At 69.5% G+C, this 54,466-nt stretch carries 54 protein-coding genes (1 of these 54 cut by a window edge); 24 read left to right on the top strand and 30 right to left on the bottom strand.

What is annotated here, in order from left to right; genetic code table 11:
* The 3 genes in view from ACXRVZ_RS15210 to ACXRVZ_RS15200 are tightly spaced (each overlapping or abutting the next) and all read left to right on the top strand, a layout consistent with a single transcriptional unit that may run on beyond the window.
* Positions 1-314: the 3' portion of a DoxX family protein gene (locus ACXRVZ_RS15210; RefSeq protein WP_457417971.1), read on the top strand. It extends 97 nt beyond the left edge of the window; only the last 314 of its 411 coding nucleotides appear in the window; its start codon lies beyond the left edge, outside the window; it ends in the stop codon at positions 312-314.
* Positions 311-985 (top strand): glutathione S-transferase family protein, encoded by a 675-nt coding sequence (locus tag ACXRVZ_RS15205; protein ID WP_457417973.1) that lies wholly within the window; start codon positions 311-313, stop codon positions 983-985. The genes ACXRVZ_RS15210 and ACXRVZ_RS15205 overlap by 4 nt, the downstream gene beginning before the upstream one ends.
* On the top strand, positions 982-2,145 hold the full coding sequence (locus ACXRVZ_RS15200) for a serine hydrolase domain-containing protein (RefSeq protein ID WP_457417975.1): 1,164 nt from the start codon (positions 982-984) through the stop codon (positions 2,143-2,145). The genes ACXRVZ_RS15205 and ACXRVZ_RS15200 overlap by 4 nt, the downstream gene beginning before the upstream one ends.
* 19 nt (positions 2,146-2,164) lie before the next feature.
* Here the strand turns inward: ACXRVZ_RS15200 and ACXRVZ_RS15195 are convergent, their stop codons facing one another.
* From ACXRVZ_RS15195 to ACXRVZ_RS15165, 7 genes are all read right to left on the bottom strand, one after another.
* On the bottom strand, positions 2,165-2,569 hold the full coding sequence (locus tag ACXRVZ_RS15195; RefSeq protein WP_457417977.1) for a hypothetical protein: 405 nt from the start codon (positions 2,567-2,569) through the stop codon (positions 2,165-2,167).
* Positions 2,570-2,648: 79 nt separating this feature from the next.
* Positions 2,649-3,035: a GFA family protein gene (locus tag ACXRVZ_RS15190; RefSeq protein WP_457417979.1), complete on the bottom strand. Its 387-nt coding sequence runs from the start codon at positions 3,033-3,035 to the stop codon at positions 2,649-2,651.
* A 5-nt stretch (positions 3,036-3,040) separates the two neighbouring features.
* On the bottom strand, positions 3,041-3,592 hold the full coding sequence (locus ACXRVZ_RS15185) for a hypothetical protein (protein WP_457417981.1): 552 nt from the start codon (positions 3,590-3,592) through the stop codon (positions 3,041-3,043).
* 30 nt (positions 3,593-3,622) lie between these two features.
* Positions 3,623-4,867 (bottom strand): response regulator, encoded by a 1,245-nt coding sequence (locus ACXRVZ_RS15180; RefSeq protein ID WP_457417983.1) that lies wholly within the window; start codon positions 4,865-4,867, stop codon positions 3,623-3,625.
* 86 nt (positions 4,868-4,953) lie between these two features.
* Positions 4,954-5,529: a hypothetical protein gene (locus tag ACXRVZ_RS15175; RefSeq protein WP_457417985.1), complete on the bottom strand. Its 576-nt coding sequence runs from the start codon at positions 5,527-5,529 to the stop codon at positions 4,954-4,956.
* Between the two features lie 55 nt (positions 5,530-5,584).
* Entirely contained in the window at positions 5,585-7,942 is a 2,358-nt protein-coding gene (pbpC, locus tag ACXRVZ_RS15170; protein ID WP_457417987.1) for a penicillin-binding protein 1C, read from the bottom strand.
* Between the two features lie 17 nt (positions 7,943-7,959).
* The gene (locus ACXRVZ_RS15165) at positions 7,960-8,916 is read right to left on the bottom strand and encodes a hypothetical protein (protein ID WP_457417989.1); all 957 of its coding nucleotides are present in this window, start codon (positions 8,914-8,916) and stop codon (positions 7,960-7,962) included.
* Between the two features lie 206 nt (positions 8,917-9,122).
* Between ACXRVZ_RS15165 and ACXRVZ_RS15160 the strand changes: the two genes are divergently transcribed.
* Positions 9,123-10,679, top strand: coding sequence for a DUF4331 domain-containing protein (locus ACXRVZ_RS15160; RefSeq protein ID WP_457417991.1), 1,557 nt, complete (start codon positions 9,123-9,125; stop codon positions 10,677-10,679).
* Positions 10,680-10,699: 20 nt separating this feature from the next.
* Complete coding sequence (locus ACXRVZ_RS15155) at positions 10,700-11,236, top strand: PEP-CTERM sorting domain-containing protein (RefSeq protein WP_457417993.1); 537 nt, start codon at positions 10,700-10,702, stop codon at positions 11,234-11,236.
* A 48-nt stretch (positions 11,237-11,284) separates the two neighbouring features.
* Here ACXRVZ_RS15155 and ACXRVZ_RS15150 read toward each other — a convergent pair whose 3' ends face one another.
* Entirely contained in the window at positions 11,285-11,665 is a 381-nt protein-coding gene (locus ACXRVZ_RS15150) for a DUF5329 domain-containing protein (protein WP_457417995.1), read from the bottom strand.
* Positions 11,666-11,670: 5 nt separating this feature from the next.
* A complete protein-coding gene (locus tag ACXRVZ_RS15145; RefSeq protein ID WP_457417997.1) occupies positions 11,671-12,084 on the bottom strand; it encodes a DUF4259 domain-containing protein in 414 nt (137 codons plus the stop codon).
* A gap of 271 nt (positions 12,085-12,355) precedes the next feature.
* On the opposite strand from ACXRVZ_RS15145, the gene ACXRVZ_RS15140 reads away from it, so the two are divergent.
* The gene (locus tag ACXRVZ_RS15140) at positions 12,356-13,336 is read left to right on the top strand and encodes a hypothetical protein (protein WP_457417999.1); all 981 of its coding nucleotides are present in this window, start codon (positions 12,356-12,358) and stop codon (positions 13,334-13,336) included.
* A 15-nt stretch (positions 13,337-13,351) separates the two neighbouring features.
* On the opposite strand, the gene ACXRVZ_RS15135 is transcribed toward ACXRVZ_RS15140, so the two are convergent.
* Together ACXRVZ_RS15135 and ACXRVZ_RS15130 are read right to left on the bottom strand one after the other, a co-directional pair.
* On the bottom strand, positions 13,352-15,076 hold the full coding sequence (locus ACXRVZ_RS15135; protein ID WP_457418001.1) for a methyl-accepting chemotaxis protein: 1,725 nt from the start codon (positions 15,074-15,076) through the stop codon (positions 13,352-13,354).
* Between the two features lie 34 nt (positions 15,077-15,110).
* The gene (locus tag ACXRVZ_RS15130; protein WP_457418003.1) at positions 15,111-15,602 is read right to left on the bottom strand and encodes a chemotaxis protein CheW; all 492 of its coding nucleotides are present in this window, start codon (positions 15,600-15,602) and stop codon (positions 15,111-15,113) included.
* Positions 15,603-15,832: 230 nt separating this feature from the next.
* Between ACXRVZ_RS15130 and ACXRVZ_RS15125 the strand changes: the two genes are divergently transcribed.
* The 3 genes from ACXRVZ_RS15125 to ACXRVZ_RS15115 are packed head-to-tail and all read left to right on the top strand — an operon-like array spanning position 15,833 to position 19,219.
* Complete coding sequence (locus ACXRVZ_RS15125; RefSeq protein ID WP_457418005.1) at positions 15,833-16,213, top strand: Hpt domain-containing protein; 381 nt, start codon at positions 15,833-15,835, stop codon at positions 16,211-16,213.
* 1 nt (position 16,214) lies between these two features.
* Positions 16,215-16,820, top strand: a complete 606-nt coding sequence (locus ACXRVZ_RS15120; protein WP_457418007.1) for a response regulator — start codon at positions 16,215-16,217, stop codon at positions 16,818-16,820.
* A 20-nt stretch (positions 16,821-16,840) separates the two neighbouring features.
* A complete protein-coding gene (locus ACXRVZ_RS15115) occupies positions 16,841-19,219 on the top strand; it encodes a response regulator (protein ID WP_457418009.1) in 2,379 nt (792 codons plus the stop codon).
* Positions 19,220-19,231: 12 nt separating this feature from the next.
* Here the strand turns inward: ACXRVZ_RS15115 and ACXRVZ_RS15110 are convergent, their stop codons facing one another.
* Positions 19,232-20,143 carry a LysR family transcriptional regulator gene (locus tag ACXRVZ_RS15110; protein ID WP_457418011.1) on the bottom strand — a complete coding sequence of 304 codons (912 nt, stop codon included), beginning with the start codon at positions 20,141-20,143 and terminating at the stop codon, positions 19,232-19,234.
* Positions 20,144-20,257: 114 nt separating this feature from the next.
* Here ACXRVZ_RS15110 and ACXRVZ_RS15105 point away from each other — a divergent pair, with 114 nt between their 5' ends.
* Genes ACXRVZ_RS15105 through ACXRVZ_RS15095 form a run of 3 tightly spaced genes read left to right on the top strand, consistent with a single transcriptional unit; the run spans position 20,258 to position 23,352 of the window.
* Positions 20,258-21,163: a sterol desaturase family protein gene (locus ACXRVZ_RS15105; RefSeq protein ID WP_457418013.1), complete on the top strand. Its 906-nt coding sequence runs from the start codon at positions 20,258-20,260 to the stop codon at positions 21,161-21,163.
* A 4-nt stretch (positions 21,164-21,167) separates the two neighbouring features.
* Complete coding sequence (locus tag ACXRVZ_RS15100; RefSeq protein ID WP_457418015.1) at positions 21,168-21,863, top strand: SDR family NAD(P)-dependent oxidoreductase; 696 nt, start codon at positions 21,168-21,170, stop codon at positions 21,861-21,863.
* A gap of 34 nt (positions 21,864-21,897) precedes the next feature.
* Positions 21,898-23,352 carry a coniferyl aldehyde dehydrogenase gene (locus ACXRVZ_RS15095; protein ID WP_457418017.1) on the top strand — a complete coding sequence of 485 codons (1,455 nt, stop codon included), beginning with the start codon at positions 21,898-21,900 and terminating at the stop codon, positions 23,350-23,352.
* A 14-nt stretch (positions 23,353-23,366) separates the two neighbouring features.
* Here the strand turns inward: ACXRVZ_RS15095 and queA are convergent, their stop codons facing one another.
* Complete coding sequence (gene queA / locus ACXRVZ_RS15090) at positions 23,367-24,401, bottom strand: tRNA preQ1(34) S-adenosylmethionine ribosyltransferase-isomerase QueA (protein ID WP_457418019.1); 1,035 nt, start codon at positions 24,399-24,401, stop codon at positions 23,367-23,369.
* A 34-nt stretch (positions 24,402-24,435) separates the two neighbouring features.
* On the bottom strand, positions 24,436-24,795 hold the full coding sequence (locus ACXRVZ_RS15085; RefSeq protein WP_457418021.1) for a COG4315 family predicted lipoprotein: 360 nt from the start codon (positions 24,793-24,795) through the stop codon (positions 24,436-24,438).
* Between the two features lie 112 nt (positions 24,796-24,907).
* Here ACXRVZ_RS15085 and recG point away from each other — a divergent pair, with 112 nt between their 5' ends.
* Complete coding sequence (recG, locus tag ACXRVZ_RS15080; protein ID WP_457418023.1) at positions 24,908-26,965, top strand: ATP-dependent DNA helicase RecG; 2,058 nt, start codon at positions 24,908-24,910, stop codon at positions 26,963-26,965.
* 19 nt (positions 26,966-26,984) lie between these two features.
* On the opposite strand, the gene ACXRVZ_RS15075 is transcribed toward recG, so the two are convergent.
* The 8 genes from ACXRVZ_RS15075 to panB all read right to left on the bottom strand — a co-directional run bounded on the left by ACXRVZ_RS15075 (position 26,985) and on the right by panB (position 33,264).
* Positions 26,985-27,179 (bottom strand): hypothetical protein, encoded by a 195-nt coding sequence (locus tag ACXRVZ_RS15075; RefSeq protein ID WP_457418025.1) that lies wholly within the window; start codon positions 27,177-27,179, stop codon positions 26,985-26,987.
* A 110-nt stretch (positions 27,180-27,289) separates the two neighbouring features.
* Positions 27,290-28,015, bottom strand: a complete 726-nt coding sequence (locus ACXRVZ_RS15070; protein ID WP_457418027.1) for a LytR/AlgR family response regulator transcription factor — start codon at positions 28,013-28,015, stop codon at positions 27,290-27,292.
* Positions 28,016-28,088: 73 nt separating this feature from the next.
* Positions 28,089-29,138, bottom strand: a complete 1,050-nt coding sequence (locus ACXRVZ_RS15065) for a sensor histidine kinase (protein WP_457418029.1) — start codon at positions 29,136-29,138, stop codon at positions 28,089-28,091.
* A gap of 19 nt (positions 29,139-29,157) precedes the next feature.
* The gene (locus tag ACXRVZ_RS15060; protein WP_457418031.1) at positions 29,158-30,054 is read right to left on the bottom strand and encodes an alpha/beta fold hydrolase; all 897 of its coding nucleotides are present in this window, start codon (positions 30,052-30,054) and stop codon (positions 29,158-29,160) included.
* 131 nt (positions 30,055-30,185) lie between these two features.
* On the bottom strand, positions 30,186-30,878 hold the full coding sequence (locus ACXRVZ_RS15055; RefSeq protein ID WP_457418033.1) for a peptidylprolyl isomerase: 693 nt from the start codon (positions 30,876-30,878) through the stop codon (positions 30,186-30,188).
* Between the two features lie 95 nt (positions 30,879-30,973).
* Positions 30,974-31,615 (bottom strand): peptidylprolyl isomerase, encoded by a 642-nt coding sequence (locus tag ACXRVZ_RS15050; RefSeq protein WP_457418035.1) that lies wholly within the window; start codon positions 31,613-31,615, stop codon positions 30,974-30,976.
* A gap of 1 nt (position 31,616) precedes the next feature.
* Entirely contained in the window at positions 31,617-32,456 is an 840-nt protein-coding gene (gene panC / locus ACXRVZ_RS15045) for a pantoate--beta-alanine ligase (protein ID WP_457418037.1), read from the bottom strand.
* A 1-nt stretch (position 32,457) separates the two neighbouring features.
* Positions 32,458-33,264 carry a 3-methyl-2-oxobutanoate hydroxymethyltransferase gene (panB, locus tag ACXRVZ_RS15040; RefSeq protein ID WP_458232543.1) on the bottom strand — a complete coding sequence of 269 codons (807 nt, stop codon included), beginning with the start codon at positions 33,262-33,264 and terminating at the stop codon, positions 32,458-32,460.
* A 63-nt stretch (positions 33,265-33,327) separates the two neighbouring features.
* Between panB and ACXRVZ_RS15035 the strand changes: the two genes are divergently transcribed.
* The 6 genes from ACXRVZ_RS15035 (at position 33,328) to ACXRVZ_RS15010 (ending at position 39,607) form a co-directional block, all read left to right on the top strand.
* On the top strand, positions 33,328-34,251 hold the full coding sequence (locus tag ACXRVZ_RS15035; protein ID WP_457418041.1) for a hydrogen peroxide-inducible genes activator: 924 nt from the start codon (positions 33,328-33,330) through the stop codon (positions 34,249-34,251).
* Positions 34,252-34,323: 72 nt separating this feature from the next.
* A complete protein-coding gene (locus ACXRVZ_RS15030; protein ID WP_457418043.1) occupies positions 34,324-35,046 on the top strand; it encodes a mobilization protein in 723 nt (240 codons plus the stop codon).
* A gap of 36 nt (positions 35,047-35,082) precedes the next feature.
* Complete coding sequence (locus tag ACXRVZ_RS15025) at positions 35,083-35,580, top strand: Dps family protein (RefSeq protein ID WP_457418045.1); 498 nt, start codon at positions 35,083-35,085, stop codon at positions 35,578-35,580.
* Positions 35,577-36,917, top strand: a complete 1,341-nt coding sequence (locus tag ACXRVZ_RS15020; RefSeq protein WP_457418047.1) for a hypothetical protein — start codon at positions 35,577-35,579, stop codon at positions 36,915-36,917. Before ACXRVZ_RS15025 ends, ACXRVZ_RS15020 begins: the two co-directional genes overlap by 4 nt.
* Before the next feature lie 99 nt (positions 36,918-37,016).
* Positions 37,017-37,925, top strand: coding sequence for a class I SAM-dependent methyltransferase (locus tag ACXRVZ_RS15015; protein ID WP_458232542.1), 909 nt, complete (start codon positions 37,017-37,019; stop codon positions 37,923-37,925).
* 53 nt (positions 37,926-37,978) lie between these two features.
* Entirely contained in the window at positions 37,979-39,607 is a 1,629-nt protein-coding gene (locus ACXRVZ_RS15010) for a peptide chain release factor 3 (protein ID WP_457418051.1), read from the top strand.
* A 27-nt stretch (positions 39,608-39,634) separates the two neighbouring features.
* Here the strand turns inward: ACXRVZ_RS15010 and ACXRVZ_RS15005 are convergent, their stop codons facing one another.
* Positions 39,635-40,198, bottom strand: coding sequence for a DUF3617 domain-containing protein (locus ACXRVZ_RS15005; protein WP_457418053.1), 564 nt, complete (start codon positions 40,196-40,198; stop codon positions 39,635-39,637).
* A gap of 124 nt (positions 40,199-40,322) precedes the next feature.
* Between ACXRVZ_RS15005 and ACXRVZ_RS15000 the strand changes: the two genes are divergently transcribed.
* Positions 40,323-41,048 carry a zf-TFIIB domain-containing protein gene (locus ACXRVZ_RS15000; RefSeq protein ID WP_457418055.1) on the top strand — a complete coding sequence of 242 codons (726 nt, stop codon included), beginning with the start codon at positions 40,323-40,325 and terminating at the stop codon, positions 41,046-41,048.
* On the opposite strand, the gene ACXRVZ_RS14995 is transcribed toward ACXRVZ_RS15000, so the two are convergent.
* Complete coding sequence (locus tag ACXRVZ_RS14995) at positions 41,045-41,302, bottom strand: hypothetical protein (protein WP_457418057.1); 258 nt, start codon at positions 41,300-41,302, stop codon at positions 41,045-41,047. The two genes, ACXRVZ_RS15000 and ACXRVZ_RS14995, sit on opposite strands and share 4 nt — an antisense overlap.
* An 86-nt stretch (positions 41,303-41,388) precedes the next feature.
* Between ACXRVZ_RS14995 and ACXRVZ_RS14990 the strand changes: the two genes are divergently transcribed.
* Positions 41,389-42,495 (top strand): PQQ-dependent sugar dehydrogenase, encoded by a 1,107-nt coding sequence (locus ACXRVZ_RS14990; protein WP_457418059.1) that lies wholly within the window; start codon positions 41,389-41,391, stop codon positions 42,493-42,495.
* 621 nt (positions 42,496-43,116) lie between these two features.
* Entirely contained in the window at positions 43,117-45,090 is a 1,974-nt protein-coding gene (locus ACXRVZ_RS14985; RefSeq protein ID WP_457418061.1) for a TonB-dependent receptor family protein, read from the top strand.
* Positions 45,091-45,126: 36 nt separating this feature from the next.
* Here ACXRVZ_RS14985 and ACXRVZ_RS14980 read toward each other — a convergent pair whose 3' ends face one another.
* Both ACXRVZ_RS14980 and ACXRVZ_RS14975 read right to left on the bottom strand, forming a co-directional pair.
* On the bottom strand, positions 45,127-45,453 hold the full coding sequence (locus ACXRVZ_RS14980; RefSeq protein WP_457418403.1) for a HepT-like ribonuclease domain-containing protein: 327 nt from the start codon (positions 45,451-45,453) through the stop codon (positions 45,127-45,129).
* 28 nt (positions 45,454-45,481) lie between these two features.
* On the bottom strand, positions 45,482-45,775 hold the full coding sequence (locus ACXRVZ_RS14975; RefSeq protein ID WP_457418063.1) for a nucleotidyltransferase family protein: 294 nt from the start codon (positions 45,773-45,775) through the stop codon (positions 45,482-45,484).
* Between the two features lie 128 nt (positions 45,776-45,903).
* Between ACXRVZ_RS14975 and ACXRVZ_RS14970 the strand changes: the two genes are divergently transcribed.
* A complete protein-coding gene (locus ACXRVZ_RS14970) occupies positions 45,904-49,944 on the top strand; it encodes a hypothetical protein (protein ID WP_457418065.1) in 4,041 nt (1,346 codons plus the stop codon).
* 141 nt (positions 49,945-50,085) lie between these two features.
* On the top strand, positions 50,086-51,072 hold the full coding sequence (locus ACXRVZ_RS14965) for a dienelactone hydrolase family protein (RefSeq protein ID WP_457418067.1): 987 nt from the start codon (positions 50,086-50,088) through the stop codon (positions 51,070-51,072).
* A gap of 21 nt (positions 51,073-51,093) precedes the next feature.
* Here ACXRVZ_RS14965 and ACXRVZ_RS14960 read toward each other — a convergent pair whose 3' ends face one another.
* Genes ACXRVZ_RS14960 through ACXRVZ_RS14945 form a run of 4 tightly spaced genes read right to left on the bottom strand, consistent with a single transcriptional unit; the run spans position 51,094 to position 54,026 of the window.
* Complete coding sequence (locus ACXRVZ_RS14960; RefSeq protein WP_457418069.1) at positions 51,094-51,360, bottom strand: DUF971 domain-containing protein; 267 nt, start codon at positions 51,358-51,360, stop codon at positions 51,094-51,096.
* On the bottom strand, positions 51,357-52,334 hold the full coding sequence (locus ACXRVZ_RS14955) for a HEAT repeat domain-containing protein (RefSeq protein ID WP_457418071.1): 978 nt from the start codon (positions 52,332-52,334) through the stop codon (positions 51,357-51,359). The genes ACXRVZ_RS14960 and ACXRVZ_RS14955 overlap by 4 nt, the downstream gene beginning before the upstream one ends.
* A 4-nt stretch (positions 52,335-52,338) precedes the next feature.
* Entirely contained in the window at positions 52,339-53,190 is an 852-nt protein-coding gene (locus ACXRVZ_RS14950) for an ABC transporter ATP-binding protein (protein WP_457418073.1), read from the bottom strand.
* Entirely contained in the window at positions 53,187-54,026 is an 840-nt protein-coding gene (locus tag ACXRVZ_RS14945) for an ABC transporter permease (protein WP_457418075.1), read from the bottom strand. Before ACXRVZ_RS14945 ends, ACXRVZ_RS14950 begins: the two co-directional genes overlap by 4 nt.
* Positions 54,027-54,466 lie beyond the last annotated feature (440 nt).

Genomic DNA, 54,466 nt, shown 5'->3' with positions numbered 1-54,466 from the left:
TGCCGGGCACGGCGCAGTTCTTCGCTGTGCAGGGCCTGCCGGGCGCCCTGGCCTATGCCGTGTTCGCGGCCGAGGCCGTCGGCGGCGTTCTGCTGCTGCTCGGCGTCTACCCGCGCCAGGTCGCGCTGGCCCTCACGCCCATCCTGCTCGGTGCCGCGTGGGTGCATCTGCCCAATGGCTGGGTCTTCAATGCAGCCGGCGGCGGCTGGGAGTACCCGGTCTTCCTGGCGGCGATGTCGGTCGTGCTGTGGCTGGCGGGGGATGGCAGCGGCGCCCTCAGGCGCAGCGCCCGCTTCACGTGGAGCGAGGCATGAGCACCTTGACGCTGATCAGCCATCCGCTCTGCCCCTATGTGCAGCGCGCGGCCATCGTGCTGAAGGAGAAGAACGTGGCCTTCGAACGCATGGACGTGGACCTGGCCAACAAGCCGGACTGGTTCCTGCGCCTGTCGCCGCTGGGCAGGACGCCGGTGCTGCAAGTGGGCGGCGAGGCGCTGTTCGAGTCCGCCGTCATCTGCGAATACCTCGACGACACGCTGGCGCCCCGCCTGCATCCCGACGACCCGCTGGCCCGGGCACGCGAGCGGGCCTGGATGGAGTTCGGCTCGGCCGTGCTGGGCGGCATCGCCGTGCTCTACAGCGCGGCCGACGACGTGGCGCTGGCGAAGGCCCATGCCGCGCTGAGGGCGCGCCTGGAGCAGCTGGAGGCTCAGCTCGCTGCCCGGGTCGAGCCGGGGCCGTGGTTTGCCGGCCGGCGCTTCGGCCTGGTCGACGCCGTGTTCGGCCCGGCGTTCCGCTACTTCGACGTCATCCCGCCCGAGGGCCTGTTCGACGAACTGCCCTGCGTGCAGGCCTGGCGCGAGCAGCTGGCCGGGCGGCCCTCGGTGCGCGAGGCCGTTGCGCCTGGCTATGCCGAGCGGCTGCGCGGCTTCCTGCTTGCGCGTGGCACGGCGCTGTCGCGGCGGCTGGCCACAATGGACGCATGAGCACACGCCGCCTCGTCCTTCTTGCCGCCTTCGTCTCGACGCTTGCTGCTGCCGAGCCGGCCTACTTCCCGCCGCGCGGTGACTGGCAACGCGTCGAGCCGGCGGTGGTGGGTGTTGACGCCGCCAGGCTGGCCGAGGCCGTGGCCTACGCGCAGGCCCATGAGAACCCGGCGCCACGTGACCAGGCACTCGCGTTGGCCCAGACCTTCGGCAAGGCCGAGCCCTATTTCGGCGGCCAGATCGGCCCCACGCGCGAGCGCGGCGCGGCCAGCGGTCTCGTCATCCGGCGCGGAAAGGTGGTGGCCGAGTGGGGCGACACGCGGGGCGTCGACATGTCGCACAGCATCACCAAGACCTTTTTGTCGACGGTGGTGGGCCTGGCCTGGCAGCAGGGCCTGATCCAGAGCACCGACGAGCGCGTCGCCGACGCCATGCCGCCCGGCGTCGACCTGTTCACGTCGGCGCATAACGCGCCCATCAGCTGGGAGCATCTGCTGCGCCAGACCAGCGACTGGCAGGGCACGCTGTGGGGCAAGCCGGACTGGGCCGACCGCCCCGAGGGCAAGGCGCCCGCCGACTGGCCCAACCGCGCGCTGCACGCGCCGGGCACGCACTACAAGTACAACGACGTGCGCGTCAACGTGCTGGCGCTGGCCGCGCTGCAGGTCTGGCGCCGGCCGCTGCCCGAGGTGCTGCGCGAGCAGGTCATGGACCCGATTGGCGCGTCCAGCCGCTGGCGCTGGCATGGCTACGACAACTCTTGGGTGGAGCTGGACGGCCAGCGGCTGCAGTCCGTGTCGGGCGGCGGCCACTGGGGCGGCGGCATGTTCATCGACGCCTGGGACATGGCGCGCTTCGGCTATCTGCATCTGCGCCAGGGCGAATGGAACGGCCGCCAGATCGTCTCGCGCGACTGGATCGCCAAGGCCCGTGCGCCCGGCCCGGCGAACGCCGAGTACGGCTACTGCAACTGGTTCCTCAACACCGGCCGCAAGGCCTTGCCGGCGGCGCCGGAAAGCAGCGTGACCTTCCGCGGCAATGGCCAGAACATCATCTACATCGACTGGGAGAACGATGTCGTGGCCGTTGTGCGCTGGATAGACAACGGGCCGGCGTTGAATGAGTTCATCGGCAAGCTGCTGGGGGCGGTGAAGCAGTAGGTGGCCGCCCGCTTGCGGCTCAGCTGTAGGTGGCAACCCCGTTGGTGTAGGTGATCGTGGTGTGCCCGGCTGCCGCACCTGGATGGCCGGTCTTGTAGCCGCCGCTGTCACTGGTCATCGTGACGATGATGGTTCGCGCGACCGGTGTCGCGGAATGGGTCAGGAAGATGCCATGGCAGTTGTGGCTGCCGTCATTCACGCAGGGCCAGCCACTCATTTCGAATTCCAGGTTGCCGGTCTTGAGCAAGTCTTCCTTGATGACCTTGGCTTTGCTCTTGCCGGGCGCCTGCATGAAGAAGGCCGCCTCTTCTGCATGGGTGTTCTTGCTGCTTGACTCGTAGGTCTTCTTGACCTTGCCGTTGCGCATCAGGTCCAGTTTGATGGTCATGTCATCTCCCGGGAAACGTTGGGGGGCGTCGCTCATCGCTCACGTCAACGAGCGCCAAGCATTGAATGGCGCGCCCCCAGCCTTGTCAAGGCGGCATCTCGCGCCAACACCAGCCTCAATCCAGGAAGGTCCAGCTGTCGGCCCCATCGAAGCGCCGCACCTGCACCGCCGCCACCAGCTGTGGGTCGAAGTTGTTCAGGTTCACGCCATGCCGGGCGCCTGCCTCGGGCTGCAGCGGCTCCCAGTGCGTCACGCAGCCGCAATGGGCGCAGCGCACGGTGCGCAGCGTCTTGTCACCCCAGACGTAGTCGGTCGTGTGCTCGGGGTGGCCTTCCACCTTCACGGTGCCGAACTCGAAGTAGGCCCACAGACCGCCGAGGCGGCGGCAGAGCGAGCAGTTGCACTTCGTCGCCTTCTCCGGGAGCGAGGGCAGGGTCAGGCGTACGGCGCCGCAGTGGCAGGAGCCGTGGAGCAGGCGTGATGGGTTTTCGGAGGCAGCCATAGCGGTCAGGGTTGAGGCGCGTTGCCGGCCGTGCCGGCCTGTTGGTCGCGCAGCTGGGCCAGGCCGGCCAGGGCGCCTTCGGTGGAGGCGGTGCGCGGGTCGTTCAGCCGGCGGCGAATGCCGAGCGCTGCCTCGAACTTCGACTGCGCCTGATCGAGGTCGCCTTGCTCGACCAGGCTGCGGCCCCAGTGCTGCAACACGAAGGCTTGCAGCCGCACCCAGCCGCCCGCGCGTGAGAGTTCCAGCGCTCTGGAGAAGGCCGGGTTGGCGTCGTCGCGCAGGCCGTTGTATTGCAGCGCCGTGGCGTAGGCGTTCCAGAACCAGCCGGATACCTCCGAGGCGCAGAACTGCTCGACGCGATCAAGCTGCCCTTGCAGCAAGGCCAGCGCCTCGGCCTCTCGGCGAGCCGTTGTCAGCAGGCTGGCCAGATCGGCCGTGTGATCGACCAGGGCCAAGTCGTCGCCGGCTTGAAGCGCGAGTGCCAGCTTGGCGCGCTGCTCCGCAATGCCGGCTTCAAGGGCTGCTGGGTCGGGAGCGATGAATCGTTGGAATTCCATGGTCGCAGCGGCCGGATCCCTCTGCGCCGCTCAGCCCGGCACGCGCACCGCCAGCCGGGCCTGCTCGATGGCAGCGATCAGCGCTTCCTCGGAGTAGGGCTTGCCCAGCAGCTTGGTGACGCCGGCTGCGCGGGCCTCCTCCTGCTTGTCGTCGGAGGACGTGATCATGACGATGGGCAGCTCGGCCGTGGCGGCGGCGGCGCGCACCTGGCGGGTCAGCTCGAAGCCGTCGATGCCGGGCATCTCGACGTCGGTGATGAGCAGGTGGGGCTGCTCGGCGGCCAGCATTTCCAGCGCCTGCTCGCCGCTCTCGGCCAGCGCGGCGCGGTAGCCTTGCGAGGCCAGCAGGCGGCTGAGCTTGACGCGCACGATCTTGGAGTCGTCGGCCACCAGCACCAGGGTTTCGTCTGCGCGCAGCTCGCGGGTGACGGCGGCAGCGGCAGCGGCAGCGGCAGCGATTCGGGCGGCCTCGGCTTCGGCTTCGGCTTCAGCGGCCAGGCGGGCAGCTTCAGCGGCGGCGGCTTGCGCAGCAGCGGCTTCGGCGGCTTCGCGTTCGGCGCGCGCGCGGACTTCCTCGGCGAGGCGTGCGGCTTCAAGGGCCTGGGCGGCCTCGCGCTCGGCTTGCTCCCGCTCGGCCTGTTCACGGGCTTGCTGTTCGCGCGTTGCGGCCTCGGCGGCGATTCGGGCGGCTTCGGCTTCGGCGGCCTGACGGGCGGCGGCAGCTGAGGCTTCCGCGGCTTCGCGTTCGGCCGTTTCGCGGGCCAGGCGCTCGGCGTCTTCACGGGCACGCGCTTCGGCGGCGGCGCGAGCGGCCTCGGCCTCTTCGGCCCGGCGCGCCGCTGCGGCGGCTTCGGCGGCGGCCGCAGCTTCGCGTTCAGCCTGTTCGCGGGCCTGTTGCTCGGCGAGTCGTTGGGCCTGTTCGGCGGCGTGCAGTGCTTGCTCGCGGGCGATTCGGGCGGCCTCGCCCTCGGCGATGCGGCGGGTGATGTCGGCGCCTTCACGGCCGGCGTCGGCGTTGCCGCGGGCCTGCTCGGCCAGGCGGATGGCCTCGACGGCGCCAGCCAGGGGCATGGGCTCGGCGTTGGCGTGCTCGCGCTCGGCCGCCAGGCGCTGCGCGCGGGCGACATGCTCTGCCTGCTCCAGCGCCATGCGTTGGGTTTCGCGGTGGGCGGTGGCGTCGCGCGCACGCTGCTGGCGCCGGCGGCCCAGCCACACCAGCAACAGGACGACCACCACGAGCGTGGCGGCGAGGATCCAGATCAACAGCTCGTTCATATCAAAAAGCACAGCGCGGACAGCGGATGCCCCATCTTCGGGGCCGACCATGGCAGCTTAGCGAAGGGTGACCGGCCTTGCTTTCGTCAGGCCGGCTTCTCGGCAGTTTTACTCGGTTGCTTGTCGAGTTTGAGGTCGCGGACGAAGGACTGGGCGTCTTGATAGGTGCGGGTGCCCATGTTGCTGTGCGTGTTGCCGTCGGCCGACCAACTGCCCACGACGCCGTGGACCTGCTCCATGCCGGGGAACTTCATGGTCTTCTCGTAGGTGTAGATCTCGTAGCCGCTGGCGCTCTTGGCGCCGGCGTGCACGAAGGCGAAGTAGCACAGCGGCATGGTCAGCGGCGTGGGGTACTCGATGAGCACGCCTTGCAGCGCTGGGTAGGGCGTGACCTTGATGCCGGCGGCGTACTCAGCCGACACGATGTCGGTGGCGACTTCGCGCAGCCGCGTCAGGTCGCCCACCACCAGCGCCGTGTAGAACGTGCCCGAGCTCTTGTGCACCCAGTTCGGGATGAGCCGGTGCTGCAGTTGGTAGATCTTGGCGTGCTGGGCCTTGGCGGCGGCCGCGGCGGTGTCGACCGGTGGCACCGGCGCCGTGCTCGTGGTGGCGCAGCCACCCAGCAGCAACAGTGACAGCAGCGCGGCAAGCATGAAGCGCATGGTTTTCTCCCTGATGTTGTGTTGACGTGCGTTGACGGCCCGTCTGGCCGCGAGCTTAGGGCATGGCGGACCGTGTCGGCGGCTGCAGCTCAAAGCCCACCCGCGCCCAGCGGCCGCGGCCGTCCAGCGCCGTCAGCGCGTGGGGGCCCGGCTGGCGCAGCGTCAGCGTCTGCACGGTGCCAACGGTGTCGCTGCTGCCGGCGAGCGTGCCGTCCAGCAGCCAGTTCACGCCCTGCTGCGCGCCTATGGCCTGCAGCCGCAGCGTCACGACGGCCTGGCCCGGCGCGGGGCGCAGCACGCTGCCGGGTTCCAGGCCGACGATGCGCAGGGCCTGGGCGCTGGCGGTACGCGGCGCGCAGCCGGGTGCCCAGGGCAGGCGCTCGCTGGGGTCGAGCAGGGCGGCGTCGAGGAACGGGCCCAGCAGCGTGGGCCAGCGCACGGCCTCGGCTTTGGAGGCCTCGGCCGCGCAGTCGGGGCGCACGCGCTGGCGGCCTTGAGTCCACACCGCCTGCACGAGGCTGGTGGGCTGCAGGCGGTCGGGCAGCGTCGGCGGCACGGCGCCGTCCAGCGTCCAGGCGGTGCGGTGCTGCAGGCAGTGTTCGGGCGGCGTGGCCGCTTCGGCCGTGCCCAGCGGCCAGCAGATGGCTGTGGCGCGCACGCTGGCCGGCTGGTGGCGCGGGGCCAGTTGCTGCCGGGACTCGGCCGGCCCGAGCGCGGCGGCGATGTCGCGCAGCAGCGGGGCCGAGGTGTTGGCGCCGAAGTGGCCGGGGTTGGGCGTGCCGTCGGGCCGGCCCACCCACACGCCGAAGGTGTAGCGGTCCGTCACGCCCAGCGCCCAGGCGTCGCGGAAGCCGAACGACGTGCCCGTCTTCCACGCCACGCGCTGGTTGCCCTCGCGAAAAGGGCTGGCCGGCCGGCCGCCGTTCTCCAGGATCTCGCGCACGATGAAGGCGGCGCCCTCGCTCATCAGGCGGGTCTCCTGCGTGGGCTCGGCGGGCGTCAGGCGTGGTTTGCCGGCCAGGCCGCCGCGCGCCAGCGCGGTGTAGGCGCCGACGAGTTCCTCCAGCGACGTGCTGCCGCCGCCGAGGATGAGGCTGAGGTTGGGCGCCGCATTGGCCGGCATGCGCAGGCGCAGGCCGGCGTGGCGCAGGCGGCCGGCAAAGCGCTCGGCGCCCAGGCGCTCCAGCAGGTCGACGGCGGGCACGTTGAGCGAGCGTTGCAGCGCCTCGCTGACGCTGACCGGCCCGGAGAAATCCGCCTGGAAGTTGCCCGGCGCATAGCCGCCGAAGTTCTGCGGCGCGTCGATGAGCAGGCTCTCGGAATGGATGAGGCCTTCGTCCAGCGCCATGCCGTAGAGGAAGGGCTTGAGCGTGGAGCCGGGCGAGCGGTAGGCGCGCACCATGTCGACGTGGGCGCCGCGTTTGCTGTCGGTGAAGTCCGCCGAGCCCACGTAGCCGCGCACCTCCAGCGTGCGGTTGTCCACGACCAGCGCGGCCATGGAGACGGCGTCGGGCAGGCTGTTGAGGCGGTCGGCGAGCAGCAGTTCCAGGCGGGCCTGCAGGCCGGCGTCCAGCGTGGTCTGGATGACGGCTTCGGTGCGGCCCTCGCGGCGGGCCTGCTGGCGCAGACGCTCGGCCGCCAGCGGCGCCAGCCAGCGGGCGCGCAGCGGCGGCGCGAAGACGCGCTCCAGCTTGGCATCGGTCACGTCCGCTGCGCTCCACACGCCCAGCGTCTGCATGCGCGTCAGCACCTTGTCGCGGGCGGCTTGTGCTGCAGCCACGGCACGGTCCGGCCGTAGCCGCGTGGGCGACTGCGGCAGCGCCACCAGCAGCGCCGCCTCGGCCTGCGACAGGTCGGCGGCGCTCTTGCCCAGGTATGCGCGGCTGGCCGTCTCCACGCCTTCCAGCGGCCCGCCCATGGGCGCGAGGTTCAGGTAGAGCGTCAGGATCTCCTGCTTGCTCAGGTGCAGCTCGAGCTGCAGCGCACGGGCGATCTGGCGCAGCTTGGCTGGGATGCTTCTGCCCGTCGCCTTCTCGTCCACCAGGCGCGCCACCTGCATCGTCAGCGTGGACCCGCCCGACACGATGCGCCCGTGCCGCGCCCATTGCCAGGCGGCGCGCGCCAGGGCTGCAGGGTTGACGCCCGGGTGCCAGTGGAACCAGCGGTCCTCGTAATGCAGCAGGGCTTCCAGGTAGCGCGGCGATACGGCCTCGGGCGAGGTCGGCTGGCGCTGGGCGCCGTCGTCGCTGGCCCAGCTTCGCAGCGGCGTGCCGTCGGCGGCGAGGACGGTCAGCGTCGGGGAGGTGGCGGTGGGTTGGGGAAGGGAGAAGGTGAGGTCGAGCGCCAGGATGGCCAGCAGCAGCGCGGCAAGGGCGAGCTCGAAGCGGCGCAGGCGTGACGTGGGCAGGCGCAAAGCGTGGGCGGGTCTGTTCAGTCGGCGTCGAACGCTGAACGAAGCCGCCCAAGGAAGGCTTGGGCCTGCTGCGTGGCTTCCTTCAACTCGGGGCGCTCGGCGAAGGTCTTGGAATAGCAGGCCCGAAAGGAGCGCTTCGCTTCGACGTAGTGCCTCCGTGCGTCGAGCCGCTTGGCGCCTGCCACGCAAGACGGGCTGCTCGGCAGCTGCAATTTCAATGGCATTCGGCTGATGACGACATGGCTGCTCTGTATCAACGCCACGACGATGTCCGTGGGCGGGGCGCTGTCTGCAATGTCCATCGTCGGCGTCATCAACAAGGCCGCTGCGTCCGAGGACCCAGGCGGCACCAGTATCGGCAAGCGTGCGGCGACGCGGATGCCCGTCCATTGCTGGAACACGGCGCCATACAAGACATCGGAGTCAAGTGCTGCCTGGACGGTGTCGAAACGCGTGTACTTCGAGTGCATCCAGTCCTCCAGCAGCAACTTGTGGGTGACGAATGCTGCGCCGTCGCCGTCGATCGGTGGATAGCTAAGGCTGTGGAGAGGCGGGAAAGGCACGATGTAAGGGCGCAGCGAGTCGATATTGAGCAGCGGCTCATTCTTGAAGCCTGGCGGTGCAGGCACGCGCAAGATCGCGGCCAGGTCTCTCCCCAGTTGATTCATCAACTTGACATCGAGCATGTCGAAGGCCCGGTCGTTCTCTGATTCGTAGCGGGCCCCCTGGATTTCTGCCAGCGTTCTATGCGCGGGCAGGGCCGACATGCCGTTGTGCCCGTCCATGAATGCTTGGTGCGCCGCCAGCTTCTCTCGCCATTGCCGCACCTGAGCTGCTTCGTCTTGCGCCTGACTGGCCATGCTCGCCATGCCCATCAGCCACGCACCTAATGTCCACCTCCCGAGCCGCCATCGTGCACGCGCGAGGGTGAAGGCGCAGCGAAGGAAGAACCGCGAGGCGAAGACGATGCGCATGGCCCCGGATGCTACGGGGCGATAGAGCGGGGCCGAGAAGGCGTAAATCTTGACGCTATGCGCCACCGACACCCCCTAGCTTGAACACAGGCTCAACCCTCGAACCGCGCCAAAGCCTGCATCCAAGCCGCGCCGCCTGCGTAAGAGCTAAGCCGCAGCGCTGGTTGTTTCCATCTGTTTGCGGTCCACCACGAACAGGAGCCCTCATGAAACTTCCATCTCGCGCGCCCACCGTTGCGCTCATTGCAGCGGGCGTCCTCGCCAGCATCGCCGCTCTGCCCGCCCACGCCTCCAGCCACCGCGAGGCCCCGTCCATCGGCGGCATGCCGCGCGTCGACGGCACGGACTTCTACATGTTCAGCAGCTACGAAGGCGTGGCCGCCAACGGCACGGGCGGGCGGGCCGGCTACGTGACGCTGATCGCCAACTACTTGCCGCTGCAGGACGCCTACGGTGGCCCCAACTACTTCAAGCTGGACCCGAACGCGATCTACGAGATCCACGTCGACAACAACGGCGACGCCAAGGAAGACCTGACCTTCCAGTTCAAGTTCACCAACACGCTCAAGAGCATTGCGCTGCCCATCGGCAACCAGATGGTGCCGATCCCGCTGACGCAGGCCGGCACCGTGAGCGCGCCCAACGCGGCGGCGCTGAACGTCAACGAGAAGTTCAGCCTCACCCTCGTGCGCGGCGACCGACGCACTGGCACCGCCACGCCAGTGGCCAACCCGGGCGGCGGCACGCTGTTCGACAAGCCGGTGGACAACATCGGCACCAAGACGATTGCCGACTACCCGGCCTATGCCGCGCAGCATGTCTACAGCGTCACGCTGCCGGGCTGCGCCATGCCGGCCAAGGTCTTCGTCGGCCAGCGGCAGGAGGCGTTCGCGGTCAACCTGGGTGCGATCTTCGACCTGGTGAACGCGCCGGTCAGCGTCATCACCAACCGCAGCCTCATCAACGCCGCGGCGGCCAATTCCATCCAGGACAAGAACGTCACGTCGCTGGCGCTGGAGGTGCACAAGAGCTGCCTCACGCAGGGCAGCGAGACGGTCATCGGCGCCTGGACGACAGCCAGCGTACGCCAGAGCCAGATCGTCAATGCCGCGCCACCGAGCGGCTACGACACGGCCGTCAAGGGCGGCGGCGCCTGGGTGCAGGTCTCGCGGCTGGGCAACCCGCTGGTGAACGAGGTCGTCATCGGCCTGCCCGACAAGGACAAGTTCAATGCCTCGGTGCCGTCCGGCGATGGGCAATTTATCAACTACGTGACCAACCCGACGCTGCCGGCGCTGCTGTCGGCCGTGCTGCCCATCGGCAATGCGGCGCCCACCAACCTGCCGCGCGCGGACCTGGTGACGACCTTCCTGACCGGCATACCCGGCGTGAACCAGCCGGCCAACGTGGTGGGCTCGGAGATGCTGCGCCTGAACACCGCCATCCCCGCGCGGCCATTCGCCATGCAGAACCGGCTGGGCATCGTCGGCACGCTGCGTGATGGCGACACCCCGCCCGACTTCGCCGGCTTCCCCAATGGCCGCCGGCCCAAGGACGACGTGGTCGACGTGTCGATCTCCGCCGTCATGGGTGGCCTGTGCTGGCTGAACAACGGTGGTGCGCTCTTCGGCGCCGCCTGCACACGCGCTGCGGTGCCGCTGGGCGCCACGTCGCTGGAACTGCACGACGCGGTCGACCAGGCCGTCGTGCCGCTGCTGCCGGGCTTCCCCTACCTCAACACGCCCAAGCCGGGCGCGCAGTGAAACCTTTCAGGAGCACAGCCATGAAGCATCTACTCGGCAGCCTGGCCTTTGCGGCCGCGCTCTGCAGCGGCGGGGCGGCCCACGCCGGCCTTGTCAACTTCGACAACCCCGGTGTCATAGCCATCGACAACAACACCGGCGTGGCCACTTACGCGGAAAGCGACTTCATCGTCAGCGGACCGGCGGCGAGTTTCCTGCCCATCGACGGCGCGCTGGTCGGCGGCTTCGACGCCACGCCCTTCACGTTCAGCCTGGCCGGCGGCGGTTTGTTTGGGCTGAAGTCCTTCGACCTGGCGCCGTATGACCTCGGTTTCGGCCCCGGCACGCTGTTCGTGGCCGGCCTGCTGGGCGGCGTGGAAGTGGCCTCGCGCAGCATCGAGTTGACGGGCGCCAGCAGCCTGTCGTTCGACGCGGCTTGGGCGAACTTGACCTCGGTCAGCTTCTCGGCGACAGGAGGCTTTGCGCTCGACAACATCGCAACGGTGCCGGAGCCGGGCAGCTTCGCGCTGGCGGGGGCGGGCTTGCTGCTGCTGGGGGCGATGCGGCGTCGGCGTTGACCGGCGTGCTCCGACTCCAAGGGGGCGGCTTCGGCCGCCCTTTTTCGTTCAGCGTGGGCTGGACGCCGCCCGCGCTGCGCGCACGACCTGCAACTCCGCCGTCAACCACTTCGCACTCTCCACCGGCGCTTTCCCCGCGCATCGCACGAGGTAGGGCTTGCCGCTCATGCTGCTGCTGGACGCGCCCCGCTCGATGAACTGCTCGGCCGTCTTCACCAGGTCCTTGCCTTCGAGGTAATCCAGCTTCTTCAGCAGATGAACTTTGGCGTCCGCGCCGGCGTACCAACTGCCGTTGCGGTTGAACTCGCAGCCGGAGGTTTGCAGGCGGGTGAGCAAGGTGTCGACTTCGGCGCGAGCCGGCGCCGGCAGTGGCGCGGCGCTGGCCGTGGCCATGAGCGTGCAGGCAAGCAGGGCATGGATGGCGCGCATGGATCTCAGCCCGGCGTGACGGCTTGCTGCAATGCGGCCATCGAGGCGCGCCAGTCGGCGGCCGACTCGCTGTCGTCCCACAGCTCGGCGAGCTCGGAGTCTTCCGCCACCACGCGGCTGACGACGCGGCGCGCCTTGTCCAGCAGCGCCGCTGACGGCCGCACGCCGATGCCGGTGATCCAGGCCTGCAGTCCTTCGGGGCCATCGGTGATCGGCGCGCTGCGGCCGAGCAACTGGGCCACCACCGCCACCGCCGCGACAGCCTCCTCGGCGTCGGGCGCCTCCACATAGCCGCCTGATGCGTCGAGCACGCGGTCCAGCGTGGCCTCAATGTGAGACAGGTCGGTCGCGTCCATCAGCACATAGGCCCAGTCGCTGGCGGTGTCGTTGGCAAAAGGTTCGTGTGACCAGGCACCCATGGGTGGTCCTTCGTTGATCGGTGAATGAAGCCGCAATGCGAGCGCTGCAGGGAGTTCGAAACGGGGCTCAAAGCGGAACTGTCCATCGCTGCAGCGGACTCGGCGATTCTGGCTGCGACTTCACGCCGCGCCTCCAGGCGTCGGGCAGCCCCCTAGAACTGCGCCCCACAGGTGACACCTGTCCACCCGCGGGTGACTGGCACGCCCTCGACGCCCCGACTATGTTCCGCCGCATCCCGACGCATCTGCCAGGGTCACTCAAGGAGCGCATATGCGTTGTATTGCCTTTGCCTTGCCGTTGTTGGCAGGCCTCTCAGCAGCCGTGCCGGCCTGTGCCGCCGACTTCGTCGCTCGCACCTCGGCCAGCGGCAGCCCCAGCGCTTCAGGCGAACAAAACTACTTTGCCAGCGGCAAGGCGCCGGTCGAGGCCCAGTCCGAGCACCAGGGCTCACGGCTGGTTCCCTACGATCCGATACCCGCTGTCGCACCCTTCGAGTCGCACACGCTCGTGCATTCGTTGGCCACGGCACGCGCCGACATGGGCGGCGTCCACCTGCTGGCCAACGCCAGCGGCCTGATTGAAGACGCCCAGCCCTTCTATACCTCCGCCTTCAGTGCACACGCGATGGCCAGTGGCGGCTTCGGCGACAGCTTCACCATAGTCGCGCCCGGCGCCGTGGGCATGCTGCAGGGCTCGGCCGGCTTCTCCGTCCACGCCTTGCTGAGCGGCGCGGCCCAGGTCGCCGGCTCGCTGGATCCGTCCATCCCGGGCAATGGCGAGGTGACGGTGAGCTGGACCGCGCGGATGGTGGTGAGCGGCGCCAGCGGCATCCTGGGCGACGTGCGGCTTTCGGGCGGCTGCAACAGCTTCACCAGCGTCAATGACGGGCTGTTCAGGTGTGGCGGCGATCCGCTGGGCCAGCATTCGATGAGCTTCAGCTTCGCCAGCGGCGAGACCCTGTCGGTCAGCATCGAAGGCGAGGTGCGCACCTCGGTCTTCGGTGCGCAGGGGCGTGGCGGCATGGCGCAGGCCGTCGGCCTGGCCGACTTTGGCCACACCATGGCCTGGGGCGGTTTCCAGGATGTCCGCGACTCACTCGGCAATCCGGTCGCGGGTTTCACGGCGCTGAGCGCCAGCACCGGCTTCAACTATGCGAACTCCTTCCCCTCCGCCATCCCGGAACCCTCGGCCTGGCTGCTGATGCTGTGCGGGCTGGCCGGGCTGACGCGGCTGGGCCAGCGGCGGCGTTGATCCCGAGGGCCGGCCTCAGAAGGCGGCCCAGTCGTCGTCACCGCCGGAAGTGCTGGCCAGCGCAGGCTGCTTTGCGGCGGCCGGAACTGCGCGGGCCTTGACGGGCACCGCAGCCGGCTTCGCCTTCGGTGCCGGCGCCGAGAACGACCGGGCCGGCTTGTGAATGGGGGCTTGCACCCGAGTCTGCGTCGCAGCCCGGCCGCCCACGTTGAACACGGCCACCGTCTCGGCCAGGCGTTGCGCCTGCTGCTTCATGCTTTCGGCGGCGGCGGCGGATTCCTCCACCAGGGCGGCGTTTTGCTGCGTGACCTGGTCCAGCTGCGCGACGGCGTCGCCCACCTGCTCGATGCCCTGCGTCTGCTCGTGGCTGGCGGAGCTGATTTCGCCGACCAGGTCGTTGACGCGTTGCACCTGGTTGACGATGTCGGTCATGGTCTGGCCGGCCTCGGTGACGAGGCGCGAGCCGGCGTCGACCTTCTCGACGCTCTGCTGGATCAGCACCTTGATCTCCTTGGCCGCCTGGGCGCTGCGCTGGGCCAGCGTGCGCACCTCGCCGGCCACCACCGCAAAGCCACGGCCCTGCTCGCCGGCGCGGGCGGCCTCCACGGCGGCGTTCAGCGCCAGGATGTTGGTCTGGAAGGCGATGCCGTCGATGGTGCCGATGATGTCGGAGATGCGCTTGGAGCTGTCGGTGATCTGGTTCATGGTGCTGACGACATTGCCCACCACGCTGCCGCCACGGCTGGCGACTTCCCGGGCGTTCTGCGCCAGCTGAGCGGCGGCGCGGGCGTTGTCGGCGTTCTGGCGCACGGTGGAGGTCAGCTCCTCCATGGACGCGGCGGTCTGCTGCAGGTTGGCGGCCTGCTCCTCGGTGCGCTGGCTCAGGTCGGCATTGCCGGCGGAGATCTGGGTGGCGGCCGTCGTCACCGACTCCACACCCTGGCGCACGTCCGTGACGATGGTGCGCAGCTTGTCGACCATGGCCGACAGCGCCTGGGCGAGCTGGGCGATCTCGTCCTTGCCTTGGGCGCGGATGGTCTGCGACAGGTCGCCGCCGGCCACGGCCTCGGCGATGCGCACGGCTTCGTTGAGCGGCGCGGTGATGGCCTTGGAGATGACCAGGCCCAGCATCACGGCCAGACCGGCGGCGACGGCGAGCGTGACCGAGAGGTAGATGCCGCTGTCGTGGAACTCCGTCTTGGCCTCACTCGCATCGGCCTTCGCGCCGTCCTCGTTGAACTTGACCAAGGCGTTCAGCGCCTGCTGCACGCCGTCAAAGGCCTTGGAGGAGTTGGCCACCTGGGCGATGGCTTCCTCCTGCTTGCCGGCCTTGGCCAGATCGAGCGACTTGTCGGTGGCGGCCACGTAGGCGGTCCACGCCTGCATCGCCGTGTCGAAGATCGCTTTCTCGTTGCTGTCCAGCAGGAAGTCCGCATAGTCCTTGCGGGCCTGCTCAAACACCTGCATGCCGTCCTTGTGCTTCTCGATGGCCTCGGCAAGGTGCGGCCCGGTGCTGACGGCGACACGGTACTCACGGGTGCGCACCCGGGTGGCGGCGTTGGCCATGCGGCCGCTGTCGCGCAGGCCGGAGACGCGGTAGACGAGGATCTTGTCCGTTTGCGCGTACATGCTGGACATCTGCTTCCAGGCCAGCGCGCCCAGCAGGGCCATCAGGGCCAGGACGCAGGAGAAGGCGACGGTCAGCTTGCCGCGCACGGTCAGGTTGCTCAGGAAGTTCATGGTGTGTTCCTAGATGTCAGACGGGGGCGGTCGCTTACGCAGCTTCCAGCGACGCGGGTGCGAAGGTGGCCATCAGGGCCTGGGTGTCCAGCAGCTGCAGGGTTCGCTGCGAGCCGGCCTGCGAGGCCGCCACGGTGATCAGGCCCTGCACCAGGCGGGTCGTCACGCCGAGCCGGGGCGGGCGCTGGATGTCGGCCGTCCTGAGGCTGACGACGTCGTCGACGGCGTCCACCACCAGGCCGGAGATGCGGCCGCCCACGTTCAGGATGACGGTCGCGGTGGCCGCCCCGATGCTGTCGTCCGAGCCCAGGATGGTGCGCAGGTCGACGACGGTGACGATGGTGCCGCGCAGGTCCAGCAAGCCGCGAACGCTGCGGGCCGCATTGGCCAGGCGCGTCGGCGCCTCGAAGCGGCGGATCTCCTGCACCTGCAGCAGCTCGACCGCGTAGTTCTCACCGCCCACCAGGAAGGTCAGCACCTCCTGGGCTCCACGTTCGCCGGCGGGGGTGTCGGGGTGCAGGGCCATGTCGTCTCCTCGGGTGTCGTTCGATGGAGACATAGTACGGAAATGAATAAAACAAACATAGTGAACAAATCACACGACAGACAAACAAAACAAACAAATTGAAGCTGCCGGGTTCCACAATGGAGGCCATGCGATTCCCCTCGTCGGAGCAGCCCACAAGGCGGCGATGGCACAAGCAAGTCCAGGAGGCAGAGATGAATGACGGAGCGACAGAACCAGCGATACCGGACATGCCGTCCGGCGTCTCTTTCGAGACCGGCCTGCGCCGCTGCCTCGGCCGCCTCGCCCTTTACGACCGCATCGCGCGGCGCTTTCTGGAGACGCGGGCAGGCGACGCCCGCAAGCTGCAGGCCGCCGTCGACCTGGGCGACCTGGACAGCGTCCGCAAGCTCTCGCACGACATCGCCTCCACGGCGGGCACGCTGGGCGCAGACGGTCTGTCGGCCACCGCCCTGGCCCTTCAGGCTGCCGCCGACGCGGGCGCCCATGCGGCCTCGCTGGCCCGGCTCGCCCAGCGCTTCACGGCCCAGCATGCCGAGGTGCTGGCCGCCCTGGCCGCCTATGCCCGCGGCGACGTGGACCTCAAAGCCATCGCACCAAGGAAGTCATAGCGTGCCCCGCAAGCCCATCACCACGTCACCCCGGTCCTACTCGACCGCCCACGTTGCCAAGCGCATGGGGGTGTCGATTCCCACCGTGCAGCGCTGGGTCGACGCCGGCCAGCTGCCGGCCTGGAAGACGCTTGGCGGCCACCGCCGCATCGACGCGGCGAGCGCCGATGCGCTCTTCGACACGCAGCAACCGGCCGAGCCGGCTCCCCCGGATGCCGCAGCAGCCACAGAAGCGCTCAAGGTCGTCATCGTCGACGACAACCCCGACGACCGGGACCTGCTGGCGGCTCTGGCGGAGGAAGCCTTTCCGGGAGCTGTCATCCAGGCCGTCGAGAACGGTTTCCTGGGTCTGCTGGCCATCGGCCAGTTGCGTCCGCAGGTCGTGCTGACGGACATTCAGATGCCCAAGATGGACGGCATTGAGCTGCTGCGCCAGCTGTCCCGCGAAGAGGCCGGCCTCCCGCAGGTGCTGGTGGCCGTGTCCAGCCTGGACGCGCAGCAGCTCGCGCAGCGCGGCGGCGTGCCGGAGGCCGTGCATCACATACAGAAGCCCATCACCGACCCCGACGCCTTCATCGCGCTGCTGCGGCGCGCGGCTCAAAGCTAGACCTGCCTGGGGAGGCTCTCATGTTCAAGACTCTTCGTTCCTCGCTCTACGTCATTGGCCTGGCCGGTGCCGGCGCCGTGCTGGCCGTGCTGGCCTGCTCGCTGTGGAGCTTCAACTCGCTGGCGCGCAATGCGACGATGGCGCAGGAAGCCTCCGCCGTGCTGGCCAACGCGCTGCCGCCGCCGCTCTACCTGATCGAGACGCGGCTGCTGCTGTCGCAGGTCATGGAGGGCTCGGTGCCCATCGTCACCGCCGAGGCCACGCTGGCGCGGCTGGAGCGCGAGAACCGCGCCGAGACGCAGCATTGGTCCAGCCACGGGCCCGAGGCGCTGCGGGCGTTGATCGCCGGCGACCTGGCGCGCACCAGCGGGCAGATATTTGCCGCCGCTCACCGCATGCTCGCCGCGGCGGCCAACGTCGATGACATCCAGGCCCGCATCGCCCTGCAGGACGCCCAGGTCGCCTACGAGCAGCACCGCCGGGCCGTCGATGCGACGGTGCACGTCAGCCGCGAGCTGGCCGACTCGTCCATGGCCTCGTTCGACCAGACGCGCAGCAGCGGCGGCCAGACGCTGGCGGCCATCGCGATGCTGGCCATCGCCGCCGCGGCCATCGGCTACACGCTGGCGCTGCAATCCATCCTCACGCCCATCGGCGCCTGCCTGGCGCTCGCCACCCGCGTGACCGGCGGGGACCTGTCCCTTGCGCCGGCCTCGTCGCGCAGCGATGAACTCGGCGACCTGCAGAACGCGCTGCGGGTCATGACGGTGCGGCTGGCCACCAGCCGTGACAACCTCATCCGCGCCCGTGAGGCCGCGGAGGCTGCCGCCCAGGCCAAGGCCGACTTCCTGGCCAACATGAGCCATGAAATCCGCACGCCGATGAACGCCATCCTGGGCCTGTCGCATATCGTGCTGCGCTCCGACCTGAGCGCCCGCCAGCGCGACTACCTGGAGAAGCTTCAGTCCGCCGGCAAATCGCTGCTGCGGCTGCTGAACGACGTGCTGGACCTGTCCAAGGTCGAGGCCGGCAAGATGGAGCTGGAAGCCGCGCCCTTCGAGCTCGACCGCGTGCTCGAAGAGGTCACGATGGTGCTCAACCTGCAGGTCGCCGACAAGCCCGTGGAGATCATCATTCGCCGCGACGAAGGCATCCCGCGCATGCTGCGTGGCGATGCGATGCGGCTCAAGCAGGTGTTGCTGAACCTAGGCAGCAACGCGGTGAAGTTCACCGCCAGGGGCGAGGTCGTCATCCAGGCCCGGTTGCTGGTCGGCGGTGCGGACAGCAACGAGATCGCCTTCTCGGTCGAGGACACCGGCATCGGCATGTCCGCCGAGGTGCGCGACAAGCTCTTCACCGCCTTCACGCAGGCCGACTCGTCCACCAGCCGCAAGTACGGCGGCACCGGCCTGGGCCTGGCCATCAGCCAGCGCATCGTGCAGCTGATGGGCGGCACGCTGAAGGCCGAGAGCGAGGAGGGCACCGGCAGCCGCTTCGGCTTCACCGCCACGCTGCTCGCCGACAGCCAGCAGGACCTGCCGCGCGCGAAGAAGATGCTCGACGCCCGTGCGTCGCTTCGCGGCCTGAAGGCGCTGGTGGTGGATGACAACTTCACCGCGCGGCTGACGATGGTGGCCATGCTGCGCTCCTTCGGCCTGGACGTGCAGGAAGCCGACTCGGGCCTGAGGGCGCTGGACATCGCGCGGGCCGTGCAGGCGACGGGCGAGAAGTTCAAGGTCGCCGTGGTCGACTGGCGCATGCCTGACCTCGACGGCTTCCAGGTCATCGATGCGCTGCGCGCGTCGGAGCCCATGTCCGACGCCTCCTTCATCATGGTCTCGGCCTACGACCGCGAGGTCGTCGAGGCGGCCATGGGCGGGCATTCGCTGGACGGCCTGCTGCAGAAGCCGGTCACGCCGTCCACGCTGCTGGACACGCTGCACGGCGTGCTCGTCCAGGCCCAGCCCTGGGACGAGGGCGACACCAGCGCCTGCGACGAGCTGGAGAAGTTCGACGGCACGGTGCTGGTGGTGGAAGACAACGAGATCAACCAGCTCGTCGCCGCCGAACTGCTGCGCGCCCACGGCGTGGAGTGCATGGTGGCCGACGACGCCGAGCAGGCCCTGTCCCAGCTCGGCAAGCGCCAGTTCGACGCCATCTTCATGGACGTGCAGATGCCCGGCATGGACGGCCTGCAGGCCACCCGCCTGGTGCGCAAGCTGCCGGGCTACGTCACCGTGCCCATCATTGCGCTGACGGCCAACTCGCTGCCCGGCGAGCGCGAGAAGTGCCTGGCGGCGGGGATGACGGACTACCTCAGCAAGCCCATCGAGCCGGAGCTGCTGTGCGCCTGCCTGGCGAAGTGGCTGAAAAAGGCGCGGGCGGTGGTGGTGAGCTGACGCCGGGAGAAGTCAAGTCGCCGCGACTTTGCGGGCGACCTCCTGCACGCAGGCCATGGCCCGCCGGGCCATCGGCGAGGGCGTGCGGTGCAAGAGCGTCGCGAGGCCCATCTCGGCGTAGACCGCCGGCAGGTCGGTCACTTCGAGCTGCACGAACTGGCCGGCCAGCACGGGATCGCGCATCGTGATGTCGGCGGCGGAGATCACGCTGTCGGTCGCGAGTGCCAAGGCGCGCAGCAATTCCGGGTCGGCGCACTCCAGCGCGGGAACCGGGGCCTGGCCGGCCGGCAGGCCGAGCAGCCGGGCGCACAAGGCCTTGTGGTGGCCAGGCAGCTTGATGGTCGCCAAGCCGAACTCCCAGGCCTGGGCGAAGCTGCAGGGCCGGCCTGCGAGCGGATGGCCGCTGCGAACGTAGAGATGCGCCGACAGGCGCCCCAGCGGGGTGATCTGCAGCAGGGGGTCCGCCGGCAGATCGCGCAGTTCCGCGACGAAGAATTCGATGTCCTCGGCCAGCAGGGATTGCAGCAGATGCTGCCAGTGGTTGGTTTCGAGGCGCACGCTTACGCCGGGGTACTGGCGGCGCAGCGCTATGAGCACGTCCGGCATGAGCGTGACGGCCATGAAGGACCCGGCGCCGAAGGCCGTGTTGCCCAACTCGCTGTCGCGGTAGAGCGCCGCATCACGCTGCAGCCCGCGCGCATCGAACAGCAGGCGGCGCGCCCGTTCGATGATGAAAGCGCCCGCGGGCGTGGGCTTGATCGGGCCGGTCTCGCGGTCGAACAGGCGCATGCCCAGCTCGTCCTCGATGGCCTTGATGCTGCGGCTGAAGGCGGGCTGGCTCAGATGCACACGCTCTGCGGCGCGCGCGAAATGACGCTCGTCGTCGAGGACCACCAGATGGGCCAGTTGCTTCAGGTTGACCATGCTCAATGCGCTCCTTGCATTGTTATGGAACATACATTGCATTGGACGCATGGCCCTGCCGGTGCGGAAATCGCGTCTCCCGCACAAGCCGCTCGAGCGGCGCCAGGAGACAAGATGAGCCTGCTACTGCAGAACGCACTGATCACGAGCCTGATTCTCGGCTTCGCCATGATGGAAATCATCAGCCGGCGCTACAAGACGACGGTGCAAGCCAGTGGCAACGACACCAAGCTTGAAGTGCTGATGTTCATCAGCCTGATCGCCATCACGCAGCCGCTGGCACTGCTGCTCTCCACCAAGCTGTGCCTGTGGCTGATGCCGGCCCAGCAGGGCGCCTGGGCCAGCCTGCCGTGGTGGGCGATGCTGGCGGCCTTCCTGGTCGCCGACGACATGACGCAGTACTGGTGGCACCGCCTGTCGCACACGCCGCTGTTGTGGCCGCTGCACCGGGCGCATCACTCGGCGCGGTATATGAGCATCCGCATCACCTACCGCAACAACTTCTTCTACTACCTGATGATGCCGGGGCTGTGGATGGCCGGGGTGCTGCTGTTCCTGGGCTGCGGCGAGGTCTTCCTGCCCTACATCGTGGTCAAGATCGCGGTCATTCTGGGCGCGCACTGCGCCTGGCGCTGGGACGAGCCGCTGTACCGCATCAAGGCGCTGAGCCCGCTGATGTGGATCGTCGAGCGCACCATCTCCACGCCGGCCACGCACGCCGCCCACCATGCGCTGACCAACAGCGACGGCATCGGCCACTACAAGGGCAACTACGGCAACCTGCTGTTCTTCTGGGACGTGCTGTTCGGCTCAGCCAAGATCACCCGGCGCTATCCAGCCGCCGTCGGCCTGCAGGACGACGTGCTGTTCGGCGACGAGCACTGGGCCGACCAGATGTTCTACCCGCTGTCGCAGTCCCGGCGCCAGCACTCCGCCCTGCGGCCTGGCGGCGAGCCCTTCGACGAAAGCGTGGAGGCGGTGGCCCTGGCCACTGCATCGACCCCGCGCCCGGTGGCCTGATTCCATGACACGAACACTCGAAGGCCGGGCCATCGCCGTCACCGGGGGATTTGGCGCGCTGGGCCGTGCGGTTGGCGCGGCGCTCGTCGCTGCCGGCGCCCGCGTTGCCCTGATCGACAGGGCCGAGGCCCCGGCGGCCCTGCCCGCCGGCGTGCTCGCGCTGGGTGCCGTCGACCTGAGCGCCGCGAACGGTGCCAACCAGGCCCTGGTCCTCGCGGCCCAGCGCCTCGGCGGGCTCGATGGCCTCGTCAACGTGGCGGGCGGCTTCACCTGGGAGACGGTGGCCGCCGGCAGCGTCGACACCTGGGATCGCATGTATTCGATCAATGTCCGTACCGCGCTGCTCGCCTCGCAGGCGGCGTTGCCGCACCTGCTGGCGCGCGGCGCCGGGCGCATCGTCAACATCGGCTCGCTCGGCGCCGGCCAGGGTGGCCTGGGCACGGGCGCCTATGCCGCCTCCAAGGCCGCCGTGGCGCGCCTGACCGAGGCGCTGGCCGAGGAATTCAAGGACCGCGGCATCACCGTCAATGCCGTGCTGCCCGGTGTGATCGACACCGCCGCCAACCGCGCCGACATGCCGCAGGCCGACTTCAGCCGCTGGGTGACGCCCGAGGCGCTGGCAGGGGTGATCCTGTTCCTGCTGTCCGATGCTGCGGCAGCCATCAATGGTGCCCTCATCCCCGTCAAGGGCCGCGGTTGACTGCCGGCCGCAACCCGTCCACCGAGGAGACGCCATGAACGCGCGCCACCCCGAACTCGACGCCACCCAGGTTGTGCCCGAGTTCCAGCACTGCCTGGACGCGCAGCGCGCCGCCTACCTGGCCGACCCCGAGCCCGACTTCGCGCAGCGCAAGGCCGACCTGCAGACCCTGGCCCGCCTGCTGAAGGACAACCGCCAGGCCCTGGTGGAGGCGATCTGCGCCGACTACGGCAGCCGCTCCGAGTTCGAGACCCTGTTTGCCGAGTACTTCGTCGTGCTGGAAACGATCCAGGACAACATCAGCAACCTCAGGCGCTGGATGAAGCCGCAGCGCCGGCACATCGACGTGCTGCTCTACCCCGGCGCCCGCAACCGCGTGATCCCGCAGCCGCTGGGCGTGGTCGGCGTGATCGTGCCCTGGAACTTTCCGCTCAACCTGTCCTTCAGCCCGCTGGCCGCCATCTTTGCGGCCGGCAACCGCTGCATGGTCAAGATGAGCGAGAACTCGCAGCACCTGGCGGCGCTGCTGATGCAGATCAGCCCGCGCTACTTCCCCGAGACCAAGCTGCGCTTCTTCGCCGATGGCGGCGGGCGCGGCCCGGCGTTCTCGGCGCTGCGCTTCGACCACCTGCTGTTCACCGGCTCCGGTGCCACCGGCCGCGCGGTGATGGCCAATGCGGCGCGCAATCTCGTGCCGGTCACGCTGGAACTTGGTGGCAAGGCGCCGGCCATCGTCGCGCCCGACTTCCCCATCAAGACGGCGGCCGAACGCATCATGTGGGTGAAGATGTTCAACGCCGGGCAGATCTGCACCAACGTCGACTACGTCTTCCTGCCCGAGGGCCGGGCCGATGCGTTCGCCGCGCACTGCAAGGCCCTGGTACGCCAGCGCTATCCCGACCTCAACCACGGCGACTACACGGCCATCATCGACGAGCGCAGCTACGCGCGCCTGACCGCCATGCTCGAAGACGCCCGCGCCAAGGGGGCCCGTATCGTCAACCTGGCCGAAGGGCAGCAGCCCGACGCGGCGGCACGCAAGTTCCCGCCGCACCTGGTGATCGACCCCACGCCCGACATGCTCGTCTCGCAGGGCGAGATCTTCGGCCCCCTGCTGCCGGTGCGCAGCTATCGCACGAAGGAAGAGGTTGCCGGCTACATCAACGGCAACGACCGGCCGCTGGCGATCTATCCCTTCACGCACGACCGCGCGCTGCAGGACTGGTACATCCGCCATGTGATGTCCGGCGGCGTGTCCGTCAACGAGGGCCTGCTGCACGTCGGCCAGCACGACCTGCCCTTCGGCGGCGTCGGCGCCAGCGGCATGGGCCACTACCACGCGCGGGAAGGCTTCAACACGTTCTCCAAACTGCGCCCGGTGTTCCGCCAGGGCCCGTTCTCGGGCATCCAGCTGATGTTCCAGCCGCCGTATGCCGGTCGGGCCATGAAGCTGCTGAACCTGCTGATCCGGCTGAAGACGGGCCGCTGAGCGGCGCACGTCTCCTAGCGGCGCGTCAGCAGCATCGCGTCGCCGTAGCTGAAGAAGCGGTAACGCTCGCGGATGGCATGGCGGTACAGGGCCATGACCAGATCATGGCCGGCAAGTGCGCTGACCAGCATCATCAGCGTGCTCTTGGGCAGGTGGAAGTTGGTCACCAGCCGGTCGACGACGCGGAACTGGAAGCCCGGCGTGATGAAGATGTCCGTCTCGCGGGCGCCGGCTTGCAGCTCACCGCCTCGGGCGGCCGATTCCAGCGCGCGCAGCGTCGTCGTGCCCACCGCCACCACACGGCCGCCACGGGCTTTGCAGGCGGCTATTGCCGCCACCGTCGACTGCGGCACCTCGAACCACTCGCTGTGCATCTTGTGTTCGGCCAGCGTCTCGACGCGCACCGGCTGGAAGGTGCCGGCGCCGACGTGCAGCGTCACGTGCGCGGTGTCGACGCCACGCTCGGCCAGGCGCGCCAGCAAGGCCTCGTCAAAGTGCAGGGCAGCGGTGGGCGCGGCGACGGCGCCGGGCTCCTTGGCGAAGACGGTCTGGTAGCGGCGCTCGTCCTCGGCATCGTCGGCATGGGCGATGTAGGGCGGCAGCGGCACATGGCCGTGGGCATCCAGCAGCGCGAAGGGGTCGCCGGCAAAGCGCAGATGGAAGAGACCGTTGTCCGGCCCGCAGCGGCCCAGCACCTCGGCGTCGAAGGCATCGGCAAAGCGCACGCGGCCGCCGGGCTTGGGGCTCTTGCTGGCGCGCAGGTGCATCCAGACTTCCTGCGTGCCGGGCAGCACGCGCTCAACCAGCGCCTCGACGGAACCGCCAGTCGCCTTGACGCCAAACAGCCGCGCCTTGATGACACGGGTGTTGTTGAAGACCAGCAGGTCGCCGGGTGACAGCAGATCGGGCAGCTCGCGGAAGACGCGGTCCACCGGCTCGGTGCCGCTGGCGTCCAGCAGCCGCGACGCACTGCGCTCAGACGCAGGATGCTGAGCGATCAGCTCGGGCGGGAGGTCGAAATCGAAGTCGGCAACGGTCAGCTCAGGCATGGGGCCGGGATTGTCTCAGCCCCTGCCAATCTATTTACGGCTTGGCGAGGTGCCAGACCTGGTTGACGTTGTCGCCGGTGCGGTCACCGGGCTTGCTGTCCTTGACCCAGCCATAGACCGGCTTGCCCTTGTAGGCCCACTGCTTGCTGCCGTCGTCGCGGGTCACGACGGTCCAGTCGCCTTCGGCCTTGGCCTCGGCGGCGGCCGGCAGCGGCGGCCAGTTGGTGGCGCAGCGGTCGTTGCAGTTGCTCTTGTTCGCGGCGTCGCGGTCGAAGGTGTAGAGCGACAGGCCGTTGGGGCCGACGAAGACGCCGTCGACGGCTTGCGCCGGCGGGGCGGCTTGGGCGGACGCGGCAAAGCCGATGGCAATGAGGGCAAGCAGGGAAGAACGCATGGAACAAGGCTCCGGGAATGAAGGCGAGCACGGTAATGCGGGGCCTTGCAGATGCCTACGAAGGAAATCGCGTTTGCATCTGTGCAAGTCGTCGCCGCCACAATGCGGCCCCATGCCAGAGGCCGCCGCCGAACCCAGCAAAGCGCAGACCAAATCCGCCCCGCAGAAGGCGATGGAAAAGCTCGGCCTGCTGCGCGACATCGACCTGGCCCTGCACCTGCCGATGCGTTACGAGGACGAGACCCGCGTCATCCCCATCGCCGCGCTGCGCGAGAACGAGCCGGCGCAGGTGGAGGGCGTCGTCACCGACTGCCAGATCGAGATGCGCAGCCGCCGCCAGTTGCTGGTGCGCGTGAAGGACGAGTCCGGCACCTTGCTGCTGCGCTTCCTGAACTTCTACCCGGCGCAGCAAAGGCAGATGTCGGCGGCCACGCGGCTGCGCATCCGCGGCGAGGCGCGGGTCGGCTTCTTCGGGCGCGAGATGGTGCACCCGGTCGTCAAGGTCGTGGACGAGGACACGCCGCTGGCCGCATCGCTCACGCCGGTCTACCCGGCCTCCGCGCAGCTGCCGCAGGCCTATCTGCGCAAGGCCGTGGCCTCGGGCCTGGCGCGGGCGGACCTGCGCGAGATCCTGCCGGCCGGCGTCGTGCCGCGCGGCCTGCCCAGCCTGAAGGACGCGCTGAACTACCTGCACCATCCGCCGCCAAACGCCTCGCAGGACGCACTGCACGAGCACCACCACCCGGCCTGGCACCGCCTCAAGTTCGAGGAGCTGCTGGCCCAGCAGTTGTCGCAGCTGCAGGCCCAGCGCGAGCGCGCGCTGCTGGTGGCGCCGGCATTGCGCGGCCGGCCCGGCGGCCTGCACGAGAAGCTGCTGGCGGCGCTGCCCTTCCAGTTGACCGGTGCCCAGCAACGCGTGTCGGAAGAGATCGCGCAAGACCTGGCCCGGCCCCAGCCCACCCACCGGCTGCTGCAGGGCGACGTCGGATCGGGCAAGACGGTGGTGGCCGCGCTGGCCGCGGCCGTCGCCATCGACGCCGGCTGGCAGTGCGCGCTGATGGCGCCCACCGAGATCCTGGCCGAGCAGCACTTCCGCAAGCTCATCGGCTGGCTGGAGCCGATGGGGCTGAAGGTCGCGTGGCTCACCGGCAGCGTGAAGGGCAAGGCGCGGCAGAAGATGCTGGACGCGGCGGCGTCGGGCGAGGCCCAGCTCGTCATCGGCACGCATGCCGTCATCGAGGACAAGGTCAAGTTCGCCAAGCTGGGCCTGGCCATCATTGACGAGCAGCATCGCTTTGGCGTCGCCCAGCGGCTGGCCCTGCGCAACAAGCTCAAGGCGATGGACCTGGAGCCGCACATGCTGATGATGAGCGCCACGCCCATCCCGCGCACGCTGGCCATGACCTACTTCGCCGACCTGGACGTCTCCACCATCGACGAGCTGCCGCCCGGTCGCAGCCCCATCGTCACCAAGGTGTTCACCGAGTCCAAGCGCCACGACGTGGTCGACAAGATCCGCATGGCGGTGGCCGACGGCGCCCAGGTCTACTGGGTCTGCCCGCTGGTGGAGGAGAGCGAGGCCGTGGACCTGCGCAACGCGACCGAGACGCACGCGGAATTGAGCGAGACGCTGGCCGGCACGCCCGTCGGCCTGCTGCACGGCCGCATGGCCTCGGGCGAGAAGGCGGCCGTGATGGCGCAGTTCGCCAGCGGCGCGACGAGCGTGCTGGTGGCCACCACGGTCATCGAGGTCGGCGTGGATGTGCCCAACGCCAGCCTGATGGTCATCGAGCATGCCGAGCGTTTTGGCCTGGCGCAGCTGCACCAATTGCGTGGCCGCGTGGGGCGCGGGTCCAAGGCCAGCGTCTGCGTGCTGATCTACAGCCCGCCGCTGTCCGACACCGGCAAGGCGCGGCTCAAGGCCATGGCCGAGACGACCGACGGCTTCGAGATCGCGCGCCGCGACCTGGACATCCGCGGGCCGGGCGAGTTCATGGGCTCGCGCCAGAGTGGCGCCGAGCTGCTGCGCTTTGCCGACCTGCAGGAGGACGCACCCCTGCTCGTCGCCGCCCGCGCGCTTGCGCCGCAGCTGCTGGACGAACACCCCGAGGCGGCGCGCCGCCAGGTGGTGCGCTGGCTGGGGACGAAGGCGGAGTTCCTGAAGGCCTAGAAGGCGTGGAGGTCCCGCCTCACTTGCAGCTGAAGCTCTTCGCGTTGACTTCCCTGACGTTGCCGGCGCCGCAGGTGGCCAGCGCGCGTTCGCTGTTCTTGGCCATGGCGTCGGCGTCGAATGCGTTGGACGAGCCAGACGGCGGCGCGAAGACGCAGGCGCTCAGCAGGACGGCGGCGACGGAAGCGGCTGTGAAGGAAGCAAAGCGGTTCATTCGAGTTCTCGGGGTCAGGTGTTGAGAGGCCTGCATCGTCGTCGAAGCCGGCCGCCCGCCCTCCCGATAAGCGATGGACTGCAGATCGCGAGGGACAGGCTGCAAAGCCCTCACAGCTCCAGCTTCTCGCGCAGCAGTTTGGCCTGCCGCCGCGACACCTCGACCTGGTGGCCGTCCTTCAGCGTTACGCGGTAGCCGTCGTTGCTCCAGGGTGCGATGCCCTGGATCCAGCGCAGGTTGATGAGGTGGCTGCGGCTGGCGCGGAAGAAGAGCTGGGGGTCCAGCCTTTCCTCCAGACTGGTGAGCGTGCGGGCGAGCAGCGGGCGCTGTCCGTCGAACCAGGCCTGGGCGTAGTTGCCGCAGGCTTCAAACCCGGCGATGTCGCCCAGGCGCACGAACCAGCAGCGCTCGCCATCGCGCAGGAAGACCATGTCGTCCGCGCCCTTCAGCGCCGAGGCCGATGCCGACGCAGTGACCGGCGTGGGCCGCAGCCGCTCGCGGGCCTTGGTCAGCGCGGCCGCCAGCCGGTCGGCATCGATGGGCTTGAGCAGGTAGTCCAGCGCGTTGCGCTCGAAGGCGGCCAGCGCGTGCTGGTCATAGGCAGTCGTGAAGACGACCAGGGGCATGTGCTCCAGCTGGTCGAGCAGGTCGAAGCCGGTGGCGCCGGGCAGCTCGACGTCCAGCAGCAGCAGCTCGGGCCGCAGCGTCTCGATGGCCTCGCGCGCGGGCGCCAGCTCGGCGGCCTCGCCGACGATGTCGGCATCGGGGATGGCGGCGAGCAGTGTGCGCAGCTCCTGGCGGGCCAGGCGCGAGTCTTCGACGATGTAGATCTTCACTGGTGCACCCTTCGCGCTACGCGCTGTCCCGCCAAGCGGGAGTGAGCTTGCTTGGGACGGCCCGGCGCGGCGCTCATGCCATCAGCTCCACGGTCACGGTGACGCGGCCATCCGCCGCCTCGATGCGGCAGCCCGCGCCATCGCCGCCGGCACGCGCCAGGCGCTCGCGCAGGTGGGCCAGGCCCAGGCCGGTGCTGTCCGCCGAGCCAGACCCTCCGGGCGTCCACTGCCCAGGGTTGCTGACGGCCACCGCCAGCCGCGCGCCGTCGCGCCTCAGGCCGATGTCGACAACGCCGCCGCCCGACGTGCGCGCGATGCCGTGCTTGATGGCGTTCTCCACCAGCAGCTGCAGCAGCATGGGCGGCACGCTGGCGCCAGTCGTGGCGGGGTCGATCTGCCAGTCCACGCGCAGCCTCTCCTCGTGGTGCAGTTGCTCCAGCGCGATGTAGTCGCGCACGACGGCCAGTTCGTCGGCCAGCGGCACGCGCTCCTTGGCGCTGTGCTGCAGCGTGTGGCGCAGCGTGTTGGACAGGCGGCTCAGCATCTCGCGGGCACGGGTCGGGTCTTCATTGATGAGGGCGCGCAGGTTGTTCAGCGCGTTGAACAGGAAGTGCGGGTTGATCTGGGCGCGCAGCACCTGCAGCTCCAGCTCGCGGGCTGCCGTCTCGGCCTTCCACTTGGCGATCTCTCCGGAGCGCCAGCGTTCGATCATTTGCAGCCCCACCCAGACCGCCATCCACAGCCACAGCAGGATGCTGGTATTGAACGTGTAGACCAACAGGACCAGGAAGCTCCTCGGCATGCCCGGAGGGAATTCCAGCAGGCCTAGCGCCACGCCGGCCCGGTTGACGAAGAAGACCACGATCTGCAGCACGACGGCAAAAAGCGGCGGGACCAGCAGCAGGCGCAGCAGCAGGCCGCGTGGGGGCTCGTCCAGCCAGGCCTGGCGCAGTGCAAGGGCGCGCAGCGCCTCGCTGATAACCCACAGACCCGCAGCGATGGACACCATGACAAAGGCCATGGAGCCGCTCAGCGGACCGAAGTTGGCAATCATCACGAGCGAGATGCCGACGTAGCTGCTCCACAGCAGCCCCTGCACGACCGCTCGTCTGCGCGTGTTCATTTCTCTCCCGCTCCTGGTTTTACTTTGCAGCCAGGAAGCCCTTGATCTCGCCCACCAGCCAGTCGGCATCGTCCCACATGAGGAAGTGATAGCCGCGCTGGCTCATGACCACCTTGGTGCCTTTCAGGCCGGCGTACTGCGCCTCGAAGATGGCTTGCGTGCTCGCCAGCGTGGAGCCCATGGGTTCGAAGGCCGCCCAGGCGCCCAGCACCAGCGTCGGCGCGGTGATCTTGGGCAGCAGCGGGCGCAGGTCGTCGCCCCACAGCTCGGACATGGCCTGCGCCGTGGTGGCGCGGTCACTGGCCAGGCCCCAGGCGACGACGCGCTCGGCGTTGGCGGGGCTCCGGCTCATGCCGCCCGCGCCCTGGCGGGTGCCGGCTTCCCACTGCTCCTTGGTCGCGCCCAGCATCTGCTGGCGCATGCCGGCGGCGACGCCACGCGCCGCTTCGGGCGTCATGCCGCGGATGCCGGCCAGGAAGGGCAGGCTGTCGACGATGACCAGGCGTTCGATGCGGCCCGGCTTCTCGGCCGCCATCTGCAAGGCCAGCGTGCCGCCCAGGCTGTGGCCGATGACGACGGGCTGCGCCAGCTTGCGGTCGTCCAGATAGGCCAGCAGGCGGTCGCGCATACCGGCCTGGAAGTTCTCGATCGCCACCGCCGGCGCGCCGGCAAAGCCGGGCAGCTGCACGATGTGGCATTGCACGCCGGGCTGCAGCGCGGCGCAGGTCTCGGTCCAGACGCCAGCGGCGCTGTTCAGGCCCGGGATCATGACGACCGGCCGACCCTGGCCGACGACCTCGACGCGCAGGTCGCGGAACTCGACGGGTGCGGCCTGGCTGTTGCTGACGTAGAGCGCGGTCAGGATGCCGATTGCGGCGCCGAACAGGCCGGTCCAGGAACGCTTGCTGTTGAACATGGTGTCTCCATCTAGGTTGCGATGGACGGCATGTTGCCCAGCTCACCCGCCACCGGCAGGGGCCGGATGACGAGCGGCGAGACGCCGGGACGAGTGGCGAGCCGGCGGGGCGAGCGGGCCTACTTCAGCCCTTACTTGAGGCGTTGGGCCCAGTACACCAGCACCTCGACCCGGGGCTCGATGTCCGTCTGGCTGTAGGTGTAGGTCGGCACGACGTTGATCGCGTCCAGCGTGTTCAGGCCCGAGATGATGCGGCCGAAGACGGCGTAGCCGGGGTCGGTGGCGCTCTTGTAGTCCAGGCTGGTGTTGTCCACCACGTTGAAGAAGAACTGGCTGGTGGCCGAATCGGCGTCGCTGCGGCGCGCCATGGCGATGGTGCCGCGCAGATTGGACAGGCCGTTGTTGCTCTCCAGCTTGATGGGCGCGTACAGCGGCGTCTTGGTCACCATGCCGCTGGTGTAGCCGCCGCCCTGCACGATGAAGTCGCGGTCGACGCGGTGGATCAGCGTCTTTGTGTAGAAGCCCGCGGCGACGTATTTGTAGAAGTTGGCGACCGTCTGCGGCGAGTAGGTGTCGTAGAGCTCGACGACGATCTCGCCGCTGCTCGTCAGCATGCAGACCGTGCCAAAGGTCGACGCCGCCGATGCGGCCAGGCCCGCCGCGCTGCAGGACAGCGTGGGCGCATTGGGCGTGGGGTTGGGTTGCGGGTACTGCGTGCCACCGCCGCCGCCCCCACCACCGCCATCGTGGTCGTGATAACCACCGCCGCCACCGCAGGCGGCCAGGGTCAGGACGAACGAAAGGGCGGCAAGACGGCGCAGCATGGCAGGACCCGGGAGTGGCTGGGCCTGCCCAACGGGCCGGCAGCCAATGCCGCCGACACGCTGAATCAAGTGGTTACCGTAAATCCGGGCTCAGGTCAGAGCGGGATCACCTTCGCTTCGGTGACGGTCACGTCGGACAGCGGCACGTCCGAGGCATTCGTCGACACGGCCTTGATCTTGTCCACCACATCCAGGCCCAGCGTCACTTGGCCGAAGACGGCATAGCCGGGGTTGGACGAGTTCTGGTAGTTCAGGCTCGTGTTGTCGACCACGTTGATATAGAACTGGCTGGTCGCGCTGTCCGGCACCGCGGTGCGGGCCATGGCGAGCGTGCCGCGCACATTGGAAAGGCCGTTCAGGCTCTCCAGCGCGATGGGGCCGTAGGTAGGCGTCTTGTCCTGCAGTGCGCCAGCCCCGTTGCGGGCGACGCCGCCACCCTGGATGACGAAGCCGGCGATGACGCGGTGGAAGACGGTGCCGTTGTAGAAGCCGTCGTTCACGTACTTCAGGAAGTTGTCTACCGAGAGGGGCGCGTGGGTGCGGTCCAGGCCCAGCTCGATGACGCCCTGGCTGGTCGTCAGGCGCACCTTGTGGGTGACGGTCAGCACCACGGGCGTGGGAGTGGGCGTCGTCGGTGTGCTGCTGCCACCACCGCCGCCGCCGCAGGCTGCCAGACTCAGGAGGAGAGAAGCCGTCAGGGCCAGCAGGGGCCGGCGGCGGAGTCGATTCGATGTCATTTCAAACTTCAACTTCAAGGTTGTCGATCAAACGGGTGCTGCCAAGCTTGGCAGCGGCGAGGGCCACGAGCGGCTGCCCAACGGCTGCCGCTCCCAGGTCGTGCTGACGGCGCAGTGTCACGTAGTCCGGCGCCCAGCCGGCGTCGCGCAGCGATTGCATTGCGTCTGCTTCCATAACCGCGAGTTCGCGCTCGCCGGCCTGCCAGCGGGCGATCATGGCTTTCAACGTGCGCGACAAACGCAGCGCCTCGGCCTTCTCAGCGTCGCTGAGGTAGCCGTTGCGGGACGAGAGTGCCAGACCTTCGTTGCTGCGACGTGTCTCGCCGCCGTAGATGGCGATAGGCAAGGCCATCTGCGCCGTCATGCGGCGCAGCACCATCAGCTGCTGATAGTCCTTCTTGCCGAACACCGCCAGCGTGGGTTGCACGATGTTGAAGAGCTTGTGCACGACGGTGCAGACGCCGGTGAAGAAGCCGGGGCGGAAGTGGCCTTCCAGGATGTCCGCCAGCTCGGGCGGCGGCAGCAGCTTGTAGCCCTGCGGCTCCGGGTACAGCTCTTTCTCCGACGGCGCAAAGACGATGTCGCAGCCAGCGCCCTCCAGCAGCTCGCAGTCACGGGCCAGCGTGCGCGGGTAGGTGTCGAAGTCCTCGTGCGGCGCGAACTGCAGCCGGTTCACGAAGATGCTGGCGACCACCGCGCCGGCCGGGCCCACCAATTCGCGCGCCTGCTTCACCAGCGCCAGGTGGCCGTCGTGCAGGTTGCCCATGGTCGGCACGAAGCCGCGCTGGCGGTGGATGGCCAGCGCATCGCGCAGCTCGGCGATGGTGTGGATCACTTGCATGTCAGAACCCATGCACCTCGTTGACCGGGAAGGTCCCGGCCTTCACCTCGCCCACATAGCCCTTCACGGCCGCCAGCACGGAGTCCTTGCCGGCCATGAAGTCCTTGACGAAGCGCGGCTTGCGGCCCGACGTGATGTTGAGCATGTCGTGCAGCACCAGCACCTGGCCCGAGGTGCCCACGCCCGCGCCGATACCGATGACGGGCACGGGCGACGCGGCGGTGATCTCGGCGGCCAGCGCGGCCGGCACCATCTCGTAGAGCAGCATGGCGGCGCCCGCGTCGACGAGCTCCATCGACTCGCGCTTCATGCGCGCCGCACCGGCCTCGTCACGGCCCTGCACCTTGAAGCCGCCCAAGGCGTTGACCGTCTGCGGCGTGAAGCCCAGGTGGGCGCAGACCGGGATGCCGCGCTCGCTGATGAAGCGCACCGTCTCGGCCGTCCAGCCGCCGCCTTCGAGCTTGACCATGTGGGCGCCGGCTTTCACCAGCGCGGCGGCACTCTTCCAGGCCTCTTCCTTGCTGACGTGATAGCTGTCGAAGGGCAGGTCGGCCACGATCCAGGCCCACTTGTGGCCGCGCGACACGCAGAACGTGTGATAGACCATGTCCTCCAGGCTCACCGGCGCGGTCGAGCCGCGGCCCTGCAGCACATTGCCCAGGGAATCGCCGATCAGCAGGATGTCGACGCCGGCCTCGTCCAGCAGCGACGCGAATGCGGCGTCGTAGCAGGTCAGCATGGCGATCTTCTCGCCGCTGGCATGCATCTGCGCCAGCTTCGGCAAGGTCATCGGCTTGCGTTCATTCATGGGGTGCCTCGGTGTAAACCCTTGGAGCCCTTGTGGGGCGGGCGCAGTGTAGCGTTCGGGCCTATGACCCTCACCGAGTTGCGCTACATCGTCGCCGTCGCCCGCGAGCGGCATTTCGGCCGCGCGGCCGAGGCCTGCTTCGTGTCGCAGCCGACGCTGTCTGTCGCCATCAAGAAGCTGGAAGAGGAGCTGGACCTGAAGATCTTCGAGCGCGGCGGCAGCGAGGTCAGCGTGACGCTGCTGGGCGACGAGATCGTGCGCCAGGCGCAGTCGGTGCTGGACCAGGCCGGCGCCATCAAGGAGATCGCCAAGCGCGGCAAGGACCCGCTGGCCGGCGCGCTGCGGCTGGGCATCATCTACACCATCGGCCCCTATCTGCTGCCCGAGCTGGTCAAGCACACCATTGGCCTGTATCCGCAGATGCCGCTGATGCTGCAGGAGAACTTCACCGTGAAGCTGCTGGAGATGCTGCGCACCGGCGAGCTGGACTGCGCCATCATGGCCGAGCCCTTCCCGGACGCCGGCCTGGCCACGGCCCAGCTCTACGACGAGCCCTTCGTCGTCGCGCTCCCTGCCGCCCACCCGCTGGCCACGCGCGAGTCCATCAGCGCCGAGGAACTCAAGCGCGAGACCATGCTGCTGCTCGGCACCGGCCACTGCTTTCGCGACCATGTGCTGGAGGTCTGCCCCGAGTACGCGCGCTTCTCCAGCGACGCCGAGGGCATACGCCGCAGCTTCGAGGGCTCGTCGCTGGAGACCATCAAGCACATGGTGGCCTCGGGCATGGGCGTCACCGTCGTGCCGCGGCTGTCGGTGCCCGTCGACGTGTCACCGCACCTGCGCTTCGTGCCCTTCAGCGAGCCCGTGCCGACGCGCCGCGTCGTGCTGGCCTGGCGGCGCAGCTTCACGCGCTACGAGGCCATCGCGGCGCTGCGCAATGCCATCTATGCCTGCGAGCTGGACGGTGTGGCGCGCTTGTCGCAATAAGCGCCAAGTCACATTGCTGCGCTGCACAATGCACGGAAATTCGCAACTCAAGCGCCCCAGGCGCCTCCTGCCATGAGCCACTCTCCTGTCGACCCCACGGCCGGTGCCATCCATTTCGTTGGCGGTGAGAAGGGCGGCGTCGGCAAGTCGCTGCTGTCGCGCCTGCTGGCGCAGTACCTGATCGACCGCGGCCTCCCCTTCACCGGCTTCGACACCGACCGCTCCCACGGCGCGCTGCTGCGCTTCTATGCCGACTACGCCTCGCCCGCGCTGGTCGACAGCTTCGAGGCGCTGGACGCCATCGTCGAGAGCGCCCTGGCCGAGCCCGGCCGGCGCGTGCTGGTGGACCTGGCCGCGCAGACGCACGAGCCGCTGGCGCGCTGGATGGACGAGTCCGGCGTGCTGGACCTGGCCGCCGAGGCCGGCGTGGCGGTGAACTACTGGCATGTCATGGACGCCGGGCGCGACTCGGTCGACCTGCTGACCCGCCTGCTCGACCGCTACGGCAACCGACTTCGCTACGTGCTGGTGCTCAACCAGCTGCGCGGCGACGACTTCTCGCAGCTGGAGCGCTCCGGCCAGCTCGCCCGCGCGCAGGCCCTGGGTGCGCGCACGATGCCGCTCAAGCACCTGCAGGACGCCGTGCTGCGCAAGATCGACGCGGCGAACGCGAGCTTCTGGTCCGCCCGCACCGCGCCTGGCAGCGAAGGCGCCAAGCTCGGCCTGCTGGAACGCCAGCGCCTGCGCGTGTGGCTGGCGCAGGTGGAGAGCGAGTTCGAGCGCTTGGGCGTCTAGGTTAGGCTCGCTGCCATCTAATTTTTGGAGCTGCACATGGCCAAGAAATCCGTCGCCGCCCCGTCCATCAGCATCGGCATCAGCGACAAGGACCGTGCGGCCATCGTCGCCGGCCTGTCCAAGCTGCTGGCCGAGACCTACACGCTGTATCTCACGACGCACAACTTCCACTGGAACGTCACCGGGCCGATGTTCAACAGCCTGCATGCGATGTTCATGGCCCAGTACACCGAGCTGTGGACGGCGGTGGACCCCATCGCCGAGCGCATCCGCTCGCTGGGCCACCCGGCGCCCGGCAGCTACGCCCAGTTCGCCAAACTCAGCGGCCTGCCCGACGCGCCCGCCACGCCGCCCAAGGCGCTGGAGATGGTGCGCATCCTGAAAGAAGGCCACGAAGCCGTTGCCCGCACCGCGCGCCAGATCTTCCCGGCCGTCGAGAAGGCCAGCGACGAGCCCAGCGCCGACCTGCTGACGCAGCGCATCACGGTGCATGAACAAACGGCCTGGATGCTCCGCAGCCTGCTGGAGGAGTGAGCGAGGCTGCCCAGCCCCGCCTTGGTCGTCGCCTGCGCACGGCGCTGCGGCTGGCCCTGAAGACCGGCGCCTGGATGGCCCTGGCCCTGGCGGTCGCCGGCTTGCTGGCGCTGACGCTGGCGGTGCAGGGGTCGCCGCGCTGGCCGGCGCCGGCCGAGGTGTCGGCGGCGGACGTCGCGCAGGCGCGCAACTTCCTTCACCGCAACGACCCGCGCCGGCCGGCGCCCGGCCCCCTTCGCACCCTGGTCGCCTCCGAGCGTGAGGCCAACCTCATGCTGGACCAGCTGGCCCGCCGTTTGGCATCGGGTGCGCCGGGCGCGTCGGTGCAGCTCGTGCTGGGCGGCGGCAGCGCCAGCCTACGGGCCAGCCTGCCGGTGCCGCACAGCCCCGTCACGGCCTGGCTGAACATCGCCGCCACGCTGCGCGAGACCACCGGGCTGCCCGCCATCGATGACCTGCGCGTGGGCCGGCTGCCGGTGCCGGCCTGGCTTGCCGCGCGGCTGCTGCCGGGCCTGGTCGAGCGCTTGCACGCCACCCCCGAGGGGGCGCTGGCGCTGGACATGGTGCGGCGCGTGCGCCTGATGCCGGCACGGCTCGAGGTGGTCTATGAATGGGGCGACGAGGGCCTGCAGCGCCTGCTCGGCACCCTGCTGCCGCCGGCTGAGCAGGCGCGCCTAACAGCCTATGCCCAGGCCATGACCGGTGCGATGCAGGTGCATGTCTCGGCGGGCGGCGGCGCGAGCCTGTCGCTGGACCGCCTGCTGCCGCCGCTGTTCATGCTCGCCAGCCAACGCAGCGTCGGCGGCGGCGATGCGCTCGCGGAAAACCGTGCGGCCCTGCTGACGTTGGCGCTGCAGGTCACCGGCCGGCGAATGTCCGATCTGGTGCCGGCCATCCGGGCCGCGCCCCAGCCGCAGCAGGTGACGGTGACGCTGGCCGGTCGTGAGGACTTCGCCCAGCACTTCCTGATTTCCGCTCTGCTGGCGCTGGAGGGCGGCGGGCCGCTGGCGGACGCCATCGGCGTCTACAAGGAGACGGCCGACTTGCGCGACGGCAGCGGCTTCAGCTTCAACGACATTGCCGCCGACCGTGCCGGCACGCGCCTGGGGCTGCTGGCCAAGCGCGACCCGCAGGCGCTGCAGGACCGACTGGCGCACGGCGCGCGCGAGCGCGACCTCATGCCCGACGTGGCCGACCTGCCGGAATTCCTCGGCCGAAGCGAGTTCCTCGCGACCTACGGCGGCGTGGACGCGCCGCCCTACCGCCGCATGCTGGCCGAGATCGAGCGGCGGCTGGACGCGCTGCCGCTGCTGCGCGCGCCCGGGTCGCTGCCCTGATCCTGCCCGTCAGCCGTGCGCACTGGGGCGCTTCAAGGGCATGTAAGCGGCGGTGTTTGCTGGATCGCCCCGCCCACCCGCGCCGACACTGCGCAGGCCATGTCAGACCTGCCCTTCACCGACCGGCTCTGGGCCCAGCTCAAGCCCGGCGTCAATTTCAACGAGGCCGTCCGCGCCGCGATGCCGGCGCAGGCGCGCATCCTGGAGATCGGCCCGGGCGCCGCGCCGCTGTTCCGCCGCCGCGATTTCCCCAATCTCAAGGTCTCGGACTGCTGCGACACCGCTGAACTGCGCCGTCAGCTGCAGTCGGCCTACAAGCTCGACGAGCTGCCGCCCGATCTGTTCGACGACATCGACTACGTCTGCGCCGACAGCCACCTGGCGGCGCAAGTGCCGGCCGGCCAGCAGTTCGACCTGATCTTCAGCTCGCACAACATCGAGCACCAGCCCAACCTGCTGGAGCATCTGCGCAGCCTGCAGGCCCTGCTCGGCCCGGACGGCRTGGCCGCCTTCGTCATCCCGCACAAGCAGCGCACCTTCGACGTCTTCCGCCATCCGACGACCACCAGCGACGTGCTGATGACCCAGTTCGGCCCGCCCGGCTGGAAGACCACCCAACTCGCCTTTGACGCCGACAGCCACTGCGCCATCGCGCCGCCCGGCAGCCAGCATCTGTTCAGCGCGCAGGACCCGATGGCCGTGGGCGACCTGCGCCTGGCCTTTGACCGCTTCCAGGCGAGGCTGCGTGGCGAACCGGTCGACCTGGCCTATCTGCACCATCACGTCTTCACGCCGGCTTCGCTGCAGATCATCCTGGCCGAGCTCTACCTGCTGGGCCTGTGCGACCTGCTGGCCTGCCTGTGCTCGGCGGCCGTGAGCAACAGTTTCTTCATCGTGCTGCAGACGGTGCCCCGCTCCAGCGACGCCAACGAGGTCGCCGCGCTGGAGGCCCAGCTGCAGGCGCTGCGGCTGGAGCACTACCGCAAGCTGGCCTTTCACGGGGGATGAGCCGCAGGGCCCGGCAACGATAATCGCCGGTTAGCCCCTGTCCAGCGTCCTCCATGTCCGAACCCACCGCCAGCCGCATCGAGACGGAAGTCCGCCGCCGCCGCACCTTTGCCATCATCAGCCACCCCGACGCCGGCAAGACCACGCTGACCGAGAAGCTGCTGCTGTTCTCAGGCGCGATCCAGATCGCCGGGTCGGTGAAGGCACGCAAGGCGACTCGCCATGCCACGTCGGACTGGATGGAGATCGAAAAGCAGCGCGGCATCTCGGTGGCGTCCTCCGTCATGCAGATGGAGTACCGCGACTGCGTCATCAACCTGCTGGACACGCCGGGCCACCAGGACTTTTCCGAAGACACCTACCGTGTGCTGACCGCCGTGGACGCGGCGCTGATGGTCATCGACGCGGCCAACGGTGTGGAGCCGCAGACCCGCCGCCTGCTGCAGGTCTGCCGTGCGCGCAACACGCCCATCTTGACGTTCGTCAACAAGATGGACCGCGAGGTGAAAGACCCGCTGGCGCTGATGGACGAGATCGAGGCCGAGCTGGGCATGACGGTCGTGCCCTTCACCTGGCCGGTCGGCATGGGCAAGCAGTTCCACGGCGTGATGGACCTGCGCCAGCAGCGCATGCGCGTGTTCGCCCCCGGCGAGGACCGCGCCGCAGGCACGGAGGAAGTGCTGGAAGGACTGGACAACCCTGAGTACGCCGAGCGCTTCGGCATGCAGTACGAGCAGGCCCACGGCGAGATCGAGCTGGTGCGCGAGGCCGCGCCCGCGTTCAACCGCGACGACTTCCTGAGCGGCAAGCAGACGCCGATGTTTTTCGGCTCGGCCGTGAACAACTTCGGCGTGCAGGAGGTGCTGGACGCGCTCGTCGAGCTGGCCCCCGCGCCGGACTCGCGCGTCGCCATGCAGCGCACCGTGCAGCCGGAGGAACCCAAGTTCACCGGCGTGGTGTTCAAGATCCAGGCCAACATGGACCCGGCCCACCGCGACCGCATCGCCTTCCTGCGCGTGGCCTCGGGCCGCTTCGAGCGCGGCATGAACCTGAAGGTGGTGCGCTCGGGCAAGACGCTGCGCCCCAACAGCGTGGTGACCTTCATGAGCCAGAAGCGCGAGCTGCTGGACGAGGCCTTTGCCGGCGACATCATCGGCATCCCCAACCACGGCGTGCTGCAGCTCGGCGACACCATCACCGAAGGCGAGGCGCTGCAGTACACCGGCCTGCCCTTCTTCGCGCCAGAGATGTTCCGCGCCGTCGAAGTGGCCGACCCGCTCAAGACCAAGCAGCTGCGCGCCGGGCTGACGCAGCTGGGCGAAGAGGGCGCCATCCAGGTCTTCCGTCCCATCGCCGGCAGCGTGCTGCTGCTGGGCGCCGTGGGCCAACTACAGTTCGAAGTGGTCGCCCACCGGCTGGAGCACGAGTACGGCTGCAAGGCGCGCATCATGCCCAGCCGTTTCCAGGTGGCGCGCTGGGTGACCTGCGACGACGAAAAAGAGCTCAAGCGCTTCATCGACGCCAACGACCACCGCATGGCGCTGGACGCCGTGGACGCGCCGACCGTGCTGGTGGAATACGCGCCTGAGCTGCGCGCTATCGAGAGCAACTGGCCCAAGATCAAGTTCCACGCGCTGCGCGAGCACGCGGGCTTGGTGTTCCAGCAGCGGCTGGACGGCTGAGGCCGGCGCCCGGCGCCGGCCCCGCTGTCAGCAGCCCGAGCCCAGCCAGCGGCCGGTGGACAGCATGCGCTGGTCCATCTCGGTGGCGCTGAGCGCCTCGCCGGTGCGGCCGTCCACCGCGTTGCCGCGGCCGTTGAGCTCGAAGCGATAGCTGGCGGGCCCGTAGGTCGCCGAGAACTTGCCCTGTGTCAGCCCGCCACCGCTGGTGCGGCAGGCATAGCTGCCGGACGCGGCGCTCGCGTCCAGCTTGTCCGCGTTGACCTCGCATTTCCAGGGTCCTGAGTCGCCCAGCGACTTCTCCAGGTAGATCGCCAAGTCGATGCGTGACTGCTGCGGTGTCAGGCAGGCCTGCTTCTCGGCGCCTTGCTGGCGGTCCAGCTCGGCCTTCTGCGCGTCGGTCAGGCCGCTGCGCACCTTGGCCCGCAACGCCTGCAGGCCGGGCTTCAGCGACTTGCCATTGATCCAGATCTCGCTGTCGGAGGCCCAGAGGCCGGGGTTGACCTGGATGACTGGCGCGGCGGCACAGGCGCCTGCGGCGAGAGACAGCGCGGCCAGCAGGGCGGCGGGTCGAACGGGACGGGGGTGATGCATGGATGTCGTGGCCCGAAGGCTTGGCGAAAAGGCGCGCATTGCAGCAGTTCGTGCGCGGCCGCGACATCCCTTGCTTGCAAATCGGGCCGCAAAATCGGCGCCAGCACGCCCACCCCAGCCAACGATGCCAACACCCACCAGACCCTGCCCCTCCTGCGGCGACGCGATGCAGGTGCATGTGCTACCCGGCCAATACAGCGGCACCGTGGAGATCGATCTCTGCTTCGGCTGCCAAGGCCTGTGGTTTGACCACCTGGAGAACCTCAAGCTGGCGCCCGAGGCCGTGGCGACGATGTTCAAGGAGATGCACCGCCACCGCGACGCCCGGCACCAGCCGCTGGCCGAGCGCCTGAGTTGCCCGCAGTGCCGCGCCCGGCTCGTGCAGGGCTTCGACATCGTGCGCAGCGGCCGCTACATCACGCACCGCTGCGAGAGCCGGCATGGGCGCTTCAGCAGCTTTGCGTCCTTCATGATCGAGAAGGGCTTCGTGCGCCAGCTCACCCGGCCGGAGATTGCCGACATTGCCGCCAAGGTGGGTGTCATCAACTGCAGCAGCTGCGGCGCGCCGGTGGACCTGCGCAAGGAGGACGCCTGCTCGCACTGCCGCTCGGCGCTGTCGCTGCTGGACCCGCAGGCCGTCGAGAAGGCGCTGCACAGCTATGCCACCGCGCCCGCCGCGCGCGCAGCCAGCCAACCGGCCGATCTCGCCGATGCGCTCGTCGCGCTGGCCAGGGAGCGCTCGCGCCAGCAGCGCGAGAACGGCCGCCTGGCCGCACCGGTGGGCGGCATCTTCGCGGTGGACCTGTTCAGCGTCGGCCTGGGTCTCGTCGCCGGCCTGTTCGACGACTAGCGGAGCTTCTTCGCGTAGTGGTCGCGCACGTGCTGGCTGATGTAGGTTGACAGCCCTTCGCCGGCGCGCGCCAGGCGCTTCATCTCGGTGACGTGGGCGCGGCCCGGGCGCTCCAGGTCGTAGACGTAGACCGCGCCGTCGACGAACTGCACGGCGATGCCGCGCGGGCCGGTCGCGAAGGCCACGACACCGGAGTCGCCGTGGCGGCGGGCATAGGGCTGCATCTTCATCGCCCGTCGAATGGCAAGCGGCATGCCGGGGTCATCCCATGGACATGGGCACGCAAAGCCGCCCGCGCTGCGATGATGCGGGCCCGTTTTCCGGTCTCACCTCGCACATGATGAGCAAGCGCCTCCTCCCCCTCGTCATCACCCTGGGCTGCGCCGCCGCCCAGGCCCAGTCGCCCCAGCTGGAAACCGTCGTGGACGGCCTCAAGACGCCGTGGGCCGTGGCCTTCCTGCCCGGCGGCGAGTTCCTCGTCACCGAGCGCGACGGCACCATGCGCACTGCCAAGGCCGGCGGCAAGCCCAGCTCGCCCATCCAGGGCCTGCCGGCCGTCGACGCCGCTGGCCAGGGCGGCCTGCTGGACGTGCAGCTGGACAGCGGCTTCGCCAGCAACCGCACGCTCTACTTCTGCTTCAGCGAGCCGAGCGCCGACAAGAAGACCAACAGCACGGCGCTGGCCAGCGCCAAGCTCAGCGCCGACCTGAAGCGACTGACCGACGTGAAGGTCATCTTCAGCCAGCAACCCAAGATGGACAGCAAGCTGCACTTCGGCTGCCGCATCGTCGAGGCGCCGGACGGCAAGCTCTTCCTCAGCCTGGGCGAGCGCTACAAGGGCATGCAGAGCGCGCAGACGCTGGACAACCACCTCGGCAAGATCGTGCGCATCGGCAAGGACGGCAGCGTGCCGGCCGACAACCCCTTCGTGAAGACGGCCGGCGCCCTGCCCGAGATCTGGAGCTACGGCCACCGCAACTCGCAGGGCCTGACGCTGGATGAGAAGGGCCGCCTGTGGCAAACCGAGCACGGCCCGCAGGGCGGCGACGAGCTGAACCTGATCAGCCCGAAGCTGAACTACGGCTGGCCGGTCATCACCTATGGCGAGAACTACGGCGGCGGCAAGATCGGCGAGGGCATCGCGGCCAAGGCGGGCATGGAGCAGCCGGTGGTGAAGTGGGTGCCGTCGATTGCGCTGTCTGGTTTGGTCAAGCTCAAGAGCGCCAAGTACGGCGCGGGCTGGCAGGGCAGCTTCTTCATCGGCTCGCTGAAATTCGGCTATCTGGAGCGGGTGAAGCTGGGCGCGGATGACCGCCTGGTGGAGCAGGAGAAGCTGTTTGCGGATGCGGGGCGGATGCGGGATGTGAGGGAAGGGCCGGATGGGCTGCTGTATCTGGTGTTGGAGGGGCATGGGCGGGTGGTGCGAGTTGTGCCGGCGGCGCGCTGAGGTGCAGGTCGCTTGATTCAGCCTGGCTTGACGCGAATGCCCATGCGGGGATTTCGCCCCCGCAGGCGACTCACTTTCTGGGCCRCCAGAAAGTAAGCAAAGAGCTCTCCCCTGCAAAACCGCCCCTGTCGGGGTTCCCTGCGATGCTCGAAGCCCGGGGCCGCACCCAACTCACTTCGCTACGCTCCGTTCAGACAAAGGGGTGCGAAGTCAGAGCTTGAAGCTCGCTTCGCTCGCGCCCCGGGCTTCTGCGCTTCTCGGCGGTTTAGAAGGGGACTTTTTTGAACAGCCGAACAGCCGAACAGCCGCAACAGCCAAACCCGAACGCCGTCCGGTGGATGTATTTCTCTTACCCCCTTTAGCCCCGCCGAGGAGCGGAAGACCTCAAGCCCGCGCGCGCAGCGCGCTTCGTGAACTGACTCGCGACGCTTTGTTTGAACGGAGCGTAGCGAAGTGAGTTCGGCGCGGGGCTTGAGGTCTGAGCACCACAGGGAACCCCGAAGGGGCGGGGCGGTCGGGGGGAGCTCTTTGGTTACTTTCTGGCGGACCAGAAAGTGACTCGCCCGCCGGGGCGAGATCCCGGCATGGGCCTCACGAGTCAACGCATAGGAACCACCACACATGAGCCTCTTGGCATTCGCAGCGCTAGCAGCCGCTAATCCCACCCAACTCGACACCGTCGTCCTCAACGGCCGCGCCACCGCCCCCACGCTGGCCGTTGAGCGTATGGACGCCGCCACGCTGACCCGCGATGCCGAGGCGCAGGACCCGGCCCAGGCACTGGCGAGAACACTCGCCCGCCTGCCCGGCCTCTACGCCGCCAACCGCGGCAACGACGCGCAAGACCTGCAGCTCTCCAGCCGCGGCTACGGCGCTCGCGCCAGCTTCGGCGTGCGCGGCCTGCGCCTCATCGCCGATGGCATCCCGGCCAGCACGCCCGACGGCCAGGGCCAGTTGAGCCACTGGCTGATCGCCGACGCCGCCTCGCTGGAAGTGCTGCGCGGCCCGTTCTCGGCGCTGTACGGCAGCGCCAGCGGCGGCGTCATTGCGATGCAGAGCCGCTGGCCGACGCAAGACCGCACGCAGGCCGGCCTCACGCTCGGTGCCTTCGGCCTGCGCCAGGCCAGCATCAGCCTGGACCACCTGCCCGCCGAGGGCCAGGCCTTGAGCCTGGCCGCGCAGGTCACGCACCGAGACGGCTGGCGCGCGCACAGCAGCAGCGAGCGCCGCCTGGCGCAGGCGCGCTGGCAGCTGCGCACGCCCGAGCAGCAGTTCATGGCCGTGCTTCAGGTGCAGAGCCAACCCGCCGACGACCCCCTGGGCCTGACCGCCGAGCAGCTCGCCGCCGACCCGCGCCAGACGGCGCCCCAGGCCGAGGCCTTCAACACGCGCAAGACGGCCGAGCAGCAGCAGCTCGGCCTGCGCTGGCAGCGCGACCTGGATGCGAACACGCGCGTGCAGGTCGCCGGCTGGCTGGGCCATCGCGCGGTGGACCAGTGGCAGGCCATCCCGCTGGCCGTGCAGAACGGCTCCAGCCATCCCGGCGGCGTCATCGAGCTGCGGCGCCGCTTTGGCGGCGTGGATGCGCGGCTGAACTGGGCGTTAGCCCCCGAGCATGAGTTGACGCTGGGCTGGGCCGTCGAGACCCAGCGCGACGCACGGCGCGGCTACCTCAACCAGGCCGGCGAGAGCGGTGCGCTCAAGCGCGACGAGACCAACCGCGCCCGCAGCAGCGAGCCCTATGCCCAATGGCGCTGGACGCCCACGCCCGAGTGGGAGCTGCTGGCCGGCCTGCGCGCGAGCCAGTTGCGCTTTGACAGCGAGGACCGCTATCTGTCCAACGGCGACGACAGCGGCGCGCGGCGCTTCAGTGGCGTGCAGCCCGTGGCCGGCGTGGCCTGGCGGCCGGTACCGGGCCAGGTCTTGCGCCTGGCCCTGGGTCGCGCGGCCGAGTCGCCCACGCTGACCGAGCTGGCCTACCGGGCCCAGGGCAGCGGCTTCAACAACGAGCTGCGCGCGCAGCGCAGCAAGCAGGTCGAGCTGGGTTGGGAACAGCGCGAAGGCGACCGCCGCCTCGCGCTGACCGCCTTCCACGCCGAGACGCGCGACGAGATCAGCGTGCTGGCCAGCAGCGGCGGCCGCACCGTGTTCACCAACGCCGCGCAGACCCGCCGCAGCGGGCTGGAGGCGGCCGCGCAGCTGCCGCTGTCGCACGCCTGGCAGCTGGACCTGGCCGCCACGCGGCTGTCGACTCGTGTGCTGACGACCGGCCAGCCCCTGCCCGGCGTGCCAGCCGCGTTCGCCAGCGCCGAGCTACGCTGGCAGGGCGAGGGCCTGGACGCTGCACTGAGCCTGCAGGCCCGCGCCCGCTTGGCCGCAGATGACGCCGGCACGGCTGCGGCCGCAGGCGGCGGCCTGTGGGGCTTCAACCTCGGCGGCCAGCTGGCACCCGATTGGCGCTGGCGCCTGCGCGCCGACAACCTGCTGAACCGCGCCACGGCGGCCAGCGTCATCGTCAATGAGGCCAACCGGCGCTTCTTCGAGCCGGCTGCGCCTCGGGGGTGGTCGGTGTCGCTGAGCTGGCAGCCGCGCTGACGAGCAAGAGCGCGCGGCTGGCCAATCACCGTCAGCTCAGGCTTGGTCTTCGTCAGAGTCGCTATTGGCGGCCAGCTTGGCCAGGCGTTCGCGCAGTGGCGAGACGTGCTGGGTGATGACCAGCCAGACCGTCTCCGGCTCTATCGATAAATAGGCGTGGATCAACCGGTTGCGCAGGCCGACGATCAACCGCCAGGGAATATCCGGCGCGGTCTCCCGCACTTCAGCGGGTACATGCGTTGCGGCTTCGCCGATGAGTTCAAGGTTGCGCATGGTGGCGTCAAACCGCATGCGGTCGGCGCTCAGGCTCGCCAGATCGTAGCCGTCGGTGTAAAGCAGAACCTGGTCGCAGAACTCGACCATGTCGTGCACGAAAAGGCGCCAGTCGCGCTCAGGCGACGGCAACGGCGTCACGCTCGACATAGGGTCTGAATTGCGGCCGCAGCGCACGTTCCGTGACCAGATCGACGACGCAGCCCAACAAATCTTCCAGATAGAACTGGGCACCGAACAGGGCTTCCGGTGTGGCGGGGCCGCCGAAGTCCACGAGCAAGTCCACGTCACTGCCAGCGTGTGCCGTGCCGCGTGCGACGCTGCCAAACAGGCGCAGTTGCCGCACGCCGAAACGCTCGCGCAGCAACGGCAGATGCTCAAGCAACAGGGTCAGAACTGCTTCGCGATTCATGGGCGGATGATGCCGCAGCCGCAGGATCGCGCCAAGTCGCGCAGTCACACGCAGCATGCAGGCAAGCCGCCATGGTGAATCGCGTTTGAGTCTGCGACCATCGGCTCCCGAAAAGGGAGACCACGCCGATGCTCACCAAGAAGCTTCGCCACCTTGCCGCCGGCCTCTGCTTGGCCGCGCTGAACGCCCACGCCGCACCGCTGACCCCCACCGAGCTGCCCGCCGCGCTGCGCGACTGGCTGCCTTGGGCCAGCCAAGGCCAGCCGCCGCTGGGCTGCCCGGCGCAGACCGAGGACGAGGCCGTGCATTGCGTCTGGCCCGGTCGCCTGCAGCTCAGCGCCGGCGCGCGTGAAGCCACGTTCAGGCTGGACGTGCAGGTCTTCGGCGCCCCTGCCCGCGTGGCCTTGCCCGGCGAGGCCGGCGCCTGGCCGCAGGACGTGAAGGCCGGCGGCAAGGCGCTGCCCGTCACCGAGGCCGATGGCCACCCGGCCGTGTGGCTGGCGCCGGGCACGCATGTCGTCGAAGGCCGCATCAGCTGGGCAAAAGAGATGCCGCAGAACCTGGCGGTGCCCGAGGGCCTGGGCGCCATCGTCGTGACGAGCGACGGCGCCACACAGGCCCGCGCGCCGGACGGCGAAGGGCGGTTGTGGCTGCGTGCCGTGGCCAGCACGGCCGAGGCGACGGACAGCGTGACCGTGCAGACCGTGCGCCTCGTCGACGACGACCTGCCGCTGACTGTCACCACCGCCTTCGAACTGCGCGTGGCCGGCCGCTCCCGCGCGGTGGAGCTGCCGCACGCGCTGCTGCCCGGCCTGCGCGCGATGCAGCTGGACAGCCCGCTGCCCGCCCGCCTGGCCGAAGACGGCCGCCTCATCGTGCAGGCGCGGCCCGGCAGCTGGCGCATCGAGCTGCGTGCGCGGCTGAATGCGCCGGTGCAGGCGCTGACGCTGCCCGAGGGGGCTGCGGACGAAGAGGTCTGGGTGGTCCAGGCGCAACCGGGGCTGCGCTTGATCCGCCCCGAAGGCGTCACCAGCGTGGACCCACGCCAGGTCGAGATGCCCGAGGCCTGGCGCGCGCTGCCGGCGTTTCGCCTCAAGCCGGGCGAGACGCTGAAGCTGACGGAGCTGCAGCGCGGCAATGCCAGCCCGGCGCCGGATGCGCTTCAGTTGACGCGCCGGCTGTGGCTGGACTTCGATGGCCGCGGTCTCACCGCGAGCGACGAATTCCGGGGCCGGCTTTCGGCCAGCTCGCGCCTCGTGATGGCCGCGCCCGGCCAGCTCGGCCGTGCGGCGCTGGCCGGCGACGACCAACCCATCACGCGGCTAGCCACCAACGGCCCGGCCGGCTTCGAGGTGCGCGACAGCAGCGCCGCCATCGAAGCCGACAGCCGCTGGACGCGCGACGGCGCCCTGCCCGCCAGCGGCTGGAGCACGAGCATCGACCGGCTCGACGCGACGCTGCAACTGCCGCCCGGCTGGCGGCTGCTGCACGCCCAAGGCCCCAGCCGCGCCGACGGCGCCTGGGTGGCGATGTGGACGCTGTGGGACTTCTTCTTCGTGCTGCTGGCCGCGCTGGCCGCTTACCGGCTGCAGGGCTGGCGGGTGGGGGCGCTGCTGGGCGTGGCGCTGGCGCTGACCTGGCACACGCCGGGCAGCCCGCCCGCCGTGCTGTGGTTCGGCCTGCTGGCATTGACGGCGCTGGCGCGCGTGATGCCGGCGGGGCGTGGCCAGCGCATCTTTGCGCTCAGCCGCCTGGCTTTGGTTGGCGTGCTGGTGCTGGCGCTGCTGCCGTTTGCGGTGAACGAGATCCGGGAGGCGATCTACCCGAGCCTGGAGCGCAAGGTCGGGGTCATGGTCATGGCGGAACGGGCCGCGCCGGTCGCGGCAGGCGTCGTGGAGGAAGAGATCCCGAGCCAGGACAAGATTGGGGTGCTGCCGGCGCCCCATGCACCGCCCGTGCTCGAAATGCAAGCGGTCAAGAGTGCGTCCACCTCCGGCAGCGAGCTCGGTCGCGTCGACCCCGGCGCCCGCGTACAGACCGGCCCTGGCCTGCCGACATGGGCCTGGCATGGCCACACGCTGAGCTGGAGTGGGCCTGTCACGCCCGAGCAGACCTTGAACCTGTGGCTGCTGCCCCCGTGGGCCACGGCGCTGCTCAAGCTCGTGGGCCTGGCCTTGCTCGCGGCCGCACTCGCCGCCGTGGCGGGCTGGCAGCCACCGCGCCTGCCCCGCATGCCGCGCGCCGCAGCCGGCGTTGCCGCCGCACTGCTGATGGCGCTGGCCCTGACGCCGCAACCGAGCGAATCCCAGATCCCCGCGCCCAGCGAGGAACAGCTCAAGGCCCTGCGCGACAAGCTCGCCGCGCCGCCCGACTGCCTGCCCCGCTGCGCCGAGCTGGCGCGCCTGCTCGTCAGCGCCTCTGGCTCGACGGTGCAGCTGCGCGCCGAGATCCATGCGCAGGCGCTGGTGGCCGTGCCCTTGCCCGGCCAAGGCACGGGCTGGCAGCCGGGCAGCGTCACGCTGGACGGCCAGCCCGCCGCCACGCGGCGCGATGACCAAGGACGGCTGTGGGCTGCCGTGCCGGCCGGCGTTCACCAGCTGGTGCTGGCGGCCGACGTGGGTCATGCCAGCGGCCTGGACATCGCGCTGCCGCTGCCGCCGCGCCTGCTGCAGACCGATCTGAAAGGCTGGGTGCTGGCCGGCCTGGACCCGCGTGGCCAGAGCACCGGCGCCATCTCACTGAGCCGCGAGGCCACGGCCGGCAACACGCGCACCGAGGATGCCGGCACGCAGCGCGACGCGCTGGCGCCGCTGGTGCGCGTGGACCGCCGCCTGGAGCTGGGCCTGCGCTGGCAGGTGCTGACGCGCATCGAGCGCGTCGCACCCAGCCGTGCGCCCTTGCGCGTGCGTTGGGCGCTGCTGCCCGGCGAGGCGGTGGCCGATGCGGGCGTCACGGTGGCCGATGGCATCGCGAGCCTGCAGCTCGGCGGCGACGAGGCCGTGGAAGTGGCCAGCAGCCTGCCGCCCACCGAGGCACTGACGCTGGTGGCCGGCAAGGAGGCCAACCAGGTCGAGCGCTGGACGCTGGCCGCATCGCCGCAATGGCATGTGGACGCCAGCGGCCTGGCCGCCACGGCGCTGCAGCAGGACGGCCAATGGCGGCCCGAATGGCGGCCCTGGCCCGGCGAGACGCTGAAGCTGGCGGTGCGCAAGCCGGCCGGCGTGGGCGGCCAGACGCTGACGCTGGACAGCGTGAAGACGACGCTGGAACCCGGCGAGCGCAGCACCACGGTTCAGTTGGGCATGAAGCTGCGCGCCAGCCTGGGCGGCCCGCACACGCTGAAGCTGCCGGCCGGCGCCGAGCTGCAGAATGTGCAGATCAACGGGCAGAAGCTGGCCCTGCAGCTGCGCGACGGCGCTTTGAGCCTGCCGCTGACGCCGGGTGCCCAGACCGTCGACCTGCGCTGGAGCGAGCCTGAGGGCATGGGCGCGCTGTGGCGCCACGAGGGCCTGGCGCTGGGGCTGCCCGGCGTCAACGACGCACTGCAGCTGGACGTGCCCGAAGACCGCATCGTGCTCGCCGTCGGTGGCCCGCTGATCGGCCCGGCCGTGCTGATCTGGGGTGTGCTCGTCGTCGTGATCGTGCTGGCCTGGTTTGCGCCGCGCGGCCTGCCGGGTGTGATGGGCCGGCCGGCCTGGTTGATTCTGGCTTTGGGCGTGGCGCCGGTGTCGCTGTGGGCGCTGGCGGTGCTGGCCGGCTGGTTCGGCACGCTGGAGGCGCGGCGCCGCTGGGTTGCTCATGGTGGCCAGGGCGGCCGGCGCTGGCTGCGCATCGTCGTGCAATTGCTGCTGGTGCTGTGGACCTGCTTCGCCATTGCTGCGCTGCTGGACGTGCTGCGCACCGGCCTGCTGGGCTACCCCAACCTGCTGGTTGCCGGGCCGGGGTCGAGCAGCCACGAGCTGAACTGGGTGAGCGACCGCTTTACCGAGCACACGGCCGGCGCTTGGGTCGTCAGCGCGCCGGTGTGGCTGTATCGACTGCTGATGCTGGGCTGGGCGCTCTGGCTGGCGGCGTCGCTGCTGAAGTGGGTGACCTGGGCCTGGGCCGCGTTCAGCGCGGGTGGCGCGTGGCCCGAGAAGGACAAGGTGGTGGCGGGCACTGAGGAGTGAGGAGAGGACCTCCAAGCCGGAGGGAGCGACAAAAGGCGCTTCAGGCAAGTCCTTAAGGCGCGTCACCTGTCACGGTGTTACGTTTTCGCGGGCGTCAGGTCGGCAGTCTTCCGGCGCGAACGGACATCAACGGAGGCAGACATGGCTTGGCGATTTTTCAGGGTGACAGGTCTTGCGGCGCTGGCCACGGTGGCGGCGCTGGCCGCCGTGCCGGCGCAGGCATCGGGCGATGAGGGTCATGGCGCGGGCTCGGCGCCCGAAGTCTCATTCATCCAGTTCCAGTCGCCCAACCTGACAGCGCCCGGTACGCCGTTGACGATCCAGGGCAAGCTCAGCGTGCCGCAGCACCCCGGGCGGCATGGCGGCCCGGGCGGTCAGCACGGCCACCGCAAGCTGCCTGCCGTGTTGATCCTTCACGGCTCGTCAGGGGTCGACTCACGCGGCGATTTCTACGAGGCCGCACTCAACGCGGCCGGTATCGCCACCTTGCAGATCGACATGTGGCAGGCGCGCGGTGTCACCACGGCCGCCCAGCGGCCCAGCGCACCCATCCTGACCTACCCCGATGCGTTCTCGGCGCTGGCCTTCCTGGCGCAGCAGCCGGGCATCGATGGCACGCGTGTCGGCGTGCTTGGTTTCTCGTGGGGCGGGCTGGTCAGCCTGGGCACGGCCGAGCGCCTGTACGCGGGCCAGTTCGGTGGCGGCCGCACCTTCAAGGCCCATGTGGCGCACTACCCCGTCTGCTACGCCTGGAACAACACGGCCTTGCTCGCTGCGGTGCGCAGCACGCCCGCGCAATACGGCGTGCAGTGGATCAACCTGACCGGTGCACCCGTGCTGATCCAGGTCGGCACCAAGGACGACTACGACAACAGCAGCCAGCCCTGCGAGGCGCTGGCGCAGTCGGTCAACGGCAGCAACGGCGGCATCGTCAAGGTGAACGCCTACCCTGGCGCCACGCATGGCTGGGACCGGCTGATGGTGCCCATCGTCGTAGCTGACCCGTTCGCCAACCAGGGCAGCTACTTCAGCACCGGCGTGCCGCCAGCGGTGCACTTCACGCCCGACGCCGATCAGGCTTACCAGTCGCGTGCGCGCGTCGTGCGCTTCTTTGAGAAGCAGCTGTAGGCAATCGCTGCGGAGCTGCCGCTATGCGGCCAGCTCCTGCAGCCAGGCCCAGGGGTAGATGCCACGGTCGTGGCCGTCGCTGAAGACGAGTTGCAGCGCGTACTGGCCCACGGGCCGCGCGTCGGCCAGCTGCACGTCGGCGCCGTCGCTGCGGCTGCGGCCGGCGCGGCAGTCGCCGCAGCGGCAGGCGGCACGCAGGCGGGCGGCGGAGAGTTCCGTGTCACCGTCGGGCCAGCGCAGGCGCAACGCCGCGGGCGTCAGCTCGACGGCTTCCGGCACTGCGCTCATCGGTCCACACCGGCCGGCGCGCCCAACCGCTGCAGCGACAGCCGCACGGCCTTGCGCACCTCGGGATCGGGGTCGGCCGCGGCGGCCTGCAGCACCGGCACGGCGCTCTCATCGCCGATGTCGCCCAAGGCGATGGCCGCTTCCTTGCGCAGGTTGCCGGCGGGGTGGATGAGGGCCTGGCTTAGCACGGGCACGGCCTGCACGTCGGCGATGCGGCCAAGGGCCCGGGCGGCGCGCAGGCGCACCTGCCAGTAGTCGTCGTCCATGGCCGCKCGCAACGCGGTGGCGGCGGCCGTGGCGCGCAGCTTGCCGAGAGTGGAGGCGGCTTCCTCGCGGATGGTCCAGGCGGGGTCCTGCAGCGCCTCGCACAACGCGGCCTGTACGGTGGCGACCTGTTCGGGCGCGGCCAGGCCCAGCGCACCAGCGGCGGCGCGGCGCACTTCCGTGTCGGCGTCGGCGATGACGACGCGCGTCAGCAGCGGCAGCGCGGCGCCATGCTTGAGCCAGCCCAGCACGGCGACGGCCTCGCGGCGCACGCTGGCGTCGGCGTGCTGCAGCGCGGCGAGGGCGGGCGTGGCGGCGGCGGGCACGCGCAGTTCGCGCAGCGCACGCAGGGCTGAGGCGCTGATGAAGGCGTCGGGCGAGGCAGCGTGGGCCAGCAGGCGTTGGCCGGAGCGCGGGTCCTTCAGCTCGGTGAGGGACTGGGCGGCGGCGGCCGAGACCTCGGCCGTGTCGCTCAGTGCGGCGGCGAGGGCGTCGACGACGGCGGGCTCGTCCCAGCCGGCCAGTGCACGGGCGGCCTCGGCGCGCAGCGTGGGCTCGGGGTCGTTGCGCAGCAACTGGGCCAGCGCGGGCAACAGGACTTCGTCTTCGACGTCGGCAAAGTCCAGCACGGCGACGCGTCGCACGCCGGCGTCGGGGTCGGCCAGGCGGTCGAGCAGCTCTTGAACCTCGGGGTCGATCAAATCAGTCATGGATTCAGTTGGCGAAACGCCATTTGCGTTTGTCGTCGCCGGGCGGCGGCGGGCCGAGCGGCGACAGCCGCTCCAGGGGTGGCGCGTGGCCGTCTTCGCGCAACAGGGCCAGGCAGCGGCGCTTGAGCTGCACGAAGGCGGGGTCGGTCAGCAGCGCTGCGCTGCGCGGGCGGTCGAAGCCCAGGCGCAGCTCCTCGACGATGCGGCCCGGGCGGGGGCCGATGACGAGCACGCGGTCGGCGAGGAAGAGGGCTTCGTCGATGTCGTGGGTGACGAACACGACGGTGGTGCGCATGCGCGTCCACAACCCCAGCAGCATCTCCTGCATGCGGCTGCGCGTGAGTGCGTCCAGCGCGCCGAAGGGCTCGTCCATCAGCAGCACGCGCGGGTGGTTGATGAGCACGCGGGCAATCTCCACACGCTGCTGCATGCCGCCGGACAGCTCGCGCGGGTAGCGCTGCTCGAAGCCGGCCAGGCCGACGAGCTGCAGCAGCTCGTGCGCGCGCTGCTCGCGTTCGGCGCGCGGCACGCCTTTCATCTTCAGGCCGTAGCCGACGTTGTCGACGACGGTCTTCCACGGGAACAGTGTGTGCTGCTGGAAGACCAGGCCGCGGTCGGGGTCGGGGCCGGTGATGGCCTCGCCGTCCAGGCTGACGCGGCCATGCGAGGGCGACAGATGGCCGGCCAGCGCACCCAGCAGCGTCGACTTGCCGCAGCCCGAGGGGCCGAGCAGGCAGACGAACTCGCCGGGTTCAATCGTGACCGAGAGGTCGCGCAGTACCTCGAAGCGCGAGGGCCCGTCACCCAGCTCGATGGACAGGTGCTCGACGTGGATGCGTCCGCCTGCATTGCTCATCGCTTACCCCCTTGCGTCCGGTGCCAGGGCATCAGCCGCGCGCCGGCCCAGTTGATGAGGGCGCTGCTGCCCATGCCTAACGCGCCGATGACGAGCATGCCGACGACGATGTTGGGATAGGCCTGCACGGTGTAGCTCTCCCAGGTGTAGTAGCCGATGCCGTATTGGCCGGCGATCATTTCGGCGGTGACGAGGCAGAACCAGCAGGTGCCCATGCCGATGGACAGGCCGGTGACGATGCTGGGTGCGGCGCCGGGCGCGATGACCTCCGTGAACAGCCGCCAGCCTCTTGTGCCCAGGCCTTTTGCCGAAGCGATGAGACGCACGTCCACGGCTTCAACACCGTGGATGGTGTTGAGCAGGATGGGGAAGAGGGCGCCGACGAAGGTGATGTAGACCATGCTGCCCTCGGACGAGGGAAACATCAGGATGGACAGCGGGATCCACGCGACGGCGGGGATGGGGCGCAGCACTTCCAGCGGTGGCAGCAGCAGCTTGTTGGCCAACGGGAGGCGGCCGATCAGCAGGCCGAGGGTGACGCCGATCGCTGCCGCGAGGCTGAAGCCGGCGCCAACGCGGAGGAGGCTGCTGGAGAGGTGGGGCCAGAGCTTGGGGGACTGGGCGAGCTTGATGGCCGCTTCGAGGACTTCAGCGGGCGCCGGGGTGTTGGCGAAGGTGATGAAGCCGAGGTGGAGGCGCCAAGCGCAGGCGAGTTGCCAGAGGAGCAGGCAAGCTGCTATTGAGAGCAGTTGTACAGACAACCTGGCAAGCGGCAGACGCTTGGCCGGTCGGGTCTCGCGGCGTGGCGCAGAAGTGACGGGGAGGACGGCGCTCATGGTTTGTTGCTCCGACTTTGGGATGGCGCGTGAGCGTGGTGCCGGGATTTCGCCCCGGCGGGCGAGTCACTTTCTGACCCGCCAGAAAGTAACCAAAGAGCTCCCCCCGACCGCACCGCCCTTCGCTTCGCTGCGGGTTCCCTGCGCTGCTCAGAGCTTGAGGGCCCGCCCGGAACTCGCGCCGCTACGCTCTGCTCARACAACCGTGCGGAGTCAGTTCTTGAAGTGCGCTTCGCGCACGCCCTCAAGCTCTTGCGCTGCTCGGCGGTGCTAAAGGGGGTAAGAGGAATACCTCGTGGCGAACGGCTTGAGGGCTTGGCTGTTGGCTGTTGGGCTGTTCCTGGGGCCTCCCCTTCTAAACCGCCGAGAAGCGCAGAAACCCGGGGCGCGAGCGCAGCGAGCCTCAAGCTCTGACTTCGCACCCCTTTGTTTGAACGGAG

The organism is Roseateles sp. P5_E8 (genome assembly GCF_054177665.1).
Note: the sequence above shows the minus strand (reverse complement) of the source record. Positions and strands in the feature narration are given on the sequence as shown.

Bases quoted from the DNA above. Each gene is read 5' to 3' on its own strand.
- ACXRVZ_RS15205 (WP_457417973.1), top strand. From the start codon at position 311: ATGAGCACCTTGACGCTGATCAGCCATCCGCTCTGCCCCTATGTGCAG.
- ACXRVZ_RS15200 (WP_457417975.1), top strand. From the start codon at position 982: ATGAGCACACGCCGCCTCGTCCTTCTTGCCGCCTTCGTCTCGACGCTT.
- ACXRVZ_RS15195 (WP_457417977.1), bottom strand. From the start codon at position 2,569: ATGAGCGACGCCCCCCAACGTTTCCCGGGAGATGACATGACCATCAAA.
- ACXRVZ_RS15190 (WP_457417979.1), bottom strand. From the start codon at position 3,035: ATGGCTGCCTCCGAAAACCCATCACGCCTGCTCCACGGCTCCTGCCAC.
- ACXRVZ_RS15185 (WP_457417981.1), bottom strand. From the start codon at position 3,592: ATGGAATTCCAACGATTCATCGCTCCCGACCCAGCAGCCCTTGAAGCC.
- ACXRVZ_RS15180 (WP_457417983.1), bottom strand. From the start codon at position 4,867: ATGAACGAGCTGTTGATCTGGATCCTCGCCGCCACGCTCGTGGTGGTC.
- ACXRVZ_RS15175 (WP_457417985.1), bottom strand. From the start codon at position 5,529: ATGCGCTTCATGCTTGCCGCGCTGCTGTCACTGTTGCTGCTGGGTGGC.
- ACXRVZ_RS15165 (WP_457417989.1), bottom strand. From the start codon at position 8,916: ATGCGCATCGTCTTCGCCTCGCGGTTCTTCCTTCGCTGCGCCTTCACC.
- ACXRVZ_RS15160 (WP_457417991.1), top strand. From the start codon at position 9,123: ATGAAACTTCCATCTCGCGCGCCCACCGTTGCGCTCATTGCAGCGGGC.
- ACXRVZ_RS15155 (WP_457417993.1), top strand. From the start codon at position 10,700: ATGAAGCATCTACTCGGCAGCCTGGCCTTTGCGGCCGCGCTCTGCAGC.
- ACXRVZ_RS15150 (WP_457417995.1), bottom strand. From the start codon at position 11,665: ATGCGCGCCATCCATGCCCTGCTTGCCTGCACGCTCATGGCCACGGCC.
- ACXRVZ_RS15145 (WP_457417997.1), bottom strand. From the start codon at position 12,084: ATGGGTGCCTGGTCACACGAACCTTTTGCCAACGACACCGCCAGCGAC.
- ACXRVZ_RS15140 (WP_457417999.1), top strand. From the start codon at position 12,356: ATGCGTTGTATTGCCTTTGCCTTGCCGTTGTTGGCAGGCCTCTCAGCA.
- ACXRVZ_RS15135 (WP_457418001.1), bottom strand. From the start codon at position 15,076: ATGAACTTCCTGAGCAACCTGACCGTGCGCGGCAAGCTGACCGTCGCC.
- ACXRVZ_RS15130 (WP_457418003.1), bottom strand. From the start codon at position 15,602: ATGGCCCTGCACCCCGACACCCCCGCCGGCGAACGTGGAGCCCAGGAG.
- ACXRVZ_RS15125 (WP_457418005.1), top strand. From the start codon at position 15,833: ATGCCGTCCGGCGTCTCTTTCGAGACCGGCCTGCGCCGCTGCCTCGGC.
- ACXRVZ_RS15115 (WP_457418009.1), top strand. From the start codon at position 16,841: ATGTTCAAGACTCTTCGTTCCTCGCTCTACGTCATTGGCCTGGCCGGT.
- ACXRVZ_RS15110 (WP_457418011.1), bottom strand. From the start codon at position 20,143: ATGGTCAACCTGAAGCAACTGGCCCATCTGGTGGTCCTCGACGACGAG.
- ACXRVZ_RS15105 (WP_457418013.1), top strand. From the start codon at position 20,258: ATGAGCCTGCTACTGCAGAACGCACTGATCACGAGCCTGATTCTCGGC.
- ACXRVZ_RS15100 (WP_457418015.1), top strand. From the start codon at position 21,168: ATGACACGAACACTCGAAGGCCGGGCCATCGCCGTCACCGGGGGATTT.
- ACXRVZ_RS15095 (WP_457418017.1), top strand. From the start codon at position 21,898: ATGAACGCGCGCCACCCCGAACTCGACGCCACCCAGGTTGTGCCCGAG.
- queA (WP_457418019.1), bottom strand. From the start codon at position 24,401: ATGCCTGAGCTGACCGTTGCCGACTTCGATTTCGACCTCCCGCCCGAG.
- ACXRVZ_RS15085 (WP_457418021.1), bottom strand. From the start codon at position 24,795: ATGCGTTCTTCCCTGCTTGCCCTCATTGCCATCGGCTTTGCCGCGTCC.
- recG (WP_457418023.1), top strand. From the start codon at position 24,908: ATGCCAGAGGCCGCCGCCGAACCCAGCAAAGCGCAGACCAAATCCGCC.
- ACXRVZ_RS15075 (WP_457418025.1), bottom strand. From the start codon at position 27,179: ATGAACCGCTTTGCTTCCTTCACAGCCGCTTCCGTCGCCGCCGTCCTG.
- ACXRVZ_RS15065 (WP_457418029.1), bottom strand. From the start codon at position 29,138: ATGAACACGCGCAGACGAGCGGTCGTGCAGGGGCTGCTGTGGAGCAGC.
- ACXRVZ_RS15060 (WP_457418031.1), bottom strand. From the start codon at position 30,054: ATGTTCAACAGCAAGCGTTCCTGGACCGGCCTGTTCGGCGCCGCAATC.
- ACXRVZ_RS15055 (WP_457418033.1), bottom strand. From the start codon at position 30,878: ATGCTGCGCCGTCTTGCCGCCCTTTCGTTCGTCCTGACCCTGGCCGCC.
- ACXRVZ_RS15050 (WP_457418035.1), bottom strand. From the start codon at position 31,615: ATGACATCGAATCGACTCCGCCGCCGGCCCCTGCTGGCCCTGACGGCT.
- panC (WP_457418037.1), bottom strand. From the start codon at position 32,456: ATGCAAGTGATCCACACCATCGCCGAGCTGCGCGATGCGCTGGCCATC.
- panB (WP_458232543.1), bottom strand. From the start codon at position 33,264: ATGAATGAACGCAAGCCGATGACCTTGCCGAAGCTGGCGCAGATGCAT.
- ACXRVZ_RS15035 (WP_457418041.1), top strand. From the start codon at position 33,328: ATGACCCTCACCGAGTTGCGCTACATCGTCGCCGTCGCCCGCGAGCGG.
- ACXRVZ_RS15030 (WP_457418043.1), top strand. From the start codon at position 34,324: ATGAGCCACTCTCCTGTCGACCCCACGGCCGGTGCCATCCATTTCGTT.
- ACXRVZ_RS15025 (WP_457418045.1), top strand. From the start codon at position 35,083: ATGGCCAAGAAATCCGTCGCCGCCCCGTCCATCAGCATCGGCATCAGC.
- ACXRVZ_RS15010 (WP_457418051.1), top strand. From the start codon at position 37,979: ATGTCCGAACCCACCGCCAGCCGCATCGAGACGGAAGTCCGCCGCCGC.
- ACXRVZ_RS15005 (WP_457418053.1), bottom strand. From the start codon at position 40,198: ATGCATCACCCCCGTCCCGTTCGACCCGCCGCCCTGCTGGCCGCGCTG.
- ACXRVZ_RS15000 (WP_457418055.1), top strand. From the start codon at position 40,323: ATGCCAACACCCACCAGACCCTGCCCCTCCTGCGGCGACGCGATGCAG.
- ACXRVZ_RS14995 (WP_457418057.1), bottom strand. From the start codon at position 41,302: ATGCCGCTTGCCATTCGACGGGCGATGAAGATGCAGCCCTATGCCCGC.
- ACXRVZ_RS14990 (WP_457418059.1), top strand. From the start codon at position 41,389: ATGAGCAAGCGCCTCCTCCCCCTCGTCATCACCCTGGGCTGCGCCGCC.
- ACXRVZ_RS14985 (WP_457418061.1), top strand. From the start codon at position 43,117: ATGAGCCTCTTGGCATTCGCAGCGCTAGCAGCCGCTAATCCCACCCAA.
- ACXRVZ_RS14980 (WP_457418403.1), bottom strand. From the start codon at position 45,453: ATGGTCGAGTTCTGCGACCAGGTTCTGCTTTACACCGACGGCTACGAT.
- ACXRVZ_RS14975 (WP_457418063.1), bottom strand. From the start codon at position 45,775: ATGAATCGCGAAGCAGTTCTGACCCTGTTGCTTGAGCATCTGCCGTTG.
- ACXRVZ_RS14970 (WP_457418065.1), top strand. From the start codon at position 45,904: ATGCTCACCAAGAAGCTTCGCCACCTTGCCGCCGGCCTCTGCTTGGCC.
- ACXRVZ_RS14965 (WP_457418067.1), top strand. From the start codon at position 50,086: ATGGCTTGGCGATTTTTCAGGGTGACAGGTCTTGCGGCGCTGGCCACG.
- ACXRVZ_RS14960 (WP_457418069.1), bottom strand. From the start codon at position 51,360: ATGAGCGCAGTGCCGGAAGCCGTCGAGCTGACGCCCGCGGCGTTGCGC.
- ACXRVZ_RS14950 (WP_457418073.1), bottom strand. From the start codon at position 53,190: ATGAGCAATGCAGGCGGACGCATCCACGTCGAGCACCTGTCCATCGAG.
- ACXRVZ_RS14945 (WP_457418075.1), bottom strand. From the start codon at position 54,026: ATGAGCGCCGTCCTCCCCGTCACTTCTGCGCCACGCCGCGAGACCCGA.